General features: G+C 61.2%; 56 protein-coding genes, 4 tRNA genes and 1 riboswitch (2 of these 61 only partly in view). Of the genes, 21 read left to right on the plus strand and 39 right to left on the minus strand.

Annotated elements, in window-relative coordinates; genetic code table 11:
* The 11 genes from nuoG to J2045_RS13340 form a co-directional block, all read right to left on the minus strand.
* A protein-coding gene (gene nuoG, locus J2045_RS13290; protein ID WP_307373471.1) for an NADH-quinone oxidoreductase subunit NuoG crosses the window boundary here: on the minus strand, positions 1 to 576 show its 5' end (the start). 1506 nt of this gene lie to the left of the window's left edge; the window shows 576 of its 2082 coding nt (coding positions 1-576); it begins with the start codon at positions 574 to 576; its stop codon lies beyond the left edge, outside the window.
* Positions 577 to 713: 137 nt separating this feature from the next.
* Positions 714 to 1466, minus strand: coding sequence for a helix-hairpin-helix domain-containing protein (locus tag J2045_RS13295; RefSeq protein ID WP_307373473.1), 753 nt, complete (start codon positions 1464 to 1466; stop codon positions 714 to 716).
* A gap of 12 nt (positions 1467 to 1478) precedes the next feature.
* Positions 1479 to 2783 (minus strand): NADH-quinone oxidoreductase subunit NuoF, encoded by a 1305-nt coding sequence (nuoF, locus tag J2045_RS13300; protein ID WP_307373475.1) that lies wholly within the window; start codon positions 2781 to 2783, stop codon positions 1479 to 1481.
* A gap of 11 nt (positions 2784 to 2794) precedes the next feature.
* Positions 2795 to 3835, minus strand: a complete 1041-nt coding sequence (gene nuoE / locus J2045_RS13305; RefSeq protein ID WP_307373477.1) for an NADH-quinone oxidoreductase subunit NuoE — start codon at positions 3833 to 3835, stop codon at positions 2795 to 2797.
* A gap of 18 nt (positions 3836 to 3853) precedes the next feature.
* Positions 3854 to 4096: a hypothetical protein gene (locus J2045_RS13310; protein WP_307373479.1), complete on the minus strand. Its 243-nt coding sequence runs from the start codon at positions 4094 to 4096 to the stop codon at positions 3854 to 3856.
* Entirely contained in the window at positions 4096 to 5286 is a 1191-nt protein-coding gene (locus J2045_RS13315; RefSeq protein ID WP_166602118.1) for an NADH-quinone oxidoreductase subunit D, read from the minus strand. Before J2045_RS13315 ends, J2045_RS13310 begins: the two co-directional genes overlap by 1 nt.
* A gap of 17 nt (positions 5287 to 5303) precedes the next feature.
* Positions 5304 to 5906 (minus strand): NADH-quinone oxidoreductase subunit C, encoded by a 603-nt coding sequence (locus J2045_RS13320; RefSeq protein WP_166602117.1) that lies wholly within the window; start codon positions 5904 to 5906, stop codon positions 5304 to 5306.
* Positions 5907 to 5924: 18 nt separating this feature from the next.
* Positions 5925 to 6506, minus strand: coding sequence for a NuoB/complex I 20 kDa subunit family protein (locus J2045_RS13325; protein ID WP_166602116.1), 582 nt, complete (start codon positions 6504 to 6506; stop codon positions 5925 to 5927).
* Positions 6497 to 6862, minus strand: a complete 366-nt coding sequence (locus tag J2045_RS13330) for an NADH-quinone oxidoreductase subunit A (protein WP_069043838.1) — start codon at positions 6860 to 6862, stop codon at positions 6497 to 6499. Before J2045_RS13330 ends, J2045_RS13325 begins: the two co-directional genes overlap by 10 nt.
* Before the next feature lie 265 nt (positions 6863 to 7127).
* Positions 7128 to 7204 (minus strand) — tRNA-Asp (locus J2045_RS13335).
* A 64-nt stretch (positions 7205 to 7268) separates the two neighbouring features.
* Positions 7269 to 7345: transfer RNA gene (locus J2045_RS13340), tRNA-Asp, on the minus strand.
* 338 nt (positions 7346 to 7683) lie between these two features.
* On the opposite strand from J2045_RS13340, the gene J2045_RS13345 reads away from it, so the two are divergent.
* Positions 7684 to 7759: transfer RNA gene (locus J2045_RS13345), tRNA-Val, on the plus strand.
* Between the two features lie 174 nt (positions 7760 to 7933).
* On the opposite strand, the gene J2045_RS13350 is transcribed toward J2045_RS13345, so the two are convergent.
* The 7 genes from J2045_RS13350 to J2045_RS13380 all read right to left on the minus strand — a co-directional run bounded on the left by J2045_RS13350 (position 7934) and on the right by J2045_RS13380 (position 15956).
* The gene (locus tag J2045_RS13350; protein ID WP_307373483.1) at positions 7934 to 9841 is read right to left on the minus strand and encodes a CASTOR/POLLUX-related putative ion channel; all 1908 of its coding nucleotides are present in this window, start codon (positions 9839 to 9841) and stop codon (positions 7934 to 7936) included.
* Positions 9842 to 10053: 212 nt separating this feature from the next.
* Positions 10054 to 10956, minus strand: a complete 903-nt coding sequence (locus tag J2045_RS13355; protein WP_307373486.1) for a dihydrodipicolinate synthase family protein — start codon at positions 10954 to 10956, stop codon at positions 10054 to 10056.
* 97 nt (positions 10957 to 11053) lie between these two features.
* The gene (locus J2045_RS13360) at positions 11054 to 11782 is read right to left on the minus strand and encodes a GntR family transcriptional regulator (protein WP_370873115.1); all 729 of its coding nucleotides are present in this window, start codon (positions 11780 to 11782) and stop codon (positions 11054 to 11056) included.
* Between the two features lie 110 nt (positions 11783 to 11892).
* Positions 11893 to 12909 (minus strand): NAD-dependent epimerase/dehydratase family protein, encoded by a 1017-nt coding sequence (locus tag J2045_RS13365; protein WP_307373488.1) that lies wholly within the window; start codon positions 12907 to 12909, stop codon positions 11893 to 11895.
* 2 nt (positions 12910 to 12911) lie between these two features.
* Complete coding sequence (locus J2045_RS13370; RefSeq protein ID WP_307373491.1) at positions 12912 to 14228, minus strand: UDP-glucose dehydrogenase family protein; 1317 nt, start codon at positions 14226 to 14228, stop codon at positions 12912 to 12914.
* Positions 14229 to 14433: 205 nt separating this feature from the next.
* Complete coding sequence (locus tag J2045_RS13375) at positions 14434 to 15759, minus strand: MFS transporter (protein ID WP_307373493.1); 1326 nt, start codon at positions 15757 to 15759, stop codon at positions 14434 to 14436.
* Positions 15760 to 15791: 32 nt separating this feature from the next.
* Entirely contained in the window at positions 15792 to 15956 is a 165-nt protein-coding gene (locus J2045_RS13380; RefSeq protein WP_307373494.1) for a DUF2256 domain-containing protein, read from the minus strand.
* A 140-nt stretch (positions 15957 to 16096) separates the two neighbouring features.
* Here J2045_RS13380 and J2045_RS13385 point away from each other — a divergent pair, with 140 nt between their 5' ends.
* Positions 16097 to 17083 (plus strand): aldo/keto reductase, encoded by a 987-nt coding sequence (locus J2045_RS13385; RefSeq protein WP_307373496.1) that lies wholly within the window; start codon positions 16097 to 16099, stop codon positions 17081 to 17083.
* A gap of 113 nt (positions 17084 to 17196) precedes the next feature.
* On the opposite strand, the gene J2045_RS13390 is transcribed toward J2045_RS13385, so the two are convergent.
* From J2045_RS13390 to J2045_RS13420, 7 genes are all read right to left on the minus strand, one after another.
* Positions 17197 to 18138, minus strand: coding sequence for an MBL fold metallo-hydrolase (locus J2045_RS13390; RefSeq protein ID WP_307373498.1), 942 nt, complete (start codon positions 18136 to 18138; stop codon positions 17197 to 17199).
* A 396-nt stretch (positions 18139 to 18534) separates the two neighbouring features.
* The gene (locus J2045_RS13395; RefSeq protein WP_307373501.1) at positions 18535 to 20733 is read right to left on the minus strand and encodes an esterase-like activity of phytase family protein; all 2199 of its coding nucleotides are present in this window, start codon (positions 20731 to 20733) and stop codon (positions 18535 to 18537) included.
* A 98-nt stretch (positions 20734 to 20831) separates the two neighbouring features.
* The gene (locus J2045_RS13400; protein WP_307373503.1) at positions 20832 to 21734 is read right to left on the minus strand and encodes a DMT family transporter; all 903 of its coding nucleotides are present in this window, start codon (positions 21732 to 21734) and stop codon (positions 20832 to 20834) included.
* A 134-nt stretch (positions 21735 to 21868) separates the two neighbouring features.
* Positions 21869 to 22024, minus strand: a riboswitch (FMN riboswitch).
* A gap of 141 nt (positions 22025 to 22165) precedes the next feature.
* Positions 22166 to 22459, minus strand: a complete 294-nt coding sequence (gene hupB, locus J2045_RS13405) for a DNA-binding protein HupB (protein WP_503128839.1) — start codon at positions 22457 to 22459, stop codon at positions 22166 to 22168.
* A gap of 188 nt (positions 22460 to 22647) precedes the next feature.
* Positions 22648 to 25065 carry an endopeptidase La gene (gene lon / locus J2045_RS13410; protein ID WP_307373507.1) on the minus strand — a complete coding sequence of 806 codons (2418 nt, stop codon included), beginning with the start codon at positions 25063 to 25065 and terminating at the stop codon, positions 22648 to 22650.
* A 443-nt stretch (positions 25066 to 25508) separates the two neighbouring features.
* On the minus strand, positions 25509 to 26786 hold the full coding sequence (gene clpX / locus J2045_RS13415) for an ATP-dependent Clp protease ATP-binding subunit ClpX (protein ID WP_166602104.1): 1278 nt from the start codon (positions 26784 to 26786) through the stop codon (positions 25509 to 25511).
* Positions 26787 to 27073: 287 nt separating this feature from the next.
* On the minus strand, positions 27074 to 27709 hold the full coding sequence (locus J2045_RS13420; RefSeq protein ID WP_307373511.1) for an ATP-dependent Clp protease proteolytic subunit: 636 nt from the start codon (positions 27707 to 27709) through the stop codon (positions 27074 to 27076).
* A 358-nt stretch (positions 27710 to 28067) separates the two neighbouring features.
* On the opposite strand from J2045_RS13420, the gene J2045_RS13425 reads away from it, so the two are divergent.
* Together J2045_RS13425 and J2045_RS13430 are read left to right on the plus strand one after the other, a co-directional pair.
* Positions 28068 to 29312, plus strand: a complete 1245-nt coding sequence (locus tag J2045_RS13425) for a GGDEF domain-containing protein (RefSeq protein ID WP_307373513.1) — start codon at positions 28068 to 28070, stop codon at positions 29310 to 29312.
* A 49-nt stretch (positions 29313 to 29361) separates the two neighbouring features.
* Positions 29362 to 30606 carry a cytochrome P450 gene (locus tag J2045_RS13430; protein WP_307373515.1) on the plus strand — a complete coding sequence of 415 codons (1245 nt, stop codon included), beginning with the start codon at positions 29362 to 29364 and terminating at the stop codon, positions 30604 to 30606.
* On the opposite strand, the gene J2045_RS13435 is transcribed toward J2045_RS13430, so the two are convergent.
* Complete coding sequence (locus J2045_RS13435) at positions 30596 to 31579, minus strand: helix-turn-helix transcriptional regulator (RefSeq protein ID WP_307373517.1); 984 nt, start codon at positions 31577 to 31579, stop codon at positions 30596 to 30598. The genes J2045_RS13430 and J2045_RS13435 overlap by 11 nt on opposite strands.
* Positions 31580 to 31698: 119 nt before the next feature.
* On the opposite strand from J2045_RS13435, the gene J2045_RS13440 reads away from it, so the two are divergent.
* Positions 31699 to 32358 carry a glutathione S-transferase family protein gene (locus J2045_RS13440; protein ID WP_307373519.1) on the plus strand — a complete coding sequence of 220 codons (660 nt, stop codon included), beginning with the start codon at positions 31699 to 31701 and terminating at the stop codon, positions 32356 to 32358.
* On the opposite strand, the gene J2045_RS13445 is transcribed toward J2045_RS13440, so the two are convergent.
* Both J2045_RS13445 and J2045_RS13450 read right to left on the minus strand, forming a co-directional pair.
* The gene (locus J2045_RS13445) at positions 32355 to 32699 is read right to left on the minus strand and encodes a cupin domain-containing protein (RefSeq protein ID WP_307373522.1); all 345 of its coding nucleotides are present in this window, start codon (positions 32697 to 32699) and stop codon (positions 32355 to 32357) included. The two genes, J2045_RS13440 and J2045_RS13445, sit on opposite strands and share 4 nt — an antisense overlap.
* A gap of 54 nt (positions 32700 to 32753) precedes the next feature.
* Entirely contained in the window at positions 32754 to 34040 is a 1287-nt protein-coding gene (locus J2045_RS13450) for an O-acetylhomoserine aminocarboxypropyltransferase (protein WP_307373524.1), read from the minus strand.
* A gap of 169 nt (positions 34041 to 34209) precedes the next feature.
* On the opposite strand from J2045_RS13450, the gene J2045_RS13455 reads away from it, so the two are divergent.
* On the plus strand, positions 34210 to 34641 hold the full coding sequence (locus J2045_RS13455; RefSeq protein WP_307373526.1) for a DUF6455 family protein: 432 nt from the start codon (positions 34210 to 34212) through the stop codon (positions 34639 to 34641).
* Between the two features lie 4 nt (positions 34642 to 34645).
* Here the strand turns inward: J2045_RS13455 and J2045_RS13460 are convergent, their stop codons facing one another.
* Entirely contained in the window at positions 34646 to 35077 is a 432-nt protein-coding gene (locus J2045_RS13460; protein WP_307373529.1) for a CoA-binding protein, read from the minus strand.
* A gap of 118 nt (positions 35078 to 35195) precedes the next feature.
* On the opposite strand from J2045_RS13460, the gene J2045_RS13465 reads away from it, so the two are divergent.
* Positions 35196 to 35534, plus strand: a complete 339-nt coding sequence (locus tag J2045_RS13465; RefSeq protein WP_307373531.1) for a hypothetical protein — start codon at positions 35196 to 35198, stop codon at positions 35532 to 35534.
* 15 nt (positions 35535 to 35549) lie between these two features.
* Here J2045_RS13465 and J2045_RS13470 read toward each other — a convergent pair whose 3' ends face one another.
* A complete protein-coding gene (locus J2045_RS13470; protein WP_166602093.1) occupies positions 35550 to 36014 on the minus strand; it encodes a CoA-binding protein in 465 nt (154 codons plus the stop codon).
* Positions 36015 to 36128: 114 nt separating this feature from the next.
* Entirely contained in the window at positions 36129 to 36560 is a 432-nt protein-coding gene (locus tag J2045_RS13475) for a VOC family protein (protein WP_166602092.1), read from the minus strand.
* A 427-nt stretch (positions 36561 to 36987) separates the two neighbouring features.
* On the opposite strand from J2045_RS13475, the gene rplM reads away from it, so the two are divergent.
* The 6 genes from rplM (at position 36988) to J2045_RS13505 (ending at position 41282) form a co-directional block, all read left to right on the plus strand.
* The gene (gene rplM, locus J2045_RS13480) at positions 36988 to 37452 is read left to right on the plus strand and encodes a 50S ribosomal protein L13 (protein ID WP_102021316.1); all 465 of its coding nucleotides are present in this window, start codon (positions 36988 to 36990) and stop codon (positions 37450 to 37452) included.
* A gap of 2 nt (positions 37453 to 37454) precedes the next feature.
* Positions 37455 to 37919 carry a 30S ribosomal protein S9 gene (gene rpsI / locus J2045_RS13485; RefSeq protein WP_307373536.1) on the plus strand — a complete coding sequence of 155 codons (465 nt, stop codon included), beginning with the start codon at positions 37455 to 37457 and terminating at the stop codon, positions 37917 to 37919.
* Positions 37920 to 38012: 93 nt separating this feature from the next.
* Positions 38013 to 38351: an antibiotic biosynthesis monooxygenase family protein gene (locus tag J2045_RS13490; protein WP_307373538.1), complete on the plus strand. Its 339-nt coding sequence runs from the start codon at positions 38013 to 38015 to the stop codon at positions 38349 to 38351.
* 11 nt (positions 38352 to 38362) lie between these two features.
* Positions 38363 to 39316, plus strand: coding sequence for an agmatinase (gene speB / locus J2045_RS13495; RefSeq protein WP_307373540.1), 954 nt, complete (start codon positions 38363 to 38365; stop codon positions 39314 to 39316).
* 68 nt (positions 39317 to 39384) lie between these two features.
* Positions 39385 to 40317, plus strand: coding sequence for an N-acetyl-gamma-glutamyl-phosphate reductase (gene argC / locus J2045_RS13500; protein ID WP_307373541.1), 933 nt, complete (start codon positions 39385 to 39387; stop codon positions 40315 to 40317).
* A 140-nt stretch (positions 40318 to 40457) separates the two neighbouring features.
* Entirely contained in the window at positions 40458 to 41282 is an 825-nt protein-coding gene (locus J2045_RS13505) for a DODA-type extradiol aromatic ring-opening family dioxygenase (protein ID WP_307373543.1), read from the plus strand.
* A gap of 1 nt (position 41283) precedes the next feature.
* Here J2045_RS13505 and J2045_RS13510 read toward each other — a convergent pair whose 3' ends face one another.
* Positions 41284 to 42387: a COX15/CtaA family protein gene (locus tag J2045_RS13510; RefSeq protein ID WP_307373546.1), complete on the minus strand. Its 1104-nt coding sequence runs from the start codon at positions 42385 to 42387 to the stop codon at positions 41284 to 41286.
* Between the two features lie 116 nt (positions 42388 to 42503).
* Between J2045_RS13510 and J2045_RS13515 the strand changes: the two genes are divergently transcribed.
* Together J2045_RS13515 and J2045_RS13520 are read left to right on the plus strand one after the other, a co-directional pair.
* On the plus strand, positions 42504 to 42731 hold the full coding sequence (locus tag J2045_RS13515; RefSeq protein WP_307373549.1) for a DUF2842 domain-containing protein: 228 nt from the start codon (positions 42504 to 42506) through the stop codon (positions 42729 to 42731).
* 114 nt (positions 42732 to 42845) lie between these two features.
* Positions 42846 to 44108 (plus strand): GNAT family N-acetyltransferase, encoded by a 1263-nt coding sequence (locus J2045_RS13520; protein ID WP_307373551.1) that lies wholly within the window; start codon positions 42846 to 42848, stop codon positions 44106 to 44108.
* A gap of 41 nt (positions 44109 to 44149) precedes the next feature.
* Here the strand turns inward: J2045_RS13520 and J2045_RS13525 are convergent, their stop codons facing one another.
* Complete coding sequence (locus J2045_RS13525) at positions 44150 to 46336, minus strand: GumC family protein (protein WP_307373554.1); 2187 nt, start codon at positions 46334 to 46336, stop codon at positions 44150 to 44152.
* Positions 46337 to 46519: 183 nt separating this feature from the next.
* Here J2045_RS13525 and J2045_RS13530 point away from each other — a divergent pair, with 183 nt between their 5' ends.
* The 6 genes from J2045_RS13530 to J2045_RS13555 all read left to right on the plus strand — a co-directional run bounded on the left by J2045_RS13530 (position 46520) and on the right by J2045_RS13555 (position 51721).
* Entirely contained in the window at positions 46520 to 47095 is a 576-nt protein-coding gene (locus tag J2045_RS13530; RefSeq protein ID WP_166602082.1) for a polysaccharide biosynthesis/export family protein, read from the plus strand.
* Between the two features lie 3 nt (positions 47096 to 47098).
* Positions 47099 to 48241, plus strand: a complete 1143-nt coding sequence (locus J2045_RS13535; protein ID WP_307373557.1) for a glycosyltransferase family 4 protein — start codon at positions 47099 to 47101, stop codon at positions 48239 to 48241.
* A 110-nt stretch (positions 48242 to 48351) separates the two neighbouring features.
* Positions 48352 to 49896 carry an undecaprenyl-phosphate glucose phosphotransferase gene (locus J2045_RS13540; RefSeq protein WP_307373559.1) on the plus strand — a complete coding sequence of 515 codons (1545 nt, stop codon included), beginning with the start codon at positions 48352 to 48354 and terminating at the stop codon, positions 49894 to 49896.
* Complete coding sequence (locus tag J2045_RS13545) at positions 49893 to 51125, plus strand: O-antigen ligase family protein (protein WP_307373561.1); 1233 nt, start codon at positions 49893 to 49895, stop codon at positions 51123 to 51125. Before J2045_RS13540 ends, J2045_RS13545 begins: the two co-directional genes overlap by 4 nt.
* 72 nt (positions 51126 to 51197) lie before the next feature.
* The gene (locus J2045_RS13550; protein WP_307373563.1) at positions 51198 to 51494 is read left to right on the plus strand and encodes a hypothetical protein; all 297 of its coding nucleotides are present in this window, start codon (positions 51198 to 51200) and stop codon (positions 51492 to 51494) included.
* A 77-nt stretch (positions 51495 to 51571) separates the two neighbouring features.
* Positions 51572 to 51721, plus strand: coding sequence for a hypothetical protein (locus tag J2045_RS13555; RefSeq protein ID WP_307373565.1), 150 nt, complete (start codon positions 51572 to 51574; stop codon positions 51719 to 51721).
* Positions 51722 to 51744: 23 nt separating this feature from the next.
* Here the strand turns inward: J2045_RS13555 and J2045_RS13560 are convergent, their stop codons facing one another.
* The 6 genes from J2045_RS13560 to J2045_RS13585 all read right to left on the minus strand — a co-directional run.
* Positions 51745 to 52761, minus strand: coding sequence for an extracellular catalytic domain type 1 short-chain-length polyhydroxyalkanoate depolymerase (locus J2045_RS13560; RefSeq protein ID WP_307373567.1), 1017 nt, complete (start codon positions 52759 to 52761; stop codon positions 51745 to 51747).
* A 199-nt stretch (positions 52762 to 52960) separates the two neighbouring features.
* Positions 52961 to 53037: transfer RNA gene (locus J2045_RS13565), tRNA-Pro, on the minus strand.
* A gap of 166 nt (positions 53038 to 53203) precedes the next feature.
* Positions 53204 to 53617, minus strand: a complete 414-nt coding sequence (locus tag J2045_RS13570) for a hypothetical protein (protein ID WP_307373570.1) — start codon at positions 53615 to 53617, stop codon at positions 53204 to 53206.
* 80 nt (positions 53618 to 53697) lie between these two features.
* Positions 53698 to 54231 (minus strand): MerR family transcriptional regulator, encoded by a 534-nt coding sequence (locus tag J2045_RS13575; RefSeq protein WP_166602172.1) that lies wholly within the window; start codon positions 54229 to 54231, stop codon positions 53698 to 53700.
* Between the two features lie 125 nt (positions 54232 to 54356).
* Positions 54357 to 54695, minus strand: a complete 339-nt coding sequence (locus J2045_RS13580; protein ID WP_054150580.1) for an integration host factor subunit alpha — start codon at positions 54693 to 54695, stop codon at positions 54357 to 54359.
* Positions 54696 to 54802: 107 nt separating this feature from the next.
* A protein-coding gene (locus tag J2045_RS13585; protein WP_307373576.1) for a beta-ketoacyl-ACP synthase III crosses the window boundary here: on the minus strand, positions 54803 to 55525 show its 3' portion. 249 nt of this gene lie beyond the right edge of the window; the window shows 723 of its 972 coding nt (coding positions 250-972); its start codon lies beyond the right edge, outside the window; it ends in the stop codon at positions 54803 to 54805.

A 55525-nucleotide genomic window follows, 5' to 3' on the forward strand; every position in this document is an offset into this window, starting at 1 on the left:
TGCCTGCTCGAGATAGGTCGTGATCTCGGCGTCTTCGCCACGGCCGATCAGGCCGAGTTCGGCAATACCGGCGACTTCGGTGGTGAAGCGGACGCAGCGCGTGCAGTGAATGCAGCGGTTCATCACGGTCTTGACCAGCGGTCCGATATACTTGTCTTCGACGGCGCGCTTGTTCTCGGTGTAGCGCGAGCTGTCGATACCAAAGGCCATGGCCTGGTCCTGCAGGTCGCATTCGCCACCCTGGTCGCAGATCGGGCAATCCAGCGGGTGGTTGATCAGCAGGAATTCCATCACGCCTTCGCGGGCCTTCTTGACCATCGGCGTGTTGGTGAAAACTTCCGGAAGTTCGCCGTTCGGGCCGCCGCGCACGTCACGCACGCCCATGGCGCAGGAGGCTGCCGGCTTCGGCGGGCCACCCTTCACTTCGACAAGGCACATCCGGCAATTGCCGGCAACCGACAGTCTTTCATGGAAACAAAAGCGCGGAACCTCGGCGCCGGCTTCCTCGCACGCCTGCAACAGCGTGAAATGATCCGGAACCTCGATCTCTTTACCGTCGACCTTCAGCTTTGCCATATTTGCCTTCCTGCCTCACGCTTCCGCGCATCTTGCCGTGGCATTCCTGCCGCGACTGACGACCCTCGTCCCTTCCGGATGAAAAGCCGCCCGTTTTATCCCTCAAGCCCAGCGCATCGCCCCCGCGCCGCCGGACCCTAATCTGATTTGCCTGACCGAGCCTTGCCGCCCGCCAATCGGCGCGCCTGGCCTGCCCAGTCGTCTCGCAGCACGCGGCCGTCGAGACCCAATTCCTTGTCCAGCGCAGTTAGCGCCGCCTCGTCCATCGCCACCAGATCCTGATAGCGGGTGATGCCCCTGCCCTTCAGGACCTGCTCGACCTTCGGGCCGATACCGTCGATCTTCTTCAGATCGTCGGCCTTGCCGGAGGCCTTTTTCGGCTTCGGTGCCGGAGCGGCGACCTCGACCTTCGGTTCAGGCTTCGCCTTGACCTTCGGCGCGGCCGCAGGTTTCGCGACCGCCTTTGCCTTTGGTGCCGGCTTCGGCTTTTCAACCTTGGCCGCGACCGGCTTTGCCGGCGCTTCAGCCTTGGCCTTCACCTTCGACGCAACCGGCTTTTCCGCCTTCACCTTCGCCTGAGGGGGCGCTGGTTCTGGCGTTTCGGCCTGCGCCTCGACCTTGGTCTCGGGCTCGGCCACCGTATCAGCCTCCGCCGCCTTGCGTTCTTCTTCCAGCTGCCGCGCGAGCTGGCCTGTCACTTCCATGGCACCCTGGAGGGAGCCGAGAAAGAACTTGCTCATCTGCGCCGCCATGCCGAAGCCGAAGGCGGTTGCGGCGGCCATCGCGGCCGCCGGATTGGTCATCAGGTCGTCGAGACCTTCGGGAGCGCGAGTTTCCGACGCCGGTTCGTCCGGCCCCTTCTTCCCGCCCTTGTCCGAAGAGCTCGTCATCCCTTTTGTCCCTTACTCTGCCGCTTCCATGACCACCCCGTGGGCGATCGCGTTGCGGGTGTACTGGTCGATGCGCTTTTCGATTTCCGGGCGGAAGTTGCGGATCAGGCCCTGGATCGGCCAGGCAGCCGCGTCACCCAGCGCACAGATCGTGTGGCCCTCAACCTGCTTCGAAACCTGCAGCAGCATGTCGATTTCACGCTTCTGGGCATTGCCCTTCACCATGCGCTCAACCACGCGCATCATCCAGCCGGTGCCTTCGCGGCACGGCGTGCACTGGCCGCAGCTCTCATGCTTGAAGAAGGCCGCGATGCGCCAGATTGCCTTGATGATGTCGGTCGACTTGTCCATGACGATCATGCCGCCGGTGCCGAACGAGGACTTCACTTCGCGCATGCCGTCGAAGTCCATGATCGCATCGGCCATGTCTTCACCCTTGACGACCGGGCAGGATGCGCCGCCCGGAATGACCGCGAGCAGGTTGTCCCAGCCGCCGCGGATGCCGCCGCAATGGGTTTCGATGATCTCGCGGAAGGTCAGGCCCATGGTTTCTTCAAAGGTGCAGGGCTTGTTGACGTGGCCGGAGACCATAAACAGCTTGGTGCCGACATTGTTCGGACGGCCAAACGACGAGAACCAGGCGCCGCCACGACGCAGGATGGTAGGGGCAACGGCGATCGACTCGACGTTGTTGACCGTGGTCGGGCAGCCGTAGAGGCCCATATTGGCCGGGAACGGCGGCTTCAGGCGCGGCTGGCCCTTCTTGCCTTCGAGGCTTTCGAGCAGGGCCGTTTCTTCGCCGCAGATGTAAGCGCCGGCGCCGTGATGGACATAAACGTCGAAATCCCAGCCGCACTTGTTGTTTCTGCCGAGAATTCCGGCGTCATAGCACTCGTCGATGGCAGCCTGGAGCGCCTCACGCTCGCGCATGTATTCGCCGCGCACATAGATATAGGCCGTGTTGGCGCCCATGGCGAAACCGGCGATGACGCAGCCTTCGATCAGCGTATGCGGATCGTGGCGCATTATCTCGCGGTCCTTGCAGGTGCCGGGTTCGGACTCATCCGCATTGACAACGAGGTAATGCGGACGACCGTCGCTCTCCTTCGGCATGAAGGACCACTTGAGACCGGTCGGGAAGCCTGCACCACCGCGACCACGAAGGCCTGACGCCTTCATCTCGTTGATGATCCAGTCTCTACCCTTTTCGATGATCTGCTTGGTACCATCCCAGTGGCCGCGCGACATTGCCCCTTTGAGGGACTTGTCCTTGAGGCCATAGATATTGGTAAAGATGCGATCCTGATCCTTCAACATATCCTAACCCCTTAACGCGGCTTCTTGCCGAAGACCTTGATGTATTCCGCTTCGCCGCCCTTGGCGAGCGCCTTGGCCTGCTTGACCCAGTCGTCCCGCTCGATGCGGCCGGAGAACTTGAGATAGGTGTCGACCCACTCGCGCTCTGCCTTCTTCCACTTGGCGATCTGATCGAAGGTATAGATGCCGAGGCCGTTCAATGTCGCCTCGATCTTCGGGCCGACGCCAGAAATCATCTTCAGATCGTCAGGGGTCGCCGGGCGTTCGATACCGGCGGGCCGGTTCTTCTCATCAAGCGCAGCAGCCGGTGCAGTGGCCGGCGTCTTCGCCGACTTGTCGGTTTCCGGCGTATCGGTCACGGGCTTCGCCGCTTTGGCCGGCGGGACAGACGCTTCAGGCGCCGGAGCCGGTGCTGGTGTATCCGAGAAACGGATAGGCTGGATGGCATCGGTCAGCGTGACCGGACCGCCAACGGGGGCGGAGAAGACGCGGTCAACCTGCGGACCCGGCTTGATGTCGGAGCCCTTGCCTGCGGCAAAACGGTCGATGATGTGCTCGAGCTGGGTCGGCGTCAGATCTTCATAGGCATCCTTGAAGATCATCACCATCGGTGCGTTGACGCAGGCGCCCTGACACTCGACCTCTTCCCAGGACAGCGTGCCGTCGGCATTCTGATGCAGCGGTTCCGGATGGATCTTCGACTTGCAGACATGGATCAGATCTTCTGCGCCGCGCAGCATGCAGGGCGTGGTGCCGCAGACCTGAATATGGGCGCGCGTACCGATCGGCTTCAGCTGGAACTGGGTATAGAAGGTCGCGACTTCCAGGACGCGGATGAACGGCATGTCGAGCATTTCGCCGACATACTCGATCGCAGCCTTGGTGACCCAGCCTTCCTGTTCCTGCGCCCGCATCAAAAGCGGAATGACAGCCGATTGCTGGCGGCCCGCCGGATACTTGCGGATGGTGGCCTCAGCCCAGGTGGCATTTTCCGGATTGAAGGAAAAGCCTGCTGGCTGGAATTGCTCTTCGGCTAGTCGACGAACGGACATACTTCCTCACGCCTTGTCTCAGTTTATGGAACCACACCGCGTATTCGTCACATTGGCGAATTCGCAGGCATAGGCCGAATTGTCTTTCTGAAGGAATACGAAGAGCTTCGAACCGGTCCAGCTCGAGCTCTTGATCTCGTACCCATCCTGGATGAGCTTCGACATCGACACTGATTCCCTCGACGATAAGGCGCCGTTCTCCTGGGCCACCACCTGGGTGGCGCCGAGACAGATCAGCGTTGCGACGAGGGTTCTCAGCATCAGCGGTCAACTTCCCCGAACACGATGTCGAGCGAGCCGAGGATCGCCGAGATATCGGCCAGCTGGTGGCCCCGGCAAATATAATCCATGGCCTGAAGATGGGCATAACCCGGTGCGCGGATCTTGCAACGATAGGGCTTGTTCGTTCCATCGGAGACCAGGTAGACGCCGAATTCACCCTTTGGTGCCTCGACCGCCGCATACACTTCGCCAGCCGGCACGTGATAGCCTTCGGTGTAGAGCTTGAAGTGGTGAATGAGCCCTTCCATCGAGCGCTTCATTTCACCGCGCTTCGGCGGGACGACCTTGCCATCGAGTGACGAGACCGGGCCGGTCTTGGCGTCGCCCAGCAGGCGGTTGACGCACTGCTTCATGATCCTCACCGACTCGCGCATTTCGAACATGCGGATCAGGTAGCGGTCATAGCAGTCGCCGTTCTTGCCGACCATGACGTCGAAATCCAGATCGGCATAGCATTCATAGGGCTGCGACTTGCGCAGATCCCAGGGCGCGCCTGAGCCGCGGACCATGACGCCCGAGAAGCCCCAAGCCCAGCAATCCTCAAGGCTGACAACGCCGATATCGACGTTACGCTGCTTGAAGATGCGGTTGCCGGTCAGAAGATCGTCGATATCGTCGAGCTTTTCCGGGAACTGGTCGCACCACTTGCCGATGTCCTCGACCAGCTGATGCGGCAGATCCTGGTGAATGCCACCGGGACGGATATAGGCGGCGTGCATGCGTGCACCGCAGGCGCGCTCGTAGAACACCATCAGCTTCTCGCGCTCTTCAAAACCCCAGAGCGGCGGCGTCAGCGCACCGACGTCCATGGCCTGCGTCGTGACGTTGAGGAGATGCGAGAGGATACGGCCAATTTCAGAGTAGAGAACGCGGATCAGCTGACCACGGATCGGGATCTGGATGTCGAGGAGCTTCTCGACGGCCAGGGAATAGGCATGCTCCTGGTTCATCGGCGCGACATAGTCGAGACGATCGAAATAGGGCAGCGCCTGCAGATAGGTCTTGGTCTCGATCAGCTTCTCGGTGCCGCGATGCAGCAGGCCGATATGCGGATCGACGCGCTCGACGATTTCGCCGTCAAGCTCGAGCACCAGGCGAAGAACGCCGTGCGCTGCTGGATGCTGCGGGCCGAAGTTGATGTTGAAGTTGCGAACATTATGCTCGGTCATGGTCCCTGCCCTTCCGCTCACTTGGCCGCTTTTTCATCGCCAGGCAGCACGTAATCAGTGCCTTCCCAGGGCGAGAGGAAGTCGAAATTGCGGAATTCCTGCTTCAGTTCGACCGGTTCATAGACGACACGCTTGGCGTTGTCGTCGTAGCGAACCTCGACGAAGCCGGTCGTCGGGAAGTCCTTGCGCAGCGGATGTCCTTCAAAGCCGTAATCCGTGAGGATCCGGCGTAGATCCGGGTGATCGGTGAACAGGATGCCGTACATGTCCCAGGCTTCGCGCTCGAACCAGTCGGCGCCGGGGAAAACCGGGCAGGCCGACGGCACGGGCTTGAACTCGCCGGTCGCGACCTTGATGCGGATGCGCAGGTTCTGGCGCGGCGACAGGAGGTGATAGACCACGTCGAAGCGGTCTTCGCGCTTCGGGTAGTCGACACCACAGATGTCGATCAGGTTGACGAAGCCGCACTGGACATCATCGCGCAGGAAGGTCAGGAGCGGGAGCAGATTTTCCGACTTGGCGGTCAGCGTCAGCTCGCCGAAGCGAATTTCGCTCGACGCGATCAGCGCACCACGGACCTCGGAGAGGTAGGAAGCGAGCTCGTTCAGGGCTTCACTCATGTTTTCAGTCCCTTCGCCTTACCGCTCGATCGTGCCCGTGCGCCGGATCTTCTTCTGCAGGAGCAGCACGCCGTACAGCAGTGCTTCTGCCGTGGGGGGACAGCCCGGCACGTAGATATCGACCGGCACGACGCGGTCGCAGCCGCGCACGACGGAATAGGAATAGTGATAGTAGCCGCCGCCATTGGCGCAGGAACCCATCGAGATCACGTAACGCGGCTCCGGCATCTGGTCATAGACCTTGCGGAGCGCGGGCGCCATCTTGTTGGTCAGCGTGCCGGCGACGATCATCACGTCGGACTGGCGCGGGCTGGCGCGCGGCGCAAAGCCGAATCGCTCGACGTCGTAGCGCGGCATGGAGAGCTGCATCATCTCGACGGCGCAGCAGGCCAGACCAAAGGTCATCCACATCAGCGAGCCCGTGCGGGCCCAGTTGATCAACTCGTCGGTCGAGGTCACAAGGAAGCCCTTGTCGGCCAACTCGTTGTTGATCTCGCCAAAGAAACGATCATCGGCGCCAACAGGCTTGCCGGTGTTCGGGTCGATGATGCCCTTCGCCTGTGGCGCGATCATCGTCGTATCGGACTGGATCACTCCCATTCGAGCGCCCCCTTCTTCCATTCATAGATAAAGCCGACGGTGAGAACACCGAGGAAAACCATCATCGACCAGAAGCCAAACCAGCCGATCTCACCAAAGGAAACTGCCCAGGGGAACAGGAAGGCGACTTCGAGATCGAAGATGATGAAGAGGATCGACACCAGGTAGAATCGGATGTCGAACTTCATGCGCGCATCGTCGAACGCGTTGAAGCCGCACTCGTAGGCCGACAGCTTCTCCGAATCAGGCGCCTTGTAGGCAACGGCAAAGGGCGCCACCAGGAGCGCAATACCGATGATCAAGGATATGCCGATGAAGATGGCGATCGGAAGGTAAGAACTGAGCAGATCAGTCATCATATCACCCTGCTTGTCTCGCATGCCTGACGGCATTTAGGGCGGAGGCGACAAGCCGTAAAGAGAGTTGCAACGCGCCGTGGTTAGCGCAGGCAGCCACCCAGCGCAAGTCCAACCAAAGCCTTTTCACCGATACCGGATAGCACCTTACCAGCGGGTAAAATGCCTGTCTCGCGCAATCGCGCGTGCAGCGCAAAAAGACACAGCTATGATGGTGCGATCATCGTTCGCGAATATGGAGGATTTGACTTCGGAGAAAAAGAAGTGGCGCGAGTGACGGGGCTCGAACCCGCGACCTCCGGCGTGACAGGCCGGCACTCTAACCGACTGAGCTACACCCGCGCATTTCATGGGGTTGGTCCCATGTCTTCGCTGCCTTAAGCAGCATGCCCTGAAGGCTTTGGAATGGCGCGAGTGACGGGGCTCGAACCCGCGACCTCCGGCGTGACAGGCCGGCACTCTAACCAACTGAGCTACACCCGCGCATTTCCAAATCGGGGTTCAAGGCGATCCCCGTCGAGCGGCTTGCCGTTCGATGAGCGGCTCTCTACGGGGTTCATCTGGAGGTGTCAAGCAGCTTTCAAGACAAAACCGTGACCGCCCGATTTTTTGCCCAGCCCCCTCCCCCGGGCTTGCCGAGAGCCTGTTGTTCGCGACAACGCGCCGCAGGCGGAAAACAGGGATTCTCTTGGCTTATCCACATGACGCTCATGGCCGGATGACAAAAAAACAAAAAAATCTGCACAAACGCTCTTGCAGATTTTCTGCGATCCGCATAGATCACGGCCACCGACGCGGCGGACATGATCCGGCAAGCGTAGGGGCGATTAGCTCAGTTGGTAGAGCGCCTCGTTTACACCGAGGATGTCGGGAGTTCGAGTCTCTCATCGCCCACCATTTTCTTCCTTCAGATTGCCTGCTTGTTGTCTGCGTGAGATTGCGTGTGCATTGGTTTACGCCGCCTGCTAATCTGTATTTCTCGCCAAAACGCAAAACGGACGACACCCTTGGGTCCCGTCCGTTCACTAAGGTCTATGTGGGGCGAATGATTCGTCGACCCCTTTCTCGCCCTCAGTCCTGCGCCAGGACGATCACCATGTCTTTCTCGGTATAAGCGAGCAGTTCCGAACGGTTCGGGTTCACGACGACACCGCCGAGATTGCGCTCGTCGGCATCCCCTGCCCGCTGACGGCGGTGGCCGATGGCGATTTCGCCGCGACGGAGGGCCGAGAGCGCGACGGTGAAGAAATTCACAGGCTGCGAGATATCCACATAGTCGCTCATGGGGCGCATGTAGATCTCAGAGCCTTCGACATCCAGCAACTCGTCGAAGATCGCCGCCATGAACTCGTTCTCGGAGGCCTGGGCCAGCATCAAGCTGACCAGCTTGTTGCTCACGACGAAATCGTCGGCGCGGGTGACTTCCGCAAGCTCGCGGTTGCGGACATCCGTCATCTCGCTCACCACATTGATGTGGAGGCCTGCGGTCTCGGCAATCTTGCGCAGGTGGAGCAGCGTGATCAGCGTGCGCGTGTCGGCCGATTGCATCGACATGTCATCGCTATAACCCAGCACCAGCACATGGTCGTAGGAGGGGATGTCGAGCGCCTCGAGGGCGGCCCGGCTGCTGGTATCGATCACCACATGGGAGACGCTCATATTGTCGTTCGGCAAGGTCAGCGCGGCGATATCGGCCTCGAATTTCGGGGTGCTGGCGGCCACTGTGAGCACGGATCCCGGGGCCACGTAGCGGCCGAGTTCGGTCGCGATGATCGGACCGCGGCGGTTCCAGCCGAGGACCAGCGTGCGTTCGGCGGTGGGGGCCTGAGGATTCGACTGGAGGATTGCGCCCTGGGCAATCTGCGGGGCACCGTTCCAAGTCTGAATGGATGCGTCGTCCTCGGCAATGATCACCAGCCGCTCACCGGGAGCGATCGTGCGATTCGGAGACGGGTTGAGATGGATCTTGCCCTCTGCATCGCAGATGCCGATCAGGGTGCTGGTCTCGTACGACATGACCGCCGCACCGAATGGCTTGCCCTCCAGTGCCGGCTGGGGAAGCGTGTAGATCTCGCAGCCGTCGAAATCGAGCAGTTCGGTATAGACTGCGGACAGGCCCGACTGGCGGCTGGTATGCACGACGATCCGGGAAATGAGATCGTCGGCCAGCACCAGCTGCAACTCGTTGCCGCCAACGATTCGCGCGACCTCCGTATTCTGCGCATCACGGATCTCGCCCGCGATCATGTAAGGCTCAGGGCGGCGGTTGGGGTCGTTCACCAGAGCGAGAACCGACTTGATGACCTGGGAATCAGGATCCTCGCTCTCGGGCGACAGGACGATGATCGAGCGGGAGGTGTGCGGGTTGACGATCGACAGATCGAAGAGATCGGTCGGGTCGCCGCTGCGGCAGATGATCTTGGTGTTCTTCAGATCGCCCACCTTGTCGGCGATCTCCTCCTCCATCTCCACCTTGTCCTTGTTAGCCATGATGACAATGCGCGGACGGTGGCGGCTCTGGTTGGCGATGACGAGCTCGGAAATGACGTCGAAAATCGAGGCCGACCAATTGAGGATGATCGTGTGGTCACTTTCGAGAACACGCGAGCGGCCCTTGCGCAATTCGTCGAGCTTGTTTTCGAGGCCTGAGCTGATGACACCGATCAAGGCTGAGAAGACGAAGATACCGGCCAGCGTCACGACAAGCGCGACGAGTCGGAAGCCCCAACCCTGGTCGCCGCCCATGGTGCCTGCATCGAAGGTTCGCATCAGCGATTCCCAGGTGCCTTCGATAAAGCTCACCGGTTCGCCGCCTTCGGGCGCAATACCGGTGAGCGCGAGGAAGGCGCCAGCCAGGCTGATCACCACCAGCGAGATCAGCGCCAGCCAGCCAATCAGCGCGATCGCACCACCGGCCATGCTCTTGTCGAACTCATAGCGCAACCGCGCGCGCCAACCTGCACTCGTCTTCTTCGTCATATCTCGACCCCCTGATGGAACGTAGAAAGCCGGGATCGCAGGCGGGCCGTTAACATTCCGTGAGAATAGCGAGCGGGGTGGCCGATGGACCCTGAAAAAGTCACAGGCGCGTGAGTTTCTGGTGATCGAGAGGATGTCGGCGGATGCGGCACCATGCAAAAGACCCGCAGACTTATATCTGCGGGTCCCCAGATTTCGCAGCCTGTCAGGTCTTACTTGCCGCCGATCGGGCGGGTCGCGGCGGCCTTTTCGACCATCGCAGTGACTTCCGCACGACGGGCGCCCTGAAGCGGCATGCGCGGCATGCGGACGCGCTCGGAGCCGCGGCCCATGATCTGTTCGGCGAGCTTGATCGACTGAACGAGGTCGTGTTCGGCATCGAGATGCAGAAGCGGCATGAACCAGCGGTAGATGCGGCGGGCTTCCATCCAGTCGCCACGGTCGGCGGCGGCGACGAGCGCCACCGATTCGGCCGGGAAAGCGCTGGTGAGACCAGAGACCCAGCCCTTGGCGCCGAGCATCAGGCCTTCAAGCGCCACGTCGTCGAGGCCGGCGAAGATGTCGTAGCGATCACCGAAGGCGTTGATCAGGTCGGTGAAGCGGCGTGGATCGGGCGCGCTTTCCTTGACGGCCTTGATGTTCTTTACGCCATCGAGCGCTTCCAGCACTTCGGCACCGATGTTGACGCGGTAGGCCGGCGGGTTGTTGTAGAGCATGATCGGCAGGCCGGTCGCGTCGGCCACCGTCTTGAAATGGGCAACCAGTTCATGCGGCTTGGGCACATAGACCATGGCCGGCAGAAGCATCAGGCCGTCGGCGCCGATCTTTTCCGCATCGCGAGCATAGGCGGATGCGCGGCGGGTGTCGAATTCCGACACGCCCGTCACGATCGGCACGCGGCCATTCACCACCTCGACGGCAGCCTTCAGGATCGTGCGCTTTTCCTCCGGATCGAGCGAGTTGTTCTCGCCGCAGGTGCCCATGACGATCAGGCCATTGACGCCGTCGTTGACGAGGGCGTCGAGCACACGCTGCGTGGCGTCGATGTCGACCGAGAGATCTTCATGGAATTGAGTCGTTGCGGCGGGGAATACGCCGTGCCAGCCAGTGGTCATGGGAAGCTCCTGTTGATGAGGTGAATTCACCGTATACAGTTTGTCGACAAAAGCAAGGGGCGTGTTTCAGGGACTGCTGAAACGGGTGATTTGCGGGTCAGAGGTTGGGGAGTTTGGCGGCGGCAATGTTGCGCGCCACGTAATCCTGGATCTGGCGGACGATCTGGTCGGCATGGGCGATCGAGAGCCTGTCCGCCTCTTCCACATCGCCGGAGCGGATCGCCTCGATGATCTTCTCATGCTCCTCGACATAGCGGCGCGGCAGACGGTCATCGAAGGTCTGGTAGTAGAGGCGCAGGATCCGGCGGCCCTCATCCAGCAGACGGGCGAAGAAGGTTGTGTAGTAGGGATTGCCGGCGCGTTCCGCGATGGCGACATGGAATTCCCTGTTCGCCTCGATCATGGCAAAGGCGTCCTGCGCCTCGACCGCCTGGGCAAAAGCGTCCTGGTGGCGAACGATCTCTGCCATCCATGCCTCGCCGGAGCGCTGGGCAGCACCGCGCGTGGTGACGCGGTACATCAGGCAGAGCGCCTCGAAATATGTCGGCAGGCTGGAAAAATCGATGACGGCGACGATCGTGTTGCGGTTGGGCAGGCTGGTGACCAGGCCTTCGGAGGTCAGCCGGAGCAGCGCTTCGCGAATCGGTGTGCGGGACATGCCGAAATGTTCGGAGAGGCGCGTTTCGTCGAGCGGGCTGCCCGGTGGGCGCTCCATGGTCAGGATTTCGTGGCGCAGCGCCTTGTAGACCGATTCGGTGCCAGAGCCGCGGGCGCGCGGCCCCTCGCCCTTCATGGTCTCGGTGTCTGCGCTGCTTGCCTCGTCCATGCCTGTCGTCCCGCTCTATCGGCAACCGCCGCAGCCTGCCGTTCGGCGCCAGAACAGCGGCGAACGGTCACGAAAGTCAAGGCTGGCATTCACGGGACAGAGTGAGGCCCTTACGCCTGAAGTTCGCGGCGGGCCTCGAGATACCATTCGACGAAGGCCTTCACGCCGTCTTCCAGCTTCGTGGTCGGCGTGTAGCCGGTCAGCGCCTGCAGGAGATCCGGTGCTGCATAAGTGCGCGGTACGTCGCCCTTCTGCATCGGCAGCATGTGGCGGATCGCCGGCTGGCCGAGCGCCTTTTCCACCAATGCGACGAAGTCCATGAGGTTTTCCGGCTGGCCGCCGCCGATATTGACCAGGCGGAACGGCGCCTGGTGGGAGAGAGTTTCGATTCGATTATCGACGACGCGATTCGATTCGTCCGGGATGACATGCGAGATCCGCACGATCGCCTCGACGAGATCGTCGATATAGGTGAAGTCGCGGCTCATATTGCCTTCGCCATAGATCTCGATCGGCTCACCGTTCAGCATCAGATCGACGAACTTGAACAGCGCCATGTCAGGCCGGCCCCAGGGGCCATAGACGGTGAAGAAGCGGAAGGCCGTGGTCGGCGTCTTGTAGAGATGGGCATGGGCATGCGCCATCAGCTCCATCGACTTCTTTGTGGCCGCATAGATGGTCAGCGGCTCGTCTGCCCGATCCGTCTCGCGGAAGGGCACCGTCGGATTGGCGCCGTAGATCGACGACGTAGAGGCCAGCATCAGGTGCTTGACCTTGTGGCGCTCGGCAAGCTCGATGATGTTGTACGAGCCGGTGACGTTGGACGTCAGGTAGGATTGCGGGTTTTCCAGGCTGTAGCGCACGCCCGCCTGGGCCGCGAGATGGATCACCACATCCGGCTTGGCCGTGGCCATGGCCTCTTCAACGGCCGCACGATCCTCCAGCATGGCGATCATGGGCCGGAAGGCCGGATACTGGGCGAGCGCTGCATGGCGCATCTGCTTGAGCTTGACGTTGTAATAGGGTGTCATGCCGTCGAAGCCGGTGACCTCATGGCCGTCCGCAAGCAGGCGGCGAGCAAGGTGGAAGCCGATGAAGCCGGCGGTGCCGGTGATGAAGTAATGCATGCTCAATTCTTTGCCTTGCGCTTGCCGATCGGGAAATGGGCGAAGCCGTATTTCTCCATCTCCTCCGGCTTGTAGATGTTGCGCAGGTCGACGATGACGGGAGCCTTCATCTCCTGCTTCAGGCGGCGGAAGTCGAGTGCGCGGAACTCGTCCCATTCGGTGACGACGACGATTGCCTCGGCACCGGTCGCGATCTCATAAGGGTTCTTGCCATAGGTCACAGGCCCGAGCACGGCTTTGGCCGCCTCCATGCCCTCGGGGTCGAAGACATGGACGTCGGCGCCGCCATCGAGAAGCGCCTGGATGATGGTGATGGCGGGTGCATCGCGCATGTCGTCGGTATTCGGTTTGAAGGTCAGGCCGAGCACGGCGATCTTCTTGCCGCGGACATTGCCGTCACAGGCAGCGATCACCTTGCGGCCCATAGCGCGTTTTCGGTTGTCATTGATCGCGACCGTCGTCTCAATCAGCCGCATCGGGCTGCCGAAGTCCTGCGCCGTCTTGACCAGCGCCAGCGTGTCTTTCGGGAAGCAGGAGCCGCCATAGCCGGGACCGGCATGCAGGAACTTGTCACCAATGCGCTTGTCCATGCCGATGCCCTTGGCGACCTTCTGCACATCCGCACCGATATGTTCGCAGAGATCGGCAATCTCGTTGATGAAGGTGATCTTCATCGCGAGGAAGGCGTTAGCGGCATATTTGATCAATTCGGACGTCCGGCGTTCGCAGAAGTAGAGCGGCGCTTCGTTGAGATAGAGCGGACGGTAGACTTCGCGCATGAGTTCGGTGGCGCGTTCGTCGCCCGTGCCGATGACGATGCGGTCGGGACGCTTGAAGTCGGAGATGGCAGCGCCTTCGCGCAGGAATTCGGGGTTCGAGACGACGGCGATGTCCTTCTCTGGGAATTCCTCACGGAAGATGCGCTCGATCTCGTCACCGGTGCCGACCGGTACGGTGGACTTGGTGACGACCACCGTGAAGCCGGTCACGGCAGCAGCGATCTCGCGGGCGGCGGCGTAGACGTAAGTGAGGTCGGCATGGCCGTCACCACGACGCGAGGGCGTGCCCACCGCGATGAAGACGACGTCGGCATTGGCGACCGGGCCTGCGAGATCGAGCGAAAAACTCAGGCGTCCGGAGGCGCGATTATGCGCGATAATGGCTTCAAGGCCCGGTTCGAAGATCGGCACTTCGCCGCGCTCCAGCGCCTCGACCTTCTCGGTCGACTTGTCGACACAGATCACCTCGTGACCGAAATCCGCCAGACAGGCTCCCGACACCAGGCCGACATAACCCGAACCGATCATCACAATGCGCATTCAACACCTATATCGACCAAATATTGCACCCGAGCCCACGGCTTTGCCGGTTGTGGAGCATAAAACACGACACAGAGATGACAAACCGTGAACGCCAACAGCGTTCTGCGATGAAACTGAACAAAGTAGTCAGTTTGCCGCGCGCCGATAGCTTAAGGTGCCGATCTACCGGCCAGCTACAGATCTGTCAAAGACGCTGGAGCGCTCAGGTCTTGCCTTCAACGCTTGACCGCAGCCTTTGATGGGCCGCCTCATCGAGGGAAAAATTCCACATCAGGGCAATGGCTGCGAGTTTCGGGAGAATGGGCAGGAAGGCATAGAGCGCGGTCAGCGTGGTCAGTGCCTCCGGCGTCTGGGTCGCGGTCTGGTCGCCAATGAAGCCGGCGAGATCGAGGAGCGGGAAGACGATACCTGCGGAAAGGGCGACCGCAAGCTTGGTGATGAAACTCCAGGCAGCGAAATAGAGGCCGGAGCGCTGTTCGCCTGACGAGACCGTATCATTGTCGATGACATCGGCCTGGATCGCCGGGGGCAACGTCAGGTCGAAGCCGAGCAGCAGACCGGTGACGACGCAAACGACGGTGAAGGCGAGAACATCGCCCTCCCCGAGGAAACCCGCGACCGAGAAGACGGCGCAGGCAAGGATCATAGCGAAGCACCAGGCGCGGTGCTTGCCCAGGCGTTTGGCAGTGGCGACAGCCAGGGGGACGCCTGCGATCGCGCAGAGGAAATAGGTGAAGAGCAGCGGGCCCTGCATGGCGGGAGCACCGAGGCGCTGCCCGACGAAATAGATGAAAAGCGATGCGGGGATCGCATTTGCGAAACTGTTCAGCAGGAAGGCGGATGCGAGCCGCAGGAAGGGGCCGTTGGCGCGCAGATGGCGGAAGCCTTCCCGCAGGGAGAGCTTGCGCCGGGAGAAATCCACCGGCTCGGGCACATTCGCCACGGCAAGCACACCGGCAAGAGGAAGGGCGACGGCAATGAAGACGGCGATCCAGGCAAGGCCATGGAAACCGGCAGCCGTGTCCAGCCCGCCGACGAAGGGCAGCGTGATGGCGATCAGCGAGCCGACCAGAGTCGCACCTTCCCGCCAGGCGGAGAGCTTGACGCGGGCCTGATAGCCGGTCGCAAGTTCCGCCCCCCAGGCCGTGTAGGGCAGCAGGGACCAGGTGGCGCCGATGGAAAGCGCCACGCCCCAGAAGGCGAGATAACCGACACCGGCATCCTGAGGCGGCCAGAACAGCATGAAGGCCGCGAGCGCCGTCAGCGGCGTCGAGATGAGAAAGAAGAAGCGGCGACGACCGAAGCGCGAGCGCACCCGATCGGAAAGCCAGCCGAACAGGGGATCGGTAACCGCATCGATCAGGCGGATACCGAGCAGCACGGCCCCGATAGTCGCCAGCGACATGGCGAAATGGTCCGCATAAAAGGTCGGCAGCACGATGTAGAAGGGAAGCGCGATCGCAGCCATGGGGATCGCCGGAAGCGCGTAAAATGCGAGGCGCGCGGAGGCCGGGGCTTGGTCTGTCATGGGTGTCCGATCACTGGTGTGTCTGGAGTGGTCTACGGCTTGTCGGCGCTTCCGGTTTTGCCAGTCCGGCGGCATCGTTCGGAACAGTAGACGACGTTCTCCCAGTCCCGCTCCCATTTCTTGCGCCAGGTGAAGGGCTTGCGGCAGACAGGACAGGTCTTCTGGGGCAGATCGCCCTTGCGGATCATCTTGGGCATGCGAGGTTCTCGGCTGATGTCACCTCCCATTTCGCAGCGATCGGGACAGTGGATCACTTGAAGCGATCAGAGCGGTTGAAGCTTGCCACCCCCTGCCCCACTTGCTAGCTCGAAACTGCAATCACGGGAGAGACATCACGATGCGAGAACATTCCTTCGGCCGGACGGAATTCACCGTCAGCGATATCGGCTTCGGCGCCTGGCAGATCGGCGGATCCTGGGGCGAAGTCTCCGAGGCAGACGGCCGGGCAGCGCTCAACGCGGCCCTCGATGCCGGCATGACCTTCATCGATACCGCTGACGTCTATGGCGACGGTCGGTCGGAAAAGATCATCGCCGAGGTGCTGAAGGCGCGCGGCGGCAAGCGACCGATGGTGGCGTCCAAGGCCGGTCGGAGGCTCAACCCGCATGTGGCGGATGGTTACACCAAGGCGAATATCGAGGCTTTCATCGACCGCTCACTGAAGAACCTCGAAATCGACAGCCTCGATCTCGTGCAGCTGCACTGCCCGCCGACCGAGGTCTACTACCGCCAGGAGATGTTCGAGGGGCTGGAAGAAATCCGCAAGGCTGGCAAGATCAAGCATTACGGCGTGTCGGTCGAAAAGGTTGAGGAAGCGCTGAAGGCGATCGAATATCCGGGCGTCGTCTCGGTGCAGATCATCTTCAACCTGTTCCGCCAGCGCCCGGCTGCCCTCTTCTTCCAGGAAGCCAAGCGCCGCAACGTCGCGGTCATCGCGCGTGTGCCGCTGGCGAGCGGCCTGCTTTCGGGCAAGATCACCGCAGCCACGCAGTTTGCCGCCGAAGACCATCGCAACTTCAACCGCAATGGCGAAGCCTTCGATGTCGGCGAAACCTTTGCCGGCGTGCCCTTCGAGACGGGGCTCGCGGCAGTCGAGGAAGTGCGCAAGCTTGTGCCGGAAGGGGCCTCCATGGCGCAGTTCGCACTCCGCTGGATCCTGATGCACGAGGCCGTCACCGTCGTCATCCCCGGCGCGCGCAATGGCGAGCAGGCCAAGGCAAATGCTGCGGCTTCCGATCTCGCGGCCCTGTCTGCCGATGTCATGGCGGCCTCGCGCGAGGTCTATGAGCGGCTGATCGCACCGCATGTGCATCACCGCTGGTAAGAGGCGGTGCCAAGGAAAACGGGAGAGGCCGGGTGCGCAATCACCCGGCCTCTCCCGTCTGGCATCACAGAGCCGATACAGGATCAGCGCACGGCCTGGGCGCGGCCCTGATCTCAGTAATCACCAAGATCCTGACTGATCAATATTTCACCTTTGAAACTGCCAGCAATCTGTGCTGTCCAGGCTTCGGTTTCAGCAGGTGTAATCGGTCCTCCAGCAACGAGATGGGTTGCCACAACCTTCTTGACACCGGCAGCCGAGGCCATCTCACCGACCTGGGCGGGCGTGATGTGGTGCTCGGATAGATGCTTCAGGACGCCTGGCAGCACTTCCGGAGCAACGATCCGCGCCATCTGCACCTCCATCGAGGGCATGTCGATCAACTCGGCGACAAGAAGATCGGCGCCTTTCGACAACGTCACCACATCATCGGACCAGCCGGTGTCGCCCGTGTAGACGATGGAGCGGTCCGGCGTATCGAAGCGGAACGACAAGGACCCGTGCTTGGGTTCTTCGCTGCCCGCCATATGGCCATAATGCGTATTGGTCACGGTGCTGACCGTGGTATCGCCGATCTTGAAGCTATCGCCACCATCGACTTCGGTGACCTGAACCAGAGTTTCCGGCTTGACGACCGGGGCATCTTCCAGACCGTATCCAGCTTCCATCGAAGGGGCCATGCCGGCGAGCAGGCCATCAACCAACACTCGGGTGCCGGGCGGACCATAGATGTTCAAGGGCTTTGAGGCGTCGGTCTGAAACCGCAGCCCCAGCACCGCCAGAAGCCCGCCGACATGATCAAAGTGCAGGTGACTGATCAGGACGTCATCGACCTGGTTCAGGCGCAAACGCTTGCCGGCAAGACGACCCGCCACGCCATCACCAACATCGACCAGCGTCAGACGACCATTGACCGCCAGCAGATTTGCCGGTTGCGATCGATCCATACGCGCAATCGGCCCTCCATTGCTGCCTAAAATGGTGAAGCTGGTATCGGCCCAGGCCGGCGCAGCGATGAAGGCCGACAGGGCAAAGGCAGTTAGTATCGTTCTCATCTCAGGTCTCCTCCCTTGAATGGATGTATTGCTCCCCAACCCCTTCGCATCGAGCCAGTGCCCCTTCCATCGCAGCGGTGGTGACAAAGGGGCTCAAAGCCTGTCCGGCCATTGGATAGCACTTGGTCCGGATAGATTCATCGACGGTTCCTCCATCGTCGCACTGCGCCCTTTGGGCGGCATCCGGTGCAAGACACATATCTGTGGTGGAACTGTTCAGGAAATTTCTTTGATGAATGCCAATTATTTAACGTGTGAATGTAAGGCGACCTGAGAATGGCGGCGGCGGCCAGACCTATCGCTCTGGATGACCCTTGGCGGCCAAGCTGACCGAACGAAAAAGGCCGGGTGATCGCTCACCCGGCCTCTTCTGTTTCAGGTGGCCTGATCTTTCGATCAGTTGGTGCCCTGCAGGTTCACTTCCCAGAACAGGGTCTCGCCAGAACTATCGTCCACACCGTCGTTATCGGTGACGGCGAAAGCCTTGCCCGAGGCGTCGAAGGCGAAGCCTTCGAGCTTGTCGACGACGTAGCCGTTGGTGGCAGCCTTCAGGTCCGGAATGAAGTCGTGGACTTCTTCCTTGGCAACCGTCGGGAGCGGTTCACCGATCTTGGCGGGCTTCAGGTCGGCGATGGCGACGCGGAAGAGCTTCTTGAGCTTGGCATTGTCACCCACCTGATTGTCGCGCTCGACGATGTAGACGTGGTCACCATGGGCGGTGATTTCCGACAGGCCGACCCAGCCTTCACCGGCCTTCTCAAGCGGGTAGCGTACGGCGCCCCATTCCTTGGACTTGGGGTTGTAGGAGAGCAGCTTGACTGAGCCCTTCTCGTCATCGCCCCATTCGCGCTGAACGGCCATCCAGAGCGTCATGTCGTCGCCCGAGCCGATGGCGGTGATGCCTTCCAGGCCAAAGCGGGTCTGGCCGGCGAGCAGTTCAGCGGGGAAGCCGATCTCGGCCTTGATCTCACCCTTGGCGTCGACGTTGTAGAGACCGTGGCCGACGAGCTTGGCCGGATCGCCTTCCGATGCCAGCCAGAAGCCGCCCTTACCGTCGAGGGTGATGCCCTCGATGTCGAGCTTCTGGGCAGCAGCGCCACCGCGGATGATCGGCAGAGCTGAGGTGATAACGGCAGGCTTCTGCGTTGCGTCGATCGTGAAGATCGACGGCTGCATAGCGTAGAAGCTGTCATTGACGGCATAGAGCGTGCCTGCCTTTTCGGCATCGCCGACGAGACCCGACAGAGCGCCCCAACCGATCGGTGCGCCATCAACCATGGCCGACTGGATCATCGGATAGGCGGGCGTACCTTCAGCCAGTTCGTAGAGCATGACATGCGAACGCGGGCCGCCGTCTTCGCCAAGGTCAACTTCGTTGGCGGTGACAAGCAGGTTGCGGGAAGGGATGGCGACGGCGCCTTCCGGCGAGACGCCCGACGGCAGAAGCTGGGTGAGTTCTGGCTCGGCGCCCGTATCCTTGTAGACCGCGGCGACCGAGGAGCGCTCGGCGAGAACGAAGAAATAATTCTGATCGCCAAAGGTTGCGGCTTCCAGGCCTTCCGGCTCGACGCCCTTGGAGCGGGCGCGCTTGTCGGGGAAGTGGCCGATCTGGGCGATCGCCATTTCGAGCGAAGCGCCGGCTTCGTAAGTAACCTTGCCGGTCTTGTCGAAAATGGTGAAGCCGCGTGAACCGCCGTTCCAGTCGCCTTCATTGGCGATAACAAGACGATCGTCGTCGAGCCACTTCACAGCGTCAGGCTCGCGCGGAACGCCTTCCTTGGTGCCGGTGAACTTCAGCGCGCCATCCGACTTGGTATCGATTCCGGCCAGATCGACCGTACCGGCGGAGAAATGGGCCTTCACCTCACCCATCTTGCCGTCGACGATGGCGATGTGGTTGTTCTCCTGCAGCGTGACGGCAATTTCGCCGAGGCTGTTGATCGCGACGAATTCAGGCTCCGGATCATCAGGGGCGACTTCGGCGAGACCGGTCAGTGCGACGCGCTTCATCGTGCCGCAATCGGCAACGCCGTCCTTCAGCGAGATGATGACGAGGTCGCCGGCCGGCATCTGCGGCAGGGCGCCGTCGTTGACCTCCTCGTCACGCTCGTTCTCAATCGCGATCGCGACGAAAGAGCCGTCCTTGGCGACAGCGACGGAATCGGGCTGGCCACCGATATCGCAGGTCATGTCGATTGCCTTGGAGGCGATGTCAACGACAGCGAGCTTGCCCGAAGGGCTGGTGAAGCTCTCGGACGTGTTCACGCCGACGAGGACCTTAGCTCCGGCAACGGAAACGGATGTCGGCTCGCCGTCCATCATCAGGGCGCCGGCGGCCTTCGGGGCCTTGGCGTCAGTGATGTCGATAAAGCCGATGCCGCCCAGCGGGCTGTCGGAATAGATCAGCGTGTTGCCGTCTTTCGAGGCAGTGATGATTTCGGCCGAGGTGGTCGAGAGCTTTTCCTTATCGGCCGGCAGGTTGGCGGCGACGGGGAAGGTGGCGATACGGTTGAAGACCTGTTCGGCAGCGGCCGGCAGGGCCACTGATGCAAAAAGCGCCGCCGTCAGGGCGACGCGGGAGAGACCATGGGTCATCGGGAAACCTCCAGTATCCAGAAATGGAACAGGAGGTTTTTGGGGCAGTCCGGTGACAGTCGGATGACAGTTGGATGTCGATCCGACGAATCATCCGATCAGGAAGCCGGCGAAGCTTCCTTGCCCGCTTCACGCAGCATCAGGAAGAGCGAAGCACCGAGGATCAGAAGCGCACCCAGCCAGAGATAGCCGCTCGGCGCATAACCGAAGACCAGCCAGCCGGCGAAGACGTTCAGCGGCAACTTGAGATCGTCAAAGGGCTGCACATAGGCTGCATCGGCGGTGTTGTAGGCGAGCGTCAGCAGATATTGGCCAAGGGCTGTCAGGAGACCCGCGCCCAGAAGCAGCCAGAGCGCCAGCCCCTCCGGCACGACGAAGCCACCCGCCACGGCGAGCCCCGCGTTGATCGGCGTCAGCAGCACGAGAAGCCAGACGGTCACCGTTTCCGGCGCCTCGTAGTGGGTGAGGTTCTTCATGATCAGCGACGAGCCGCCCCAGAGCAGAGCGGAGAGCACTGGCAGCAGGGCTGCGAGTGTGAAGCTGTCGGCCCACGGCTGCAGGATGATCATCGCGCCAATGAAGCCCGTCAGCGTCGCCAGCCAGCGGTCACGACCAACGGTCTCGCCGAGAAACAGACGTGCGCCGATGATGATGAAGAAGGGCGACGTCATAACAAGCGCGATGGCCTGCCAGATCGGCACGGTGGCGAGGCCCGTCACCCAGGCCTGCACACCGAAGGCCGCGAGCAACACCCTCAGGATGTGGCGGACGGGATAGGCTGTCTTCATGGCCTTCAAACCGAGGCGGAACAGCAGCGGAAGCGAGAGGACAAGCGCGAAGCCATATTGCCAGAAGGCGGTCGAGGCCGGCGGAAAGCCGAGCGTCATCGAGAGCCACTGGGTGACGACATTGAGCAAGGCAAAGGCGATGCCTGCCAGAACCATGAAACCGGCGCCTAGAACGGCCCGGGAGCGCAAGAGCGAAACGGAGCTCTGATTCATGTCATGTTTCCTTTTCCAAAGGACCAACACAAATCAGGACAGATGAGGACGACGAAAACCGCACCCGGACGGGCACGGCACTGCGCAGCAACGCCCAACAGATCCGCGTGACGCGGATGCAGAGCACAGCCTGACCTCATTCTCTTTCATCCGGACTTTAACCGTCGGCTCCGGAGTTACACCGGATCTGCTGACCCTGCCCTCCCCCTTGAGGAACAACAGGCGCTCGCGGGCTTCAAGGTTTCCCCTTTACCGCCGGTGGGGAGTTTCACCCCGCCCTGAGAACGAATGCCGGACAATCCGGCGCAACAGAAATATGACAGGTCATGCTGCAGCGCAAGACCGGCAAAAAGAAAGCCCGGCACGGGGCCGGGCTCACCAGAGATGTCAGCTGACCATCGGCACAGAAGGGTGGCGACGGTCACGACGGATCAGCTGTTGACAGCGTCCTTCAGGCCCTTGCCGGCCGTGAACTTCGGAACGTTACGAGCCGGGATATCGACTTCAGCGCCGGTGGACGGGTTGCGGCCCTTGGAGGCTTCGCGACGGGCGACGGTGAAGGCGCCGAAGCCAGCGAGACGAATGTCGCCGCCGTTCTTCAGTTCAGCCTGGACCGTTTCAAAAACGGCATCAACGGCAGAGGCTGCGTCAGCCTTGGTGAGGCCAGCCTTCTCGGCGACCGCGGATACGAGTTCGTTCTTGTTCATGTTTCCACCCTTTCTGATTGGTATGAAACGACTCAAATGATTAAGTCGGGCGGAGAATACGAAAGCTTCTGCCCTTCGCAACTCAAAAGCACCCGAAAGCCCCGGAAAACAAGCCTTTTAAGCGGCTTTTCACAAAAAAGGCTGGCAAAAATGCCAGCCTTTTTGTCGGTTTTGGAGCTTTGTGGCTCACTTATGGCAGAATTGCCTCAGTGAGCGACTGTTGCACCGGTTTCGTCGGTTCCATCGACCACGCCGATTGCCGGTGTTTCGACGGTTCCGTCCCATTCAATCGGTTCAGGCACGCGAACCAGAGCATGACGGATCACCTCGCCCATACGGGACACGGGGATGATCTCCATGTTGTTCTTCACGTTGTCCGGGATGTCAGCCAGATCCTTTGCGTTCTCTTCCGGGATCAGAACCTTCTTGATGCCACCACGAAGTGCTGCAAGCAGCTTTTCCTTGAGGCCACCGATCGGCAGGACGCGACCACGCAGGGTCACTTCGCCCGTCATTGCGACATCCTTGGAGACCGGAATGCCGGTCATGATGGAGACGATGGCGGTTGCCATGGCAATACCGGCCGACGGACCATCCTTCGGGGTTGCACCTTCCGGCACGTGGACGTGAATGTCCGACTTGTCGAAGCGCGGAGGCTCGATGCCGAAATCGACGGCGCGCGCACGGACATAGGATGCCGCAGCGGAAATCGATTCCTTCATCACTTCCTTCAGGTTGCCCGTGACCGTCATGCGGCCCTTGCCCGGCATCATGACGCCTTCAATGGTCAGCAGTTCGCCGCCCACTTCCGTCCAGGCCAGACCCGTGACAACGCCCACCTGGTCTTCGCCCTCGGCCTCGCCGTGGCGGAAGCGCGGTACGCCCAGATATTCGTTGATGTTCTCACCGGTCACGGCAACCGAGGTTACCTTGCCCTTGATGATTTCGGTCACGGCCTTACGGGCGAGCTTCATCAGCTCACGCTCGAAGGAACGCACGCCGGCTTCGCGGGTGTACTGCTGGATGATCGCCAGGATCGCCGAGTCAGCCACGGAGAATTCCTCCGGACGAAGGGCGTGTTCCTTGATCGCCTTGGGCAGCAGGTGCCGCTTGGCGATCTCGAGCTTCTCATCCTCGGTGTAACCGGCAATACGGATGATCTCCATACGGTCCATCAGCGGACCCGGGATGTTCAGCGTGTTGGCGGTCGTCACGAACATGACATTCGACAGGTCATATTCCACTTCGAGATAGTGGTCCATGAAGGTCGAGTTCTGTTCCGGATCCAGCACTTCCAGAAGGGCCGAAGACGGATCGCCACGGAAGTCCATGCCCATCTTGTCGATCTCGTCGAGCAGGAAGAGCGGGTTGGACTTCTTGGCCTTCTTCATCGACTGCACGATCTTGCCGGGCATGGAGCCGATATAGGTCCGGCGGTGACCGCGGATCTCGGCTTCGTCACGGACGCCACCGAGGGCCATGCGCACGTATTCGCGACCGGTCGCCTTGGCGATCGACTTGGCGAGCGAGGTCTTGCCGACGCCCGGAGGGCCGACGAGGCAAAGGATCGGGCCCTTCAGCTTCGTCGCACGCGCTTGAACGGCGAGATATTCGACGATGCGTTCCTTGACCTTGTCGAGGCCGAAATGGTCCTCGTCGAGGGTCTTTTCAGCGGCGTTCAGGTCGATCTTGACCTTGGACTTTTTGCCCCAGGGAAGGCCCAGCAGCCAGTCGAGATAATTGCGCACGACGGTGGCTTCCGCCGACATCGGGCTCATGTGGCGCAGCTTCTTCAGCTCGGCATCGGCCTTTTCCTTGGCTTCCTTGGAAAGCTTGGTCTTGGCAATGCGCTCTTCCAGTTCGGCCATCTCGTCACGGCCGTCTTCGCCGTCGCCGAGTTCCTTCTGGATCGCCTTCATCTGTTCGTTGAGGTAATACTCGCGCTGGGTCTTCTCCATCTGGCGCTTGACGCGCGAGCGGATGCGCTTCTCGACCTGGAGCACAGAGATCTCGCCTTCCATGAAGCCGAGCGCCTTTTCAAGGCGCGTCTTCACGCTCACCGTTTCCAGCATTTCCTGCTTTTCGGTGATCTTGATGGAGAGATGCGAGGCGACCGTGTCGGCGAGCTTCGAGTAGTCCTCGATCTGGCTTGCGGCGCCGACGACCTCGGGAGAGATCTTCTTGTTCAGCTTGACGTAGTTTTCGAACTCGGAAACGACTGAACGCGACAGGGCCTCGATCTCGACGGCATCTTCTTCCGGTTCGGCGAGGATACGGGCAGTCGCCTCGTAATAATCTTCACGGGCCGTGTAGCTCTCGACCTTGGCGCGCGCACGTCCTTCGATCAACACCTTGACGGTGCCATCGGGCAGCTTCAGGAGCTGGAGGACATTGGCAACGGTGCCGACTTCGTAGATGGCGTCCGGAGCCGGATCGTCGTCGCTCGCATTGATCTGCGTTGCCAGCATGATCTGCTTGTCGGAACCCATCACCTCTTCGAGAGCGCGAATGGATTTCTCACGACCGACAAACAAGGGAACGATCATGTGCGGGAACACAACGATGTCGCGCAGAGGAAGCACCGGATAGGTGTTCACCTCGTTTGCTGATGACGTATTCGTCATTTCACTTCCTTTCCAACGTCCCGGAAAAACGGGACTTCATGCCGACCCATGAGGCATCAGGCATATTTCTTGCTGCTCCAACAAGTGGAGTGGCGTTCCCGCCAATTCAAGCCTGCTGCTGCGGTCGCTGCCGAAACTGTGACGCCAGCATGACAAACCTTGCCGTCATTCACAGTAGCGATCGGACCTGATGCGAAGCATGCGCACCACTTCGTCGCCTGCAGGCGGCCGGGCGGCACGAGGTTCGATCGGAAACGCGATTACGCTAGGCAACGACGCAGAACACAGGCGTTAACTGTCGGTCAAGTTCTAGCCCAATCCCCGAGCCTGACAACAGCCGATTACGGTAAATTAGGCGATCCGGACGGGAAAACCACAGCGAGCCACAAAAAGAAAGAGCCCGCCGATTGGGCGGGCTCTCCAGGTCATTGATGCAGAAGGGCTCACGCCGAAGCGTTGGCTTTCTCTTCCTGGCGATCGGCATAGATGTAGAGCGGGCGGGAATTGCCGTTGACGACGTCGTCGGAGATGACGACTTCGCGAACGCCTTCCAGTTCCGGCAGTTCGAACATCGTGTCGAGCAGGATCTTTTCCATGATCGAGCGCAGGCCGCGGGCACCGGTCTTGCGGGTGATCGCCTTGCGGGCAATCTCGCGCAGTGCGTCCTCGTGGAAAGACAATTCCACGTCTTCCATCTCGAACAGGCGCTGGTACTGCTTGACGAGCGCGTTCTTCGGTTCCGACAGAATCTGGATCAGGGCGTCCTCATCCAGGTCTTCGAGCGTTGCCAGGACCGGCAGACGACCGATGAATTCCGGGATCAGGCCAAACTTGACCAGGTCTTCCGGCTCCAGCTCGCGCAGAACTTCGCCGACACGGCGATCTTCAGGCGAGGTCACCGTCGCGCCGAAGCCGATCGAGGTTTTTTCACCGCGCGCCGAGATGATCTTGTCGAGACCGGCAAATGCACCGCCGCAGATGAAAAGGATGTTCGTCGTATCGACCTGCAGGAATTCCTGCTGCGGATGCTTGCGACCGCCCTGCGGCGGAACCGACGCGACCGTGCCTTCCATGATCTTCAGCAGCGCCTGCTGGACGCCCTCGCCCGACACGTCGCGGGTGATCGAGGGGTTGTCCGACTTGCGGCTGATCTTGTCGACTTCGTCGATGTAGACGATGCCGCGCTGGGCGCGCTCGACATTGTAGTCGGCAGCCTGGAGGAGCTTCAGGATGATGTTTTCAACGTCTTCACCGACATAACCGGCTTCGGTCAGGGTCGTGGCATCCGCCATGGTGAAGGGAACGTCGATGATGCGGGCCAGCGTCTGGGCAAGATAGGTCTTGCCGCAACCGGTCGGGCCGACGAGCAGGATGTTCGACTTCGCCAGTTCGACATCGCCGCCCTTGGAGGCGTGCGACAGGCGCTTGTAGTGGTTGTGCACGGCCACAGACAGGATCTTTTTCGCCTGCTTCTGGCCGATGACGTATTCGTCGAGGATCTTGATGATGTCCTGCGGCGTGGGAACGCCGTCACGGGACTTGACCATCGAAGACTTGTTCTCCTCGCGGATGATATCCATGCAGAGTTCGACGCATTCATCGCAGATGAACACCGTCGGTCCAGCAATCAGCTTGCGGACCTCGTGCTGGCTCTTGCCGCAGAAGGAACAATAAAGGGTATTCTTGGAGTCACCGCCGTTGCTTCCGCTGACTTTGCTCATGTCTTTATCCTTCCAGCACGCCGCGCCACCGCAGTCACGGCAGGGCGGTCACTCACACTGTTCGGCTCCTGCCACCGCCGTTTGCGGGAACCTCTTCCGATCGGGAGCTACTAGCCGATCCGGACCTGTCCGGAGCGGCGGCAACGAAAACTCCCAGTCTCGTCAGACTATGTCACAAAGATTCAACATAGCCTTAATCTCACTATTAGCGCTTTCGCGACGACTTGAAACCCCAGATGCCATCACAAGCTGCGGCGCCGCATGGCGCCGCGCTCGCTGGCACCGGCTCAAGCCGACGGCGCCACGCCTTCCATTTCGGCGCGCGAGGTCAGGATACGGTCGATCAGACCCCAGTCCTTGGCTTCGCTCGATTCCATGAAGTGGTCACGATCAAGCGTATTCTCGACTTCGTCATAGGTCCGGCCGGTATGCTTGACATAGACCTCGTTCAGACGACGCTTCATCTTAATAATGTCACGAGCGTGGCGCTCGATGTCGGATGCCTGCCCCTGGAAGCCGCCGGACGGCTGATGGACCATGATCCGCGAGTTCGGGGTGGCAAAACGCATGCCCTTCTCACCGGCGGCGAGCAGCAACGAGCCCATCGACGCAGCCTGACCGATGCAGAGCGTCGAGACGGCCGGGCGGATGAACTGCATGGTGTCGTAGATCGCCATGCCAGACGTAACGACGCCGCCGGGCGAATTGATGTAGATCGCGATTTCCTTCTTCGGGTTTTCGGCCTCAAGGAAGAGCAACTGCGCGCAGACGAGCGAGGCCATGGTATCTTCGACCGGGCCCGTCAGGAAGATGATCCGCTCCTTCAGCAGTCGGGAGAAGATGTCATAGGAGCGCTCGCCACGATTGGTCTGCTCCACGACCATCGGCACCAGAGCGAGGGCGGTATCAACGGGATTTCTCATGTCGGTCCTTTTTCAGCCTCTCCCCGGCACACCGGGTGGCGGGAATCACACAATTCTCTGTCAATCCCTACATAGAGTGTCCGCACCATGACATTCAAGACGCGAGCAAGGGATATCCTTAATGCTCGGAAGCCGAGCCGGAGCCGAAGACGCAGAGGATTCCGGCCAAAGCGCGGCAACGACGACCGAACGGCGCAACACTATTCACAAGAAGATCCTAAGATGGTGAAGTTTCGGTAATGATCCGCAGGTCCAGAACGAAAGACCCCACGAAGCGCAAGGAGATCCTAGGGACTGATTAACCTGTCGGGCGCATTCTGGCACGATACTTTATGAGTTTGATTCAGGAATTTGCATAGTGATCGACGTGAGAACGGCGTTTTTGCTCTGGGTCATCCAGGCTGGCACGCTGGCCATCCTCCTCCTGGCCATCTGGCTTCATGCGCGTGAGCAGAGGTATCACCTGTGGTTCGGGCTCGGCTTTGCCCTGCAGGCCATTGGGCTCGGCATGGTCGCGTTACGGGACCAGATCCCGGATTTCCTCTCGATCCAGATCGGCAACGTGCTCTCGCTCCTGGGGTTCGTCTGCTGGGGCAAGGCGATGTGCTCTTTCGACGGTCGGCGCACGCCCCCGTACATCGCCCTGCCTGCCGTCATCTGGATTCTGGGCAATCTGGTTCCGCAGTTGCGGGCAGAATTGGGGTATCGCATGGCGATCTATGACGTCGCGGCAGCGGCCGGTCTCGGGACTCTCGGCCTCCTGGCCCTGAAAGGCAGTTTCAGCACGCGGCGCTACAGGGTAATGCTCGCCACCGTCTGGTTCCTCCAGGCCGGCGCCTGTCTGGTCTTCGCCTATCTGGCGACCCGGATCATGCCGCAGACCTTCAACGAGATGACACTTGCCGTCGCGGTCAGCATTGTCGGGCTGGTGTCCTTCGTCACCGCGATGACGCTGATCGCCAAGATGATGATGGACAGGTCGGAAGAACGGCTGCAGGCCCTCGTTCGCACCGATCCGCTGACGGGCGCCCTCAATCGGCGGGGGTTCACCGAAGCCTACCAACAGCTCGTCGATTCCGCCCCTTCGGCCGCGCTCAGCCTGCTGATCTTCGATCTCGATCATTTCAAGCGGGTGAATGACGTCTACGGGCACCAGGTGGGTGACCGGGTCCTTCTGGAATTCGCCGAGATCTGCAAGTCGCTGCTGCCGCAACGGGGCGCCTTCGGCCGCACCGGAGGCGAAGAATTCGCGGCGGTCCTTGCGGTCAGCGAAGCGCGCGATGCGGCGCTTTTTGCGGAGACGGTGCGGCTCGCGCTGGCGGAACGAAGCATCGAAACGGACACCGAGACGATCCACGTCACGACCAGCATCGGGATCTCCGTCTCCGCGCTCGCAGCTGCGGATCTCAAGAAGATGATGAGCCAGGCCGATGCCGCGCTCTATGCGGCCAAGGCGCAGGGCCGAAATCGAACCTCCGTCAAAGCGGGCGCCATCGTGGTGACTGTTCCACCCGAGCGCGCCGACGACTTCGACCAGCAGGCCGACCGGCAAGTGGCGATCCTAAAGCGCATCGCCGCCGTCGCCAACAATCTCCACGACTGAGGGCCCACCCTCCCCTTGCGGATCGGCGCGCAGGGGCTAAACAGAAGACATGACACAGACATCCTTCCTCTCCATCGACCCCGCCACGCGCCGCGTCTCGCTCGACGCCCGCGACCCTGCCTTCTACAGCGATCCGAACCGCACCTATGCGGCCCTGCATGCGGCCTGTCCGACCTTCTACTGGGAGGAGCAGAAGCAGTGGTTCTTTACCGGCTACGACCACGTGAACATGCTTTTGCGCGACCGGCGCTTCGGCCGGCAGATCCTGCATATCGCGACACGCGAGGAGCTTGGCATGCCCGAGCCCGCTGCCCATACACGGCATTTCGACAAGGCCGAGGAGCATTCGCTGCTCGAAATCGAGCCGCCTGAGCACACGCGGCTTCGAACCCTGGTCAACCGCGCCTTCGTCTCGCGCCATGTGGAAAAGATGACGCCGGAGATCGAAGACCTCGCCAATCGGCTGATCGATGGTTTCGAGAAGGATGGCAAGACAGAGCTTCTCTCGACATTCGCCGATATCATCCCGGTGACCATGATCGCCCGGATGATCGGCATTCCCGAGGAGATGGGACCGCAGCTCCTCAAGTGGAGCCATGACTATGTCGGCATGTATATGTTCAAGCGCAGCCGCGCCGACGAAGAGGCCGCCGATCGCTCGGCAAAAGAATTCGCGGATTACGTTCGAACTGTTATCGCGGAGCGGCGGGCCGAACCGCGCGATGACCTCTTGAGCCACATGATCCACACAGAGCACAAGGGGCAGTTCCTCACCGAGGACGAGCTGATCTCGACGACCATCGTGCTGCTCAATGCCGGCCACGAGGCGACCGTTCACCAGATCGGCAATTCGGTGCGCGAGATTCTGCAAAGCGGCATTGACCCCGCGACGCTGTTCACCGACGAGAAGACGACCGAGCGCACCGTCGAGGAAACGCTTCGGATCTGCGCGCCGGTGCACATCTTCCAGCGCTGGTGCCTGGAGCCCTGCGAGATAGACGGCGTCCCCTTCCAGCGCGGCGACAAGGTGAGCATGATCCTGGCGGCTGCCAATCTCGATCCGCAGAAATTCTCGGCCCCGCTGACCTTCAAGCCGGGTCGCGACGAAGGGGCAAACCTTTCCTTTGGCGCCGGCATCCATTTCTGCATCGGCGCGCCGCTCGCCAGGCTCGAGCTCAACATCGTGCTGCCGCTGCTCTTCAAGCGCTTGCCGGGCCTGAAGATCGCAGAGACGCCCAAGGTCAAGGACGTCTATCATTTCCACGGGCTGGAGCGGCTCGACCTCACCTGGTGAGGTCGGGCGTTTCGCCGTAGCGCGCCATCAGGGCTTCGATCGCCCGCCGCATGGCGAACCGCAGTTCCGGCGGGTCGATCACCTCGACCTCCGTGCCGAGCTTCAGCATCTCGGACACGGCCATACGCTCATGCGCCACGGGCAGGTGGATCGTCCGCCAGCCCTGCTCGTCGGGGTCACCGATGAATTCGAGATGGGCGCGGACGTAAGGCGGCGCCATGTGTTCGATCTCCTTCAGGCCCCAGGGCGAGAGCCGGATGATCGCCCAGTTCGGGTAGAGCTCAAGTTCGAGCCGACGCGTGTTTTCGTTCCAGTATTCTGCGAGATCGAAATCTTTCGGCCAGTCGAAGCGCTCTTCTGTGACGATCAGATCCAGGACACGGGAAATGCGATAAGTACGTGGCGTGTCGTCGACCCGTGCGACGAGATACCAGGCGCCGCCTTTCATCACGATGCCGAGCGGTTCGGCCACACGGTTCTTTTCCGCCGTCCACGAGCGGTAGCGCATGCGGATGCGCTTGGAATTCCAGACCGCATCGGCAATGGCCTGCAGGTAGACCGGCTGATCGCCTTCCGCGAGCCAGGCGGGTGCGTCGAGATGGAATTTCTGCTGCATGCGCCGCGCGCTTTCGCGCAGATCCTCGGGCAAGGCGGCGGTCAGCTTCTTCTGCGCTCCGGCCATCAGGGATCCCAGGCCGAGATCGGCAGCCGCACCCGGAATGCCGGACAGAAACATGGCCTCGGCCTCGGCAGGGGTGAGACCGTTCAGGCGAACGCGATAGCCATCCAGCAGCCGGTAGCCACCGTCGGAGCCGCGTTCGCTGTAGACCGGGATACCTGACAGCGAGAGGGCATCGATATCGCGGTAGATGGTGCGCACCGAGACGTCGTTTTCCTCAGCCAGCGCCTCGGCGGTCACCAGCCCCTTCGCCTGGAGGGTCGTGAGTATGTTGATGAGCCGGCTCGCCCGCATCGGAAAATCTCCCTTTCGACCATCATGCTAAACCAACCTGACACAATCTGACAGGTATGACGGCGCATTCTCCCTTCGTCGCCTCAAGGCGCGTCCAGTTTGAAAATGGGAGACTTCCAATGAGCAAAGACCATCAGATCACCCTCTTCTACTCGCCCCAGACCCGCGCCACCGGTGTGCGCGTGCTGCTGGAAGAGCTCAAGGTGCCCTACGATCTGCATGTCCTGAACATGAAGACGGGCGAGCAGCGCCAGCCGGCCTATCTGGCGATCAATCCGCTCGGCAAGGTGCCTGCGGTGCGGGTCGGAGAAACGCTCATCACCGAGCAGGGCGCGATCTACCTCTATCTCGCGGACCTCTTCCCCGAAGTGGGTCTTGCCCCTGCCCTGTCCGATCCGGATCGCGGCGCCTATCTGCGCTGGCTTTTCATCTACGGCAGTTGCTTCGAGCCGGCGGTTGTGGATCGTTTCATGAAGCGCGAGCCGGGATCGCTGAACGAAACGCCCTATGCCAGCTATGAATCGCTGATCGACATGCTGGACGATGCCTTGAAAACCGGCGCGTATCTTCTCGGCGACCGCTTCACGGCAGCGGATCTGCTCTGGGGGATCGCGTTGCGCTGGACGACGACGTTCGGTCTTGTCGAGGCGCGCCCGGCTTTTCAGGCCTATATGGCGCGCATCGACGATCGCGCGAGCATCCAGAAGGTCTCGGCCGAGGATGTCGCCATGGCAGCAGAACACGAGGCGGCGGCGGCCCTGCTGAAGGCCGCGAGCTAGAGCCGGATGACATAGTCCTTGCGAGTCGTTTCAAGCACTTCCCAGGTTCCCTTGAAGCCGGGTCTGAGGATCAGGCGGTCGCCGGCCGTCAAATGAACAGGCTCGCCGCCGTCCTCGGTAACGACAGAATGGCCTTCGAGAATGTGGAAGTATTCCCATTCGTCGTAGGAGATCCGCCACTTGCCGGGAGTCGACTGCCAAATGCCGGCATAGACGCCGCCTTCGGCTTCCTCGATGTTCCAGGTGGTGAAGCGCGGATCGCCCGAAATCAGGCGGTCGGGGGCGGGAGCCCCCTCTTCCGGCGTGACGGTTGAGGGATCGAATGGCAAGGCAAGGCTCATAATGCTCTCCGAAATGAGGGGCGGCGCTGTCCGTATAGCGCCGCCTTTGGATTGTCAGGCCGAGGCCAGAGCCTGTTCGAGATCGGCGATGATGTCTTCTGCATCCTCGATACCAATAGACAGGCGCACGACGTCAGGTCCGGCACCGGCGGCGATCTGCTGGGCTTCGGAGAGCTGCGCATGGGTCGTCGACGCCGGATGGATGATCAGCGACCGGGTATCGCCAATATTGGCGAGATGCGAGAAGAGCTTCAAGCCACCGACCAGCGCCTTGCCGGCTTCCAGCCCGCCCTTGATGCCGAAGGTGAAGACAGAACCGGCGCCCTTCGGCGAGTAGCGCTTCTGCAAAGCGTTGTTCGGATCGTCGGCGAGGCCGGCATAGTTGACCCAGGCGACCTTCGGGTGGCTCTTCAGCCAGGTTGCGACCTTCATGGCGTTGTCGCAATGACGCTGCATGCGCAGCGGCAGGGTTTCGATGCCGGTCAGCAGCAGGAAGGCGTTCATTGGCGCGATGGCAGGGCCGAGGTCACGCAGGCCGAGAACGCGGCAGGCAATGGCGAAAGCGAAGTTGCCGAAGGTCTGGTGCAGGACGACGCCGTTGTATTCCGGGCGCGGCTCGGACAGCATCGGATATTTTCCAAGCTTAGCCGACCAGTCGAAGGTGCCGCCATCGACGATGACACCGCCCATCGAATTTCCGTGTCCGCCGAGGAACTTGGTGACAGAATGCACGATGATGTCGGCGCCGTGTTCCAGCGGGCGGATGAGGTAAGGGCTCGCCATGGTGTTATCGACGATCAGCGGCAGACCGTGGCGATGGGCGACCTCTGCGATGGCTTCGATGTCGACGAAGGTGCCGCCGGGGTTTGCAAGGCTTTCGATGTAAACGGCCTTGGTCTTGTCATCGATCTGGGCTGCGAAGCTTTCCGGATCAGCGGGATCGGCCCAACGGACCTGCCAGCCGAAATTCTTGAAGGCATGGCCGAATTGGTTGATCGAGCCACCATAGAGCTTCTTCGCCGCGACGAAGTTGTCACCGGGCTGCATCAGCGAGTGGAAGATCAGGAGCTGGGCCGCATGACCGGACGCAACAGCAAGTGCTGCGGTGCCGCCTTCGAGAGCCGCAATTCGCTCTTCCAGAACGCCCTGGGTGGGGTTCATGATGCGGGTATAGATATTGCCGAACTCCTTGAGAGCAAAGAGATTTGCGGCATGGTCGCTATCGTTGAAGACGTAAGCCGTGGTCTGGTAGATCGGCGTGATGCGTGCGCCCGTGGTGGGGTCCGGCTGGGCGCCGGCATGGATGGCAAGCGTGGCGAAACCCGGATTGTTCTCCGACATTATTTGGTCCTCCCTTTTTTGACTTCGGGCCGGATCATAATCAGTCGCCGACCGATGTCAGCCCGGATTATTCCAAAGTGAAGGAGTGATCGGGAAATTCATACTTGATCGAGGTCAATGCGACTGCGCTCGCCCATGGCATCCTTCATCGGAGTTGAAGGAGAGACCAATGACACTCACGATCGCCGATCCGGTCCGCCACACCGTGCAGCAAATCCTCTCCTGGTTCGCCCAGGGTTTCGAAACCGCAAATGAGGGCGACATGCTTGCTGCCTTGTCCGATGCAGAGGTCGAGGCGCTCGCCGAGGATTGCGGCATCAGCGCCCATCAACTGCTGGCTCTGGTGAAGGCCGGCCCGCATGCGGCCGATGAAATGCCGGCCATGATGCGGGCGCTCAATATCGATGCGGCAAAAGTCGAATACCGGATGCGCCGGGTGTTCCGCGACATGCAGATCACCTGTGCGCAGTGTCAGTCCAAGGACACCTGCCGCCGGGATTTGCAACAGGGCAAGGCCGAGCAGACCTTCGTGGAGTATTGCGGCAATGCCGAGACGCTGAACGCGCTGCGGGTCAATCCCGACCTCCTGATCGACGCTTAAGTCGTCAGAGACCGAGCCTCGGGATTTCGATCGCCGGGCAGCGATCCATGACCACGCGGATGCCGGCCTCTTCGGCCGGCTTGACGGCTTCATCGTCGCGCACGGAAAGCTGGCCCCAGATGACCTTGGGGCGGTTCGGCAGCGCAAGCGCTTCGCTCACGACTTCGCCGAGATATTCCGGCGCGCGGAAGACGTCGACCATGTCGATCGCCTCCGGAATATCGGCCATCGTTGCGTACACTGTCTGGCCAAGGATCTGCTTGCCGGCCTGCCCCGGATTGACGGGAAACACCCTGTAGCCCTTCGACAGCAGAAACTGCATGACACCGAAGCTCGGGCGATCCGGCTTCGGTGACGCGCCGAGAAGCGCGACAGTCTGCACCGAGCCGAGGATCGCCTTGAGGTCTTCCGCGCTATAGTCATCGTGATCGGCCATCTGCATCTCCTCTTTTGTCGTCGCATGAGGGATAGATGGTGTCCCGCGCGGCGGCAACAAGACAGGGAACCGCAGCGCCCGCCCATACGTTGACCGACCACCGAAAGAGAGGACCGCCATGCGCCCGACCCCGCTTGCCATCATGGCCATAGCCGCAGCCATGTTCGCTGAGCCGGCGCTCGCGATCTCACGCTACAATTCCGCTGCGCTGACCTGCGATCAGGTGCGCCAGCGCGTGATCAACGAGGGCGCCGTCATCCTGCGCTATCCCTCGATAAGGGTGAAGGGCATGACACTTTACGATCGCTACGTCACACGCAATGCGATGTGTGATCCGCATGAATATGCCGAGCGTGCCTATGTCCCGACGCGGGATGCCGATCGCTGCCCTGTCCTGAGCTGTCAGCCCTTTGATCCCGAGCCATACCGCTTCGGCAAGCCGATCATACGGTTCTGACGGCCGGGCCCCTGCTCACGCAGCGTTACCCTGCGCTGCCGGAGCGTGCAGGCGTTCGTAAACGAGCGGATATTCGGAGACGAGCGCACGGTTCATCACCACCTTGATGCCGGCGGCCTCGGCCTTCGCGGCGGCTGCATCGTCACGAATGCCGAGCTGACACCAGATCGCGGCCGGGCGCGGGGCCAACGCCAGGACTTCATCAACGATCCTGTCGAGATTCTCGGCGCGCCGGAAGACATCAACGAGATGAACAGGTTCGGGGATCTCTGCAAGCGATCCGTAGACCCGCTGGCCAAGAATGAGTTCACCACGATGCAGCGGATTGACGGGGAAGACGCGATAGCCCTTGCCGAGCAGGAACCCGGAGATCCAGTGGCTCGGACGCTTGTCGTCCCTGGACGCGCCCACCACGGCCACATTCTTGGCCGTCGCGAGGATGTCGGCGAGATAGCTGTTCTGATAGGTGTCATGGTTCATGGACGTTCCTCCCGGCCCGCGAGGGCCTCTGGTCTACCCGTCCTTCTTGTCCCACGGAAAACCTAGCAAACCCCGGTTAACAAGGTCACCGCAGGATCGTTCAAATGCCGCGGATCAGTCCGGAAGTATGACATGCCCGTGTTCGTCCTGCGGAAAGAAGGGATTGAAGGCGATTTCCCAGAGGTGGCCATCGGGATCGGCGACATAGCCGGAATAGCCACCCCAGAACACCTTTTGCGGGGCCTTGATCAGGGTGGCGCCGCAGGACACGACGAATTTGACCACAGCATCGACACCGATCTCACTCGACACATTGTAGGCGAGCGTGACACCGGCAAAGCCTGCGGGCGTGTTCTCCACATGGGCATCCTCAGCGAGGCTCGCCCGGGAGAACAGGCCCAGTACCGTGCCCTTCAGTTGAATGAAGGTGATGTTGTCGTTGGACGCTGACGACTTTGCCCAACCGAGGCGCGCGTAGAATTCTGTGCTTCGGCCGACATCCGAAACGCCGAGCGTGATGATCGAGATTCGACGTTCGAGAGACATGGCTTCCTCCATCCGATGCGACCTGCCGTTACGTTCGTATTATGTTTTCATTATGTTCAGGCGAATATTAGGAAACCCATAGGTTGCGATGGATTAATTGGCACACTCATTCCATTTTCCATCGCTGGTGAAATGAAAATACTTTCACTTTTTGCTGCCTGATGGCTGGCGACCACGCAGGATTCCCGCGTCGTCGGATGCGGTAAAATAATACCACACTCCTAAGCTATTGATATTCAACGCCCATTCGAAAGCCTTGGCGCAACGGCTCATCTTGACGTCCTCGCACGCGGACACTATACCCCTCAGCGGAACGCGGCCCTTTAGAGCTGCCTTCTTTTTGCGTCGAAAACGGCGCTTACAAGCAACAAGAAACGCCTGCAGTTTCCTTTCAGGGGACAGCAGGATCACACGGAAAGAGACCTCAATGTCTACCTTCGTTCAGAAGCCTGCAGAGGTGGAGAAGAAGTGGATCCTCATCGACGCCGAAGGGCTCGTTGTCGGCCGCCTCGCCACCATTATCGCCATGCACCTGCGTGGCAAGCACAAGGCCACCTACACCCCCCATGTTGACGACGGCGACAACGTCATCGTCATCAATGCCGAGAAGGTCGTTCTGACCGGCAAGAAGTACTCCGACAAGAAGTACTACTGGCACACCGGTTATCCGGGCGGCATCAAGGAGCGTACGGCTCGCCAGATCATCGAAGGCCGCTTCCCGGAGCGCGTTCTCGAGAAGGCCGTCGAGCGCATGATCCCGCGTGGCCCGCTCGGTCGTCGCCAGATGAAGAATCTGCGCGTCTACGCCGGCGTCAACCACCCGCATGAAGCCCAGCAGCCCGTCGCTCTCGACGTCGCTTCGCTGAACAGCAAGAACACAAGGAGCGCCTAAGTATGGCCGATCTTTCTTCCCTGAAGGACCTTGCCCCGGCACAGGACGCAGCTCCGGCTCACGTCCGCAAGGTCGACTCGCTGGGTCGCTCCTACGCCACTGGCAAGCGCAAGAACGCAGTCGCCCGCGTATGGGTCAAGCCGGGCACCGGCAAGATCACCGTCAACGGCCGCGAATTCCGCACCTACTTCGCCCGTCCGGTCCTGCAGATGATCCTGCAGCAGCCGATCGTCGCAGTGGCCCGTGACGGCCAGTTCGACATCATCGCGACCGTTCACGGCGGCGGCCTTTCCGGCCAGGCCGGTGCAGTTCGTCACGGTCTCTCGAAGGCCCTCACCTACTTCGAACCGGGCCTGCGCTCGGTCCTGAAGAAGGGTGGCTTCCTGACCCGCGACAGCCGCGTTGTCGAGCGTAAGAAGTACGGCAAGGCCAAGGCCCGTCGTTCGTTCCAGTTCTCCAAGCGTTAACAGCTGGACAACCGGAAACGGAAATCAAGGCGGGGCTTCGGCTCCGCCTTTTTTTCGTTCCGGGTACTTGCCACCTCATTCACGGGCACCGTCATGGCATCCGAAATCGCAAGACTTCCCAAGCCTCCCTATTATGTCGTCTGCTTCTCCTCGCAGCGCACAGCGGGCGACCACGGCTATGGGGCCATGGCCGACGCCATGGTCGCGCTCGCCGAACAGCAGCCCGGCTATCTCGGCATGGAGAGTGTGCGCGGGGCTGACGGTTTCGGGATTACCAACTCGTACTGGCTGGATGAGGCGAGCATCCTCGCCTGGAAAGCTGTCGTCTCTCACGCCGCAGCCCAGAGACTCGGGCGCGAACGGTGGTATGAAGACTATCGGGTGATCGTTGCAAAGGTCGAGCGGGCCTACGACACCAAGAGAGAAGACTGAAGGGGAAGAAGATGGCCAGCAAATCGATCGACAACGCGTTCACCGCCAAGGCCCTGCGTGGCGCAGCGACCGACCCGACCTATGCCGGCGTGCTCTCCTTCATGCGGCGCAAGTATTCCAAGGTTCTCGATGACGTCGACGCAGTCGTGCTCGGCATTCCCTTTGACGCCGCCGTGTCAAACCGGCCCGGCGCCCGATTCGGGCCGCAGGCAATCCGGCGCGCATCCGCCATCTTTGACAACGACCCGCAATATCCCTTTGCGCGCGACCTCTTCGAGCAGATGGCGGTGATCGATTACGGCGATGTGCTGCTGGATTACGGCAATCATCAGGAGACCCCTGCTCTGATCGAACAGGAAGCAGCCCGGATCATGGCGTCCGGCGCCTATCTGCTCGGTCTCGGCGGCGACCATTTCGTCACCTGGCCACTCCTGAAAGCCCATGCGGCCAAACACGGACCGCTGGCGCTGGTGCATTTCGATGCGCATCAGGACACCTGGGATGATGACGGCCAACGGATCGACCACGGTTCCTTCGTCTGCCGCGCCGTGCGTGAAGGCGTGATCGATCCGACGAAATCGATCCAGATCGGCATCCGCACCGAAGCGCCCGAGGATTTCGGTATCAAGATCATTCCAGGCTATGAGGTCGAGGACATGGGCGCGCAGGCGATTGCCGATGCGATCCTCGCGCATGTCGGCACGGCCCCCACTTATCTGACCTTCGACATCGACTGCCTCGACCCGGCCTATGCGCCGGGAACCGGCACGCCGGTCGCGGGCGGCCCCTCCTCCGCCAAGATGCTGTCGGTCCTGCGCAAGCTCGGGGCCCTCGACATCAGGGGCTCCGACATCGTCGAGGTGGCGCCCGCCTATGACCACGCCGATATCACCGCAATTGCCGGTGCGACGGTTGCGATGTATATGCTGGGCTTGCGCGCTGAAAAGCTTGCGACACGCGCCTGACACATTGATTCAACACACTCACAATCAGATTCCACATTCTCATCCAAACCTCTGACGGGACTAGACAAATGGCAGCGAAGATCTTCATCGACGGCGAACACGGCACAACGGGTCTGCAGATCCGCACGCGCCTGGCCGATCGTCGCGACATCGAGCTTCTGTCCATCCCGGAAGCCGAGCGGCGGAACGAGAAGATGCGCGAGGACATGCTCAACAGCGCCGATATCGCCATCCTCTGCCTGCCTGACGATGCATCGAAGCAGGCCTATGAGATGACGGCAGCGAACAACAATGTCCGCCTGCTCGACGCCTCCACCGCGTTTCGCGTGCATCCGGACTGGGCCTATGGCTTTGCCGAAATGGACAAGGCGCAGAAGGCAAAAATCCAGTCGGCGCGGTACGTCTCCAATCCCGGCTGCTATCCGACCGGTGCGATCGGCCTCATCCGGCCGCTGCGGGCCGCCGGCATCCTGCCGGACGGCTATCCGGTCTCGGTCAATGCCGTCTCCGGTTATACCGGCGGCGGCAAGCAGCTGATCGCGCAGATGGAAGACGAGAACCATCCGGAGCATCTGGCTGCGAACAACTTCCTTTATGGCCTGACGCTGAAGCACAAGCATGTGCCGGAAATGCAGACGCATGGCCTGCTCGACCGCGCGCCGCTGTTTGCCCCCTCCGTCGGCCGCTTCGCGCAGGGCATGATCGTCCAGGTGCCGCTCTTCCTCGACGATCTCGCCGCCGGCACGACCGTCGAGAGCATCCATGCAGCACTCGTCGCCCATTATGCGGGCCAGGACATCGTCAGCGTCGTTTCGCTTACCGAAAGCGCCAAGCTGCCGCGCATTGATGCCGAAGAACTGGTCGGTCAGGACACGATGAAGCTCTTCGTTTTCGGGACGGCCGGTGGCGCGCATGTCAATCTCGTGGCGCTGCTCGATAATCTCGGCAAGGGCGCATCGGGTGCAGCCGTGCAGAACATGGACCTGATGCTGTCGGCGTGAGCGGTCCTCGTGGCAGACTGCGAGGTCGAAGCGTCGACCTCGCATCGTCCCGTTCACAATTAGCGAACGAAATGTCGATCATCTGCCTGATTTTAGGATATGATCGGCGATGCTAGGGTGCCTCAAAAGTGAGGCACGTCATGAGCAACCGTTTCCCCGTCTACTTCATTCCCCATGGTGGTGGCCCCTGGCCATTCATGGACTTCCCGCGCGATGCTGAAGGCAAGGCGCCCTGGGATGATCTGCGCGCCTTTCTCGAAGGACTCGATGCAGAGATCGGGCGGCGGCCGAAGGCTGTGCTCGTGGTCTCGGGCCATTGGGAGAAGGAACCGGTGCCGACGGTGAGCACGGCTGTGAAACCCGGCATGCTCTTCGACTATTACAATTTCCCGCCGCACACCTATGAGCTCTCCTACCCTGCCCCGGGCTCGCCGGCTCTCGCGACCCGTGCCAGGGCGCTGCTGGCCGAGGCCGGGATCGAGAGCGCCGAGGATGACAAGCGCGGCTTCGACCATGGCGTGTTCATCCCGTTCATGCTGGTCTATCCGGAAGCGGATGTACCGCTCACCATGATTTCACTGAAGAATACGCTGGATGTTGAAAGCCATGTGGCGATCGGCAAGGCGCTGGCGCCATTGCGCGATGAGGACGTGCTGATCATTGCGTCCGGCATGAGCTATCACAACATGCGGATGTTCCGGCAGGCAGAGCCCAACCATGTGCAGCAAGCAATCCGCTTCGACGATTGGCTGACGGAGGCGGTCGCCTCGCCGGACAGCGAACGGCGCGCTGATGTGCTGTCGACCTGGGATCAAAACCCGGATGCCCTTGCCTGCCATGTGCCTGACCATGACCACCTCGTGCCGCTGTTCGTGGCGGCGGGTGCCGCAGGCAGCGATGGCGGCCGGCAGGTCTTCCGGGGTGAGTTCCTCGGAAAGCCCTACTCCGCCTATCGTTTCGGCTAATTCAGTCCCTGACCTCGACGGCAACTGGCTTCGGACGCTCGCCGTAGAAGCCGCGCAGATGGGCAACCGCGAAGGCGAGCACCACCAGCGCCATGCCCTGATGGGTGACGCCGGCATGCAGGGGCACCTGCGTGACGAGCGTGACGATGCCGATCACCGCCTGGATGCTGATGAGCGCAAAGAGCACCACGCTGCGGCGGGCATGGGTCGTCTGAGGGGCGGCCCGCAGACACTGGATCATGTGCAAGAGTGCCACCGCCCAGAGGATGTAGGCGCCGATGCGGTGGATGTACTGCACCGTCTTCGGGTTTTCGAAGATGTTGATCCAGGCGGGTGACTGGACGAAGAGGCCCTGGGGCACGAGTGCGCCGTCCATCAGCGGCCAGGTGTTGTAGCTGAAGCCTGCATCGAGGCCGGCGACCAGAGCGCCGAGATAGATCTGGACGAGGGTCATCACCAGCAGCACGCCGGCAAACAGGCGACTCTTTTCCGTCGGTGCGGCATCATCGGTGTGCGGATAGAGGCTGCGGTAGATCCAGACACAACTCGCGAAGATGAAGCAAGCCATCATCAGATGGACAGCCAGGCGATACTGGCTCACGTCGACGCGCTCACTCAGGCCCGAAGACACCATCCACCAGCCGATGAAACCCTGCAGGCCGCCAAGCGCCAGAAGGCCGACCAGGGGCGCACGCAGGCTGGGCTCGATCTTTCCGCGGATCCAGAAGTATGCGAGCGGCAACGCAAAGATCAGACCGATCATCCGAGCCAGCAGGCGGTGCGCCCATTCCCACCAGAAGATGAACTTGAACTCGTCGAGGCTCATGCCCTTGTTGATCTGCTGGTATTCGGGGATCTGGCGATAAAGCTCCAGCTCCTCCTCCCATTCGGCTGTTGTCAGTGGCGGGATGACACCGTGAATCGGCTTCCACTGGGTGATCGACAGGCCGGAATCGGTCAGGCGCGTGGCGCCGCCCACCAGCACGAGACAGAAGAGCGCAAAGATCACCACGCCGAGCCAGATGCGGACAGCCTTTCGGTCGGCATCCACACGGGCGATATCCTTGCGCACCTGCAACTCGGTTCCGGTCAATACAGCTGTCATCAGTCAATCCTCTTTTCGCCCGTTGATTTGCATCAGTCAGGCGTGCAAAACAAGCCCGCCGGTTTGCGGCAAGCGGTCGCGTCGCGGACAGAGGCGACGTCGAGTAGGAATAAGGCATGACCAAGCGCCCGAAGCTGAGATCCTTTATCGGTACGATCCTGATCATCCTGATCGTGTCGATCTATGCCCTGCTGGCGACGACGATTGCAACGGCGACGCTTGCGACTGCGCCATGGTGGGGACATCTCCTGTACTTCCTGCTGACCGGCCTGCTCTGGGTGATCCCTGCCATGCTTGTGATCAAGTGGATGGCAGGGCCCTTCAAGAAGAAGGACGCTGATTAACCCTCTCTTTACCCTGAGACGCGGCGATCATCCCGAATTCCAAGGCAATAACCGTTTGTTGGCAGTGTGTGCCTAAGCTCCGGCCCGTCTCCGAGACCGGAAGGGATAGGGTGCATGCGGGCCCAGATACGACACGATGCGATGGCATTCGCCGAGGAAAAGTCCACGGCTGGCGCGCCGATCCCACGCGGCAGAGCCGCTCTCGACACTCCGCTCGGAACGCTCTCCGTCACGGTCCACAACCGTATGGCACCTGTGGAACGCGTGTGGCGGCAGCTCGAATCGGATCCGTGGAATTCGCTGCATCAGGGCTATGACTGGTGCCATGCCTGGGTCGAGACCCATGGCAATCCGCTTGCGATCGTCGAAGGCCGCCTGAACGGCGAGAGCGCCTTTCTGCTGCCACTTGAGGTCGAACGTCACTATTTTGCCCGGAGCGCGCAGTTCATCGGGTCCGCCTTCACCAATTTCAACAGTGGCCTGTTCAGCGCTGCCTTCCGGCGCTGCGCCGAGGATTTTTCGTCCGAGGGGCTGCAGACGCTTCTGATGGAAGCATTGCGCGGCCATGCCGACCTCCTGAGCCTGAGCAATGTTCCGCTCGACTGGCGCGGCGAAAGGCATCCCCTCGCCGCCCTGCCACATATTCGCAACCAGAACGCCTCCTTCCAGCTGGCACTCGGTTCGAACATGGACGAGACCATTCAGTCCCTTAATGCCAAGAGCCGGCGCAAGAAATACCGCGCCCAGATCCGCAAGCTGGAAGCGGCTGGTGGCTTTGACCACATCCGGCCGATCCCGCAATCCGAGCAGCAGGCGCTGCTCGAAACCTTCTTTCGCCAGAAGGCCGCACGCTTTGCTACCGGCGGACTTCCCAATGTCTTCCAGCCGGCGGAAACACAGGCCTTCTTTCACCTGCTGCTTGAAAGCGACCGGGGAAGCAGCGATGTGCCGCTTGAATTGCACGCGATCCGCCTGAAGGGAGAGCATGAAGGCAAGATTGCCGCGATTGCAGGGCTTTCCCGCAAGGGAGACCACGTCATCTGCCAGTTCGGTTCGATTGACGAGAGCCTGTTGCCCGATGCAAGTCCGGGAGAGTTGCTGTTCTGGCTGGTGATCGAGCGCAGCGCGCTGACCGGGGCTGCCCTGTTCGACTTCGGCATCGGCGACCAGGACTACAAACGTCGCTGGTGCACGATGAAAAGCGAGCACCACGACATCCTCGTACCACTCAGGCCCGCCGGTCATGTCGCGGCGATGACGCATCGGAGCGTCACACGCACGAAGAGCCTGATCAAGGGCAACGCGCATCTGTATGCGCTGATTCAGCGATTGCGGGCGCAAGGCACGATCGCACCGGCAGCCCGATCCGAGGATTGAGATTGACGGTCAGAAGGCGTTGCCTCTGAAGGTCCGCGATTTCAGGCGGCGTCGCGGGTCCTGCGGGCCTGCGGGTTCTTCGCGGAGAGCAGCACCAGATCCTTGTAACCGACATCTTCGAAGGCGACCATGATCTCGGCCAGCTCGTCTGCCTTCGGCTCAGGCGCGGACAGGATAATCTCATGGCGGCCGTTGCGGCTCAGCCGGGCGACGCCTGCGGCGTTCGCGGGCCCACACTCCACCAGCACCATGTCATAGACGTCGGCCAGCGCATCAACGATCATCGCCAGCCTATCGGCACCGCGCATGGCCTGACGGATGTCGGCATTGCCCTGCGGCACGATATCGGCCGCCGAGGAACGGTCCGGATGGATGCAATCGGCAAACGCCGCTTCGCCCGTCAGGAGGTCGGTGATGCCCGAAAGGTCACGCCAGGGCGCCATCAGACGCGTCGGGCAGGCCGAGCCGGTCATATCGACGAGAACGGTACGGTAACCCCGATCCGACAATTCCCGGGTCAACGCAACTGTGCCGGTCGAGCCATCGTCACCGGAAGGCGAAATGGCGAAAGCGATGCGGGACTGCTGTTCCACCAGGTGATCGGCCACTGATGCGACGGAGAAGGCGTCATGCTCTTCCTCTGGCAAGGCCTGAGGCCTCTCTGCCGCCACGACCTGTTCCATTTCGTCAACGAGATCGGCATCCGGCCCAACATCAAGCAGGCTCGCTGGCGATGTGTCCTGCGGGCTGGCCCTCGGGGCTTCGGTTGCGACGACATGTTCCTCTGACTCGTCTTCTTCGTGGCGCATGGCGGTCGCCGACCCTGTCGGGCGGAGTGCCCGACCGCTGAACAATTCGGCCAGCATCACTGCTATCGCCGACAGGATCAGTGTCGCGAGCGTGGCGACGATGGTGATCGGCAGGACCTTGGGGAAGCTCGGTTCCTGCGGCTCGATGGCGGTGGAAATCACGCGGGCATCAGCAGGGCTGGATTCCTTGTCGAGACGCGATGAGGCTTCGCGATAACGCGCGAGGTAGGTTTCGAGTAGCTGACGCTGGGCCGCAGCTTCCCGCTCCAGCGACTTCAACCCCACTTCGTCCTCGCCCGCTCTGGCCGAATCCGCCTTCAGGCTGTTCATCTGGGCAAGAAGCTGGGTTTCCCGCTCGCGGGCAACGGCGGCCTCATTTTCCAGGCTCGCAGCAACCTTGAGCGATTCAGCCTGTACCTGCTCGCGGATGCCGGCCAGTTGCGCCCGCAGCGCCTTCATCTGAGGATGCCCCTCGAGGAGGCGTGTCGAGAGGTCGGAAATCTGCGCCCGGATCTGTGATTCACTTGCCTTCAGACGCTGGATCGATTCCGAGCGGGCAATCGCATCGAGCGTCTCCGTCGATTTGCCGGCCTTGATGCTGGCGCGCAGGTTCTCGGCGGTCGCCTCGGCACCGGCGCGCTCCCCGCGTACTCTGGCGAGTTCGGTGGAAATATCGGACAACTGCTTGCCGCTGAAGGATGACTGGTCAGAGCCGAGCGACATCAATCCGGCGGAGGATCGGTATTCGGCGACCTTCTGCTCGGCCTCTCGCACCTTTTCACGCAGATTGGCAATCTCGGTTTCCAACCAGCGCACGGCGTCGGAGTTGCTGTCGAGCTTGGCGCCACTCTGGAGCGCACGATAGACGTCCATCATCGCGTTGGGCACGGCTGCGGCAAGCTTCGGATCCTTGGAGGTGAACTCGATGCCGATCACGCGCGACTTGTCGACCTGATAGACGTTGAGCTTCTCCTTGAAGGCGTTGATCACCCGCTCTTCGGGTGGCAGCTCGAGAGGATTGCCCTTAAGGCCAAAGAGGACAAGAAAGTCCGTGATGGCCGACGGGCTGGAATCGGGATCGAATTCCGCACGTTCATGCAGCTTCAGGTCCCGGGCAACCTGCTTGATCAGGTCGACGGACTGGAGCAGCTGAACCTGGCTGGCAATGTTCAATTCGTCCGGCATCGGCTCAACCGCCGACGAGGCGGTACCGGAGGCCGAGAAACTCGCCTCGCGCGGCTCGATCAGCAGCTTTGCATCGCTCTTGTAGCTGGGAGAAATGGCATTGGCGCCGACAAAGGCAAGGACACCCACGAGAGCGGTCGTCGCGAGGATCCTCCCCTTGCGCTGCCAGACAGCGGCGAAGAGTTGGGCGAGGTCGATATCGACATCATGTTGATCGCGGTCCACACTCGGCATTACAGACTCCCGGAACATCTTGCCGGCGAAGGTAAAGGATCATGGTAACTCAAGGGTTAACTGCGATCCGCCCGGTTTTGGACAGAACTCGGGGCAATCGATCGCAGGGCGTTTACCGACCATTAACCCTAATCATTCGATAACAGGCCAACGAATGTGAGTTCATTGGGAGCGCAGCGGCGCATGGCGATGGTCGGCAAAGAGGCGATGGTTCTGGTCGCGAGCGTAGTTCTGTCGCTCGGCCTGTCCGGCTGCGCAAGCTATCGGCCCGCACCGAAAGTCTTCCACGAAGCGACCATCCAGCCCTACCGCCTCGACAGCGGCGACAGGCTCCGGATCACCGTCTTCGAACAAGCAAGCCTCACCAATACCTACACCGTCGATCAGGCAGGTTACATCGCCTTCCCGCTCGTCGGACAGGTCGCGGCACGCGGCGCCACGCTCACGCAGCTGGAAGGCGCCATCGCCCAGAAGCTCAAGCAGGGCTTCCTCAGGGATCCTGATGTCTCGATCGAGGTCGACCGCTACCGCTCGATCTTCGTGATGGGCCAGGTCGGCCAGCCCGGCCAGTATGCCTATGTGCCCGGGATGACCATTCTCAACGCCATAGCCGTTTCCGGCGGGTTCAACAGCCGGGCCAACCAGCGCGATGTCGATGTAACCCGCAAGATCAACGGGCAGATCATCACGGGTCGCGTGCCGATCACAGATCCGATTCTTGCCGGAGACACCGTCTACGTTCGCGAGCGGCTGTTCTGATCAATGGCCGAAGCCAAGCCCCTGCGCATCGTGCATTGTTTTCGATCACCCATCGGCGGGATCTTCCGTCATGTGCGCGATCTTGCCGAATTGCACAGCGCTGCCGGTCATCAGGTCGGCATCCTGTGCGATAGTTCCACCGGCGGCGCCCATGAGGACAAACTGTTCGAACAGATCATGCCCTTTCTCTCGCTTGGCGTCACACGGTTCCCGATCGGTCGCTCGGTCAGCTTCAAGGACCTTGCGGCACTCGTCGAAAGCTACAAACTCATCAAGGAATTGCAGCCGGACATCCTGCACGGTCATGGCGCCAAGGGCGGCGTGATTGCGCGGTTGATCGGCTCACTGCTGCGGGTTCGAAGGTATCGCGTCGCCCGCCTCTATTCGCCCCATGGAGGCAGCCTGCATTTCTCGCGCGGGTCCCTCTCCGGCCAGGGAGTGTTCGCGGCCGAACGTCTCCTCGAAAGGATGACCGAGTCCATCTCCTTCGTCTGCGACTACGAGCGCGCCACTTACGAGACCAAGATCGGCAAGCCGCGTTGCGACGCCACGCGCGTCTATAACGGTATCAGCGAACGTGACTTCGGCCGGATTGCGGTGCAGACCGACAGCGTGGACTTCGCCTATATCGGCATGCTGCGCGACCTGAAGGGACCGGACGTCTTCATCAATGCCTTCGCCGAGGCGGAACGGCTTGCCGGACGACCCTTGACTGCGCTGATCATTGGCGATGGTCCGGATCTGGACCGCTACCGGCGCATGGTGGAACAGAAGGGTCTCGCACGCCGGATCGACTTTCGCCCGGCGATGCCCATTACCCAGGCTTTCGCTCTTTCCGACATCGTCGTGGTTCCCTCTCGCGCAGAGGCCATGCCCTATATCGTGCTTGAGGCATTGGCTGCGGAAAAGACGGTCATCGCATCCAGGGTCGGAGGCATCCCGGAGATCCTCGGGAGCGAAAGCGAAGCCCTGGTCGAACCCGGTCGCGCCGATCTCTTAGGCGCCGTGATGGCCCAGGCGCTTGGCGATCCTGATTGGTCCAGACGCACCATGCCGAGCCCGGAGGCGTTCCGCTCACGGTTTTCTGCCGCCGTCATGGCCCAGGATCTGGAGGCCCTCTACCGGACGCAGCTTTCGCGGATCTGAGGCCGGACTGTCCTGAAACGGGGCATGTCCACCCTCTTTCTGAGGGGTTCCTAAAGCGTTTCTTAGGACCTTCGGCGTAATCTCCCCGCACACACGTGCGAGACAAAGCCATGAACAAGGTCGACAAACCCGATGCATTCGATCTTGACGCCCTGCGTCGTGCGCCGACGAGCGGCGATGCGCCAAGCCATGCCCAGGCAGCAGAGATCAGTGCCCTTGCCCGGCAAATCGCCGGACAATACGCCGTCGCAAACTATTCGCCGTCCATCGTGATCGGACAGCTGCGCTTCCTCGAATTCTTCAGCCTTTTCGGCATAGCCCTGGCAGCCAACTATTTCGTCGCGCAGGACCCGGGCAGTCATTTCATCGACACCAGCGTCAGCGGATTTGCCGGCGCTCTCCTCGCCCTGCTCTTCATGCAGGCCAGCGACTGCTATCACGTCTCGATCCTGCGTGCCCCGATGCGGTCGATGGCGCGGGTATTGGGAAGCTGGATGGCGGCTGTGGGGCTCGTTGCCCTCACCAACTTCCTCTTTGTCGATCATGATCCGAACTATCGCAGCCTGCTGGCGGTGTGGTTCGCTGCAGGCGCACTGTTTCTTTTGGTAGAACGCAACCTGATCGGCCTGGCAATCCGGCGCTGGGGGCGCAATGGCGTGATGGAGCGCCGCGCCGTGGTCATCGGTGGCGGCAAGCCCGCCAAGGATCTCATTCGCGCGCTGGAACAGCAGCCGGAGAACGACATCCGGATCTGCGGGATTTTCGATGATCGCAGCGCTGCCCGGTCCCCGGACGTCGTTGCCGGCTATCCGAAGCTCGGCACAGTGGCCGAACTGGTGGAATTCGCCCGGCTCGCGCATATCGACATGCTGATCATCTCGCTGCCGCTGAGTGCCGAGGCACGGATCATGCAGCTCCTCAAGATGCTGTGGGTGCTGCCCGTGGACATCCGCCTTGCGGCGCACTCGAACAATCTGCGCTTCCGCCCGCGTGCCTATTCGCATGTTGGCGCCGTGCCGCTGCTCGACATCCTCGACAAGCCGATCCGAGACTGGGATTCGGTCGCCAAGCGAGCCTTCGACATCTTCTTCAGCGTGCTGGCCCTGCTTCTGCTGTGGCCGGTCTTCATCGCAACCGCGATCGCTGTGAAGACCACCTCCAAGGGGCCGGTCTTCTTCGTTCAGAAGCGTCACGGCTTCAACAACGAGGTGATCAACGTCCTCAAATTCCGCTCGATGTACACTGAAATGAGCGACCACACGGCGAAGAACGCGGTGACCAAGAACGACCCGCGCGTGACGCGCGTGGGGCGCTTCATCCGCAAGACCTCGATCGACGAACTGCCACAGATCTTCAACGTGCTGCGTGGCGATCTCTCGCTCGTCGGCCCGCGCCCACATGCGGTTCTCGGACAGACGCGCGACAAGACCTTCGGCGAGATTGTCGAGGGCTATTTCGCCCGCCATCGGGTGAAGCCCGGTGTCACCGGCTGGGCGCAGATCAATGGCTGGCGGGGCGAGATCGACACCGACGACAAGATCAAGTTCCGCACGGCCTACGACCTCTACTATATCGAGAACTGGTCTCTCTGGTTCGACCTCAAGATCCTGCTTCTGACGCCGATCAAGCTGCTGAATACGGAAAACGCCTATTGAGCGCCGTCGACGCCCAGATCCGGCCCTTCAACCCGCAGGCAGCAGCTGTCCAGCTGATGATCTCCTGGATCATGGCGTTCGGCGTGTTCCTGTCGGGTTTCGTGATTTCCGAGCCTGCCCCTTATGAACTGCTGATGGTGGGGCAAGTTGCCCTCTGGTTCCTGTTCGGCCTCAAGATATCGCGGGCGGTGGCGCCGCTTCTCGCGCTGCTGCTGATTTTCAATGTCGGCGGGCTTCTCGCACTCACCGTGATGCAGACGATCCTGACAGAGCAAGTGCTCTATGTGGCGGTGTCGATCTTCCTCGCGCTGACGGCGGTCTTCTACGCTGCGGTCATCGAGGATCGGCCGCAGCGGCTCACGCTGATCTTCCAGGCCTGGGTGGCGGCGGCAATCATCACCGGGACGCTCGGTATCCTGGGCTATTTCCATGCCTTTCCCGGTGCAGAGGTGTTCACCCGCTACGATCGGGCCATGGGCGCCTTCCAGGACCCGAACGTCTTCGGTCCCTTTCTCGTCGCGCCGATGCTCTACCTCATGCATGGGATGCTGAAGGGAAGGCTGATGGAATCGCCGCTCAGGATCATTGGCATCCTGATCCTGTCCTTTGCCGTCTTCCTGTCCTTCTCGCGCGCCGCATGGGGGCTGTTCCTCTTCTGCGCCGTGGCGCTCGTCTTCGTCATGCTGCTGAAGGAGCGCACCAATGCCTTCCGGCTGAAGATCCTGGTTCTGTCGCTCGCCGCCGTCGTCGCCATGGTGATGGCGCTCTCGATCGCGTTGCAGTTCGAGAAAGTCCGGGCGCTTTTCGAGACGCGCACCCAGCTCGTGCAGGAATATGACGGCGGACATCTGGGACGCTTTGCCCGCCACCGGCTCGGTTTCGAAATGGCGATGGAGAAACCACTCGGGATCGGACCGATGATGTTCGGCAAGATCTTCCCCGAGGACGAGCACAACATCTATCTCAAGTCGCTGATGGCCTATGGGTGGATCGGCTTCGTCTCCTACGTTGCGTTGATCGCCTGGACCGTGTCGATGGGCTTTCGCTACCTGTTGAGGGAGCGCCCCTGGCAACCCTACCTGATGATCGCATGGATCGTGCTCGTCGGGCATATGCTGATCGGTGCCGTCATCGATACGGATCACTGGCGCCACTTCTATCTGGTGCTGGGGATCGTCTGGGGTTGCGGGGCGGCAGAATGGCGTTACCAGCGGGCCCGGCGCAATTGAGCCGCTAGGGAGATCCGCACCTGTGTGCGCGGTTTGCATTGATTTTCCTCGGCCGCGCTCCATGTTTCCCTTATGATTACACCCGCACAGATCCGCGCCGCGCGCGCCATGCTGGACATCACCATTGATCGGCTCTGCCATGAGAGCGGTGTGCCGGCTCTGCTGATCCTCCAGATCGAATCGGGCGATGTGCATGAGGCGACACCCCAGCACTACTCGGCCGTGCGCGCGACGCTTGAACGCATGGGGGTATTGTTTCTCCAGGCCGGAGACGGTGGCACCGGTGGCGGTGAGGGCCTCCGACTGGCGACCCGGTTCAGCGATGACGGCATGCGCCCGGAAGAACTGACGGCAGCCAACGACGATTGAGTTTTTCTTATATGGTGATGGAACAATTGTCGCCGCTTCGGCTTTCCCTGTCCAATACAACCAGACAGGAGACTTTCATGAGCCGAAACAATGGCCTCTACCTCATCATTGGCGCACTCGTGGTCGCCGTCATCGGCCTTGGCATCTATGTCTACCAGGAAGAGTCCAAGCCGAATGGCGTGGAACTGCGGATCGGCGAGAACGGCGTCTCCATCGAGGAAAACTGAACAATTTCAGCCAGAAAACCGCTTCAATGCGGCCTGATGAATATCTCGTAGAACTGCTGGGGGGAGCCAATCGCGCCCTCGATCATATAGGGCTGGCGCTCCGCACCGGCGCGTCGAGCGATCACAGGCAAACCGTGATCCAGCGCATCGAGGAGACGATATTCGATGAGCACCTTTCCATCGGCGTCCCGCCACACGAGGGCGGGCCCCTCTGGCCGGCTCTCTGGCTTTCCCGCCTGTTCGTCCAATCCGTGAAGATCAAGCCATTGCGTCAGCAGAGCCTCGGCATTGGCGGGCGAGACAATCCGATCCGCCCTGCCCTGCCAGATCGAGACGGCAGGCCGGTCCTCGTTGCCCTCGCCGGCCGCCGCCCGCGCCAGTTCACCCCATTCCTGACGACTGCGGCGACTTCCTGACTTCATGACGGAGAGCGCCGACATTGCATCACGGGCCGCCCCGAAAGGCAGACCGCCGACCACCTGACCGGCTGCGAAGAGATGCGGATAGGTGACCATCAACGCATTCGCCATGGCGCCGCCGGCCGAGAGGCCCTGGATGAAGATCCTGCCGCGGGCAATGCCGTGCCGCTCGACGCTGTGTTCGATCATCTGGCGGATCGACATGAGCTCGCCCCTGTCGCGGGCGACCATGCTCGGGCGGAACCAGTTGAAACAAAGGTTATGATTGTTTGCGCGGGTCTGCTCCGGATAGAGCAGCACGAAGCCCTTGTCTCGGGCCATTCGGCTCCAGCCGCTGCCACGATCATAGTCCTTCGCCGTCTGCAGGCAACCATGCAGCACCACCACCAGCGTCGCAGGCTCCCGCCTTGTTGGCGGAGCATATTCCATCATCCGAAGACGCCCCGGATTGCTGCCGAAGGCATGCACCTGCATCAGGCCGGAGCGTGGCGCGCGCGGCTTTGCCGCCTTCGGTGCTTCGGGCAACCGGATTTTGGGCATCGCCTTCTCGAGGCTGCGCTGCAGGCGCTTCTGGCCGCGAAGAAGCGCGGAGAGCGGAGACATGGAGAATTTGAAGCGCATCGAATTTCGGCTCCCTTCGAACCTCAGCTCAATATAATGTTGCATTGCAGCAAACAAAGGACAAAGATCGAGGAAAGCGGCGAAAACGCCAGACGCGGCCTGGAAGCTGATTACCCAAAATGAAAGAGGCCGGGTATCCTGAGATACCCGGCCTCTTATACAGTTCAACGCAATCAACGTATTGATCCGTCTAACGAATTGGTCGGAATGGCGGGATTCGAACCCACGACCCCTTGACCCCCAGTCAAGTGCGCTACCTGGCTGCGCTACATTCCGTCACGTGACTATCGAACCGATTGCTTCTTCCGGCATTCCCTGAGAACTGTCATTCTTCAGAAAATGCCGCACACAATCGAGCCGTCAGACAGCAAGTTCCCTTTAGACAGTCAGCTATTTCTGCGCAAGGGGAAACTCCCGGCGGCGCGAAAAAATGCGCAGGTGATCAATCCAGCCGTTGCATCAATGCCCTGATCTCCTCAAACCGACGTCGCTCTTCAGGCTTCTCGCTGTTCGCAGCGTAGCAGGTCACATCCATGCAGAACCGGGTCACCAGCAGCGGGTCGGCGGCGCGTTCGAACTGGCATTCGATCTCGTCGGTGATGTCCTGCGGTTCGGCATCCATGCGAGTGGAATAGGTGAGCCGGGCGCCGGGCGGGTCGAGTTCGGGGAAAGCCTGAACCACGCCGATCTCCAGGTCCTTCACCATCAACATGCTTTTCGCGACGAAGATGCAGGCATCCTCCACCGTCGTCGGTCTGGCATCGGCAGTCGCCGACGACGTGGTCGATTGCTGGGCCTGCGCCGGGATAGCAGCGAGCACAGAGAGAATCGGAATGAAGATCAACAAACGTTTCATGGTGCCTCGCGCGGGTTGCGTGTCGGACCTTCAACGTCTCAAGAGCAAACTGTGTTCCGTTCGCGGGAACCTCAGCGCAATCAGCGCACCTGATCGAGCAGTCGCTTGCATTCAAGCAGGTCGAACAGTGCCTCCTGCAGCAGGGCACGATCCTCCTTGGCGATCGAGCCCTTGCCGACGGAAATCTCCGGAGCATCCTCGGATGTGGCGCTGCCGAAACCGAAGAAGCGACCGCTGACGCGGGCCTTGGCCCGCCCAACGACCTGGTCCTCATCAAGATTGACCTTCGGTTCCTCGACCTTGGCGGCATTGGCCGCCACCAGCGCCTCCATAGTCGCCACGTCACCTGTCGCAACCGCCATGACGAACTTGTTGCCGTTGCTCTTCAGGAGTTTCTGGACGCCCTTGATCGTGTAACCCTGATCGTAGAGCAGGTGGCGAATGCCCTTCAGCAACTCGACATCATCTGGGCGATAATAGCGGCGGCCACCGCCGCGCTTCAGCGGCTTGATCTGCGGGAAGCGGGTTTCCCAGAAGCGCAGCACATGCTGCGGCAGATCGAGATCATCCGCCACTTCGCTGATCGTGCGGAAAGCATCCGGGCTCTTGTCCAACTGCATCAGGCCGCTCCTCGGGCATCGCGCGGGGGCGCGACTCGACAGACATTTCAACGGTTCGGGGATAGCTTTTCAAGCACTCGCTGCCCGGGGAGCGCATGCTCCACCGGTTTTGGGCGCCATCAGGCCGCCGGATTGACCGGCTTTTGCTTGGCCTTGCGGGCGATATGAGCGCGAAGAATGCGCTGCTTGAGAACGTTGGACGCCTTGAACGTCATGACCCGACGGGGAGAAATCGGAACTTCTTCGCCGGTCTTGGGATTGCGGCCGATTCGCTCGTTCTTGCTGCGAACCTGAAAGGTCGCAAACGAGGACAGTTTGACCGATTCGCCACGCACAATGGCATTGCAAATCTCATCGATCACCGTCTCGACGAGTTCGGCGGACTCCGTTCGTGAAAGACCGACCTTGCGAAAGACTGATTCTGCCAAATCCGCACGCGTCACTGTCTTTCCGGCCATTGTTCTCGTCCGCCTAAATCAATGATCTTGTTGAATTGCGCAGAGACTATTGCCCTTGACCGCGACGGTCAAGTGCTTGTCGGTGCGCAATTTTTAGGTTTCAGATGCTACCAGCGCAAGAGCACGGCGCCCCAAGTGAAGCCACCGCCCATGGCTTCCAGCATCACGAGGTCGCCCTTCTTGATGCGACCGTCACCGGCAGCGGTTGCGAGCGCCAGCGGAATCGACGCGGCAGACGTGTTGCCATGCTTGTCGACGGTGATCACGACCTTGGCGTCGGGAATGCCGAGCTTCTTGGCCGAACCGTCGATGATGCGCTTGTTGGCCTGGTGAGGCACCAGCCAGTCGATGTCATCTGCCGTCGTGCCGGTGGCGGCAAAGGCCGCCTCGATCACGTCGGTGATCATGCCGACGGCATGCTTGAAGACCTCGCGGCCTTCCATGCGCAGATGGCCGACTGTCCCTGTCGTCGACGGACCACCGTCGACATACAGCTTTTCGCGATGGGCGCCATCCGAGCGCAGATTCGAGGTCAGAACGCCGCGATCCGCAACAGTCCCCTCGCCTTCCTGGGCTTCGAGGATGAGAGCGCCTGCCCCGTCACCGAAGAGAACGCAGGTGGTGCGGTCGGTCCAGTCGAGGATGCGGGAAAAGGTCTCGGCGCCGATGACGAGCACGCGCTTTGCCATGCCACCGCGAATATAGAGGTCAGCGGTCGCCATGGCATAGACGAAGCCGGAGCAGACGGCCTGAACGTCGAAGGCGAAGCCGTGATGCATGCCAAGGCGATTCTGGATGTTGACGGCAGTTGCCGGGAAGGTGTTGTCGGG

Origin of the sequence: Peteryoungia aggregata LMG 23059 (assembly GCF_030814435.1) — a bacterium.
Classification (GTDB): Bacteria; Pseudomonadota; Alphaproteobacteria; order Rhizobiales; family Rhizobiaceae; genus Allorhizobium; species Allorhizobium aggregatum.

What these genes read in the sequence shown, in the direction of transcription:
- nuoF (WP_307373475.1), bottom strand. Translation starts at nt 2,783, where the DNA reads ATGTTGAAGGATCAGGATCGCATCTTTACCAATATCTATGGCCTCAAG.
- J2045_RS13515 (WP_307373549.1), top strand. Translation starts at nt 42,504, where the DNA reads ATGACCAAGCGCCCGAAGCTGAGATCCTTTATCGGTACGATCCTGATC.
- rpsI (WP_307373536.1), top strand. Translation starts at nt 37,455, where the DNA reads ATGGCCGATCTTTCTTCCCTGAAGGACCTTGCCCCGGCACAGGACGCA.
- J2045_RS13370 (WP_307373491.1), bottom strand. Translation starts at nt 14,228, where the DNA reads ATGCGCATTGTGATGATCGGTTCGGGTTATGTCGGCCTGGTGTCGGGA.
- nuoE (WP_307373477.1), bottom strand. Translation starts at nt 3,835, where the DNA reads ATGTCCGTTCGTCGACTAGCCGAAGAGCAATTCCAGCCAGCAGGCTTT.
- J2045_RS13350 (WP_307373483.1), bottom strand. Translation starts at nt 9,841, where the DNA reads ATGACGAAGAAGACGAGTGCAGGTTGGCGCGCGCGGTTGCGCTATGAG.
- rplM (WP_102021316.1), top strand. Translation starts at nt 36,988, where the DNA reads ATGTCTACCTTCGTTCAGAAGCCTGCAGAGGTGGAGAAGAAGTGGATC.
- speB (WP_307373540.1), top strand. Translation starts at nt 38,363, where the DNA reads ATGGCCAGCAAATCGATCGACAACGCGTTCACCGCCAAGGCCCTGCGT.
- J2045_RS13450 (WP_307373524.1), bottom strand. Translation starts at nt 34,040, where the DNA reads ATGTCGGAGAACAATCCGGGTTTCGCCACGCTTGCCATCCATGCCGGC.
- J2045_RS13505 (WP_307373543.1), top strand. Translation starts at nt 40,458, where the DNA reads ATGAGCAACCGTTTCCCCGTCTACTTCATTCCCCATGGTGGTGGCCCC.
- J2045_RS13465 (WP_307373531.1), top strand. Translation starts at nt 35,196, where the DNA reads ATGCGCCCGACCCCGCTTGCCATCATGGCCATAGCCGCAGCCATGTTC.
- J2045_RS13310 (WP_307373479.1), bottom strand. Translation starts at nt 4,096, where the DNA reads ATGCTGAGAACCCTCGTCGCAACGCTGATCTGTCTCGGCGCCACCCAG.
- J2045_RS13555 (WP_307373565.1), top strand. Translation starts at nt 51,572, where the DNA reads ATGAGCCGAAACAATGGCCTCTACCTCATCATTGGCGCACTCGTGGTC.
- lon (WP_307373507.1), bottom strand. Translation starts at nt 25,065, where the DNA reads ATGACGAATACGTCATCAGCAAACGAGGTGAACACCTATCCGGTGCTT.
- J2045_RS13430 (WP_307373515.1), top strand. Translation starts at nt 29,362, where the DNA reads ATGACACAGACATCCTTCCTCTCCATCGACCCCGCCACGCGCCGCGTC.
- J2045_RS13560 (WP_307373567.1), bottom strand. Translation starts at nt 52,761, where the DNA reads ATGCGCTTCAAATTCTCCATGTCTCCGCTCTCCGCGCTTCTTCGCGGC.
- J2045_RS13380 (WP_307373494.1), bottom strand. Translation starts at nt 15,956, where the DNA reads ATGCCCAAGATGATCCGCAAGGGCGATCTGCCCCAGAAGACCTGTCCT.
- J2045_RS13475 (WP_166602092.1), bottom strand. Translation starts at nt 36,560, where the DNA reads ATGTCTCTCGAACGTCGAATCTCGATCATCACGCTCGGCGTTTCGGAT.
- J2045_RS13490 (WP_307373538.1), top strand. Translation starts at nt 38,013, where the DNA reads ATGGCATCCGAAATCGCAAGACTTCCCAAGCCTCCCTATTATGTCGTC.
- J2045_RS13325 (WP_166602116.1), bottom strand. Translation starts at nt 6,506, where the DNA reads ATGGGAGTGATCCAGTCCGATACGACGATGATCGCGCCACAGGCGAAG.
- J2045_RS13460 (WP_307373529.1), bottom strand. Translation starts at nt 35,077, where the DNA reads ATGGCCGATCACGATGACTATAGCGCGGAAGACCTCAAGGCGATCCTC.
- J2045_RS13440 (WP_307373519.1), top strand. Translation starts at nt 31,699, where the DNA reads ATGAGCAAAGACCATCAGATCACCCTCTTCTACTCGCCCCAGACCCGC.
- J2045_RS13320 (WP_166602117.1), bottom strand. Translation starts at nt 5,906, where the DNA reads ATGAGTGAAGCCCTGAACGAGCTCGCTTCCTACCTCTCCGAGGTCCGT.
- J2045_RS13295 (WP_307373473.1), bottom strand. Translation starts at nt 1,466, where the DNA reads ATGACGAGCTCTTCGGACAAGGGCGGGAAGAAGGGGCCGGACGAACCG.
- J2045_RS13375 (WP_307373493.1), bottom strand. Translation starts at nt 15,759, where the DNA reads ATGACAGACCAAGCCCCGGCCTCCGCGCGCCTCGCATTTTACGCGCTT.
- J2045_RS13420 (WP_307373511.1), bottom strand. Translation starts at nt 27,709, where the DNA reads ATGAGAAATCCCGTTGATACCGCCCTCGCTCTGGTGCCGATGGTCGTG.
- J2045_RS13520 (WP_307373551.1), top strand. Translation starts at nt 42,846, where the DNA reads ATGCGGGCCCAGATACGACACGATGCGATGGCATTCGCCGAGGAAAAG.
- J2045_RS13455 (WP_307373526.1), top strand. Translation starts at nt 34,210, where the DNA reads ATGACACTCACGATCGCCGATCCGGTCCGCCACACCGTGCAGCAAATC.
- J2045_RS13385 (WP_307373496.1), top strand. Translation starts at nt 16,097, where the DNA reads ATGCGAGAACATTCCTTCGGCCGGACGGAATTCACCGTCAGCGATATC.
- J2045_RS13535 (WP_307373557.1), top strand. Translation starts at nt 47,099, where the DNA reads ATGGCCGAAGCCAAGCCCCTGCGCATCGTGCATTGTTTTCGATCACCC.
- J2045_RS13445 (WP_307373522.1), bottom strand. Translation starts at nt 32,699, where the DNA reads ATGAGCCTTGCCTTGCCATTCGATCCCTCAACCGTCACGCCGGAAGAG.
- J2045_RS13365 (WP_307373488.1), bottom strand. Translation starts at nt 12,909, where the DNA reads ATGCATTACTTCATCACCGGCACCGCCGGCTTCATCGGCTTCCACCTT.
- J2045_RS13400 (WP_307373503.1), bottom strand. Translation starts at nt 21,734, where the DNA reads ATGAATCAGAGCTCCGTTTCGCTCTTGCGCTCCCGGGCCGTTCTAGGC.
- J2045_RS13315 (WP_166602118.1), bottom strand. Translation starts at nt 5,286, where the DNA reads ATGACCGAGCATAATGTTCGCAACTTCAACATCAACTTCGGCCCGCAG.
- J2045_RS13525 (WP_307373554.1), bottom strand. Translation starts at nt 46,336, where the DNA reads ATGCCGAGTGTGGACCGCGATCAACATGATGTCGATATCGACCTCGCC.
- J2045_RS13530 (WP_166602082.1), top strand. Translation starts at nt 46,520, where the DNA reads ATGGCGATGGTCGGCAAAGAGGCGATGGTTCTGGTCGCGAGCGTAGTT.
- argC (WP_307373541.1), top strand. Translation starts at nt 39,385, where the DNA reads ATGGCAGCGAAGATCTTCATCGACGGCGAACACGGCACAACGGGTCTG.
- J2045_RS13390 (WP_307373498.1), bottom strand. Translation starts at nt 18,138, where the DNA reads ATGAGAACGATACTAACTGCCTTTGCCCTGTCGGCCTTCATCGCTGCG.
- J2045_RS13540 (WP_307373559.1), top strand. Translation starts at nt 48,352, where the DNA reads ATGAACAAGGTCGACAAACCCGATGCATTCGATCTTGACGCCCTGCGT.
- J2045_RS13570 (WP_307373570.1), bottom strand. Translation starts at nt 53,617, where the DNA reads ATGAAACGTTTGTTGATCTTCATTCCGATTCTCTCTGTGCTCGCTGCT.
- J2045_RS13360 (WP_370873115.1), bottom strand. Translation starts at nt 11,782, where the DNA reads ATGGACGAGGCAAGCAGCGCAGACACCGAGACCATGAAGGGCGAGGGG.
- J2045_RS13355 (WP_307373486.1), bottom strand. Translation starts at nt 10,956, where the DNA reads ATGACCACTGGCTGGCACGGCGTATTCCCCGCCGCAACGACTCAATTC.
- J2045_RS13330 (WP_069043838.1), bottom strand. Translation starts at nt 6,862, where the DNA reads ATGACTGATCTGCTCAGTTCTTACCTTCCGATCGCCATCTTCATCGGC.
- J2045_RS13510 (WP_307373546.1), bottom strand. Translation starts at nt 42,387, where the DNA reads ATGACAGCTGTATTGACCGGAACCGAGTTGCAGGTGCGCAAGGATATC.
- J2045_RS13435 (WP_307373517.1), bottom strand. Translation starts at nt 31,579, where the DNA reads ATGCGGGCGAGCCGGCTCATCAACATACTCACGACCCTCCAGGCGAAG.
- J2045_RS13395 (WP_307373501.1), bottom strand. Translation starts at nt 20,733, where the DNA reads ATGACCCATGGTCTCTCCCGCGTCGCCCTGACGGCGGCGCTTTTTGCA.
- J2045_RS13470 (WP_166602093.1), bottom strand. Translation starts at nt 36,014, where the DNA reads ATGAACCATGACACCTATCAGAACAGCTATCTCGCCGACATCCTCGCG.
- clpX (WP_166602104.1), bottom strand. Translation starts at nt 26,786, where the DNA reads ATGAGCAAAGTCAGCGGAAGCAACGGCGGTGACTCCAAGAATACCCTT.
- J2045_RS13580 (WP_054150580.1), bottom strand. Translation starts at nt 54,695, where the DNA reads ATGGCCGGAAAGACAGTGACGCGTGCGGATTTGGCAGAATCAGTCTTT.
- J2045_RS13550 (WP_307373563.1), top strand. Translation starts at nt 51,198, where the DNA reads ATGATTACACCCGCACAGATCCGCGCCGCGCGCGCCATGCTGGACATC.